General features: G+C 53.0%; 42 protein-coding genes, 1 other RNA gene, 1 pseudogene and 1 other annotated feature (2 of these 45 running past the window's edge). Of the genes and pseudogenes, 18 read left to right on the top strand and 26 right to left on the bottom strand.

Annotated features, from left to right (window positions below; translation table 11 throughout):
* The 4 genes from FEK47_RS12010 to glsA form a co-directional block, all read right to left on the bottom strand.
* Nucleotides 1-9,056 carry the beginning of an Ig-like domain-containing protein gene (locus tag FEK47_RS12010; RefSeq protein ID WP_138183196.1) on the bottom strand. 12,613 nt of this gene lie to the left of the window's left edge, so the window shows 9,056 of its 21,669 coding nt (coding positions 1-9,056); the start codon lies at nucleotides 9,054-9,056; its stop codon lies off the left edge, out of view.
* 108 nt (nucleotides 9,057-9,164) lie between these two features.
* Nucleotides 9,165-10,520 carry a TolC family outer membrane protein gene (locus FEK47_RS12005; protein WP_138183195.1) on the bottom strand — a complete coding sequence of 452 codons (1,356 nt, stop codon included), beginning with the start codon at nucleotides 10,518-10,520 and terminating at the stop codon, nucleotides 9,165-9,167.
* Between the two features lie 342 nt (nucleotides 10,521-10,862).
* Complete coding sequence (locus FEK47_RS12000) at nucleotides 10,863-12,155, bottom strand: APC family permease (RefSeq protein ID WP_130223180.1); 1,293 nt, start codon at nucleotides 12,153-12,155, stop codon at nucleotides 10,863-10,865.
* 2 nt (nucleotides 12,156-12,157) lie between these two features.
* Nucleotides 12,158-13,090, bottom strand: coding sequence for a glutaminase A (glsA, locus tag FEK47_RS11995; protein ID WP_130215511.1), 933 nt, complete (start codon nucleotides 13,088-13,090; stop codon nucleotides 12,158-12,160).
* 261 nt (nucleotides 13,091-13,351) lie between these two features.
* Between glsA and copA the strand changes: the two genes are divergently transcribed.
* Nucleotides 13,352-15,856: a copper-exporting P-type ATPase CopA gene (gene copA / locus FEK47_RS11990; RefSeq protein WP_135486566.1), complete on the top strand. Its 2,505-nt coding sequence runs from the start codon at nucleotides 13,352-13,354 to the stop codon at nucleotides 15,854-15,856.
* A gap of 113 nt (nucleotides 15,857-15,969) precedes the next feature.
* Here the strand turns inward: copA and FEK47_RS11985 are convergent.
* Nucleotides 15,970-16,047 (bottom strand): annotated as a pseudogene (locus tag FEK47_RS11985) (addiction module antidote protein, HigA family); the annotation flags it as partial.
* A 49-nt stretch (nucleotides 16,048-16,096) separates the two neighbouring features.
* Between FEK47_RS11985 and FEK47_RS11980 the strand changes: the two are divergent.
* Nucleotides 16,097-16,891 carry a TraB/GumN family protein gene (locus tag FEK47_RS11980; RefSeq protein WP_135486567.1) on the top strand — a complete coding sequence of 265 codons (795 nt, stop codon included), beginning with the start codon at nucleotides 16,097-16,099 and terminating at the stop codon, nucleotides 16,889-16,891.
* Between the two features lie 203 nt (nucleotides 16,892-17,094).
* Entirely contained in the window at nucleotides 17,095-17,574 is a 480-nt protein-coding gene (gene ybaK, locus FEK47_RS11975; RefSeq protein WP_130215505.1) for a Cys-tRNA(Pro)/Cys-tRNA(Cys) deacylase YbaK, read from the top strand.
* Between the two features lie 36 nt (nucleotides 17,575-17,610).
* On the opposite strand, the gene ushA is transcribed toward ybaK, so the two are convergent.
* Nucleotides 17,611-19,263 (bottom strand): bifunctional UDP-sugar hydrolase/5'-nucleotidase, encoded by a 1,653-nt coding sequence (gene ushA, locus FEK47_RS11970; protein WP_135486568.1) that lies wholly within the window; start codon nucleotides 19,261-19,263, stop codon nucleotides 17,611-17,613.
* Nucleotides 19,264-19,480: 217 nt separating this feature from the next.
* Here ushA and fsr point away from each other — a divergent pair, with 217 nt between their 5' ends.
* Together fsr and ybaL are read left to right on the top strand one after the other, a co-directional pair.
* On the top strand, nucleotides 19,481-20,701 hold the full coding sequence (gene fsr, locus FEK47_RS11965) for a fosmidomycin MFS transporter (protein ID WP_130223189.1): 1,221 nt from the start codon (nucleotides 19,481-19,483) through the stop codon (nucleotides 20,699-20,701).
* A 237-nt stretch (nucleotides 20,702-20,938) separates the two neighbouring features.
* On the top strand, nucleotides 20,939-22,615 hold the full coding sequence (gene ybaL, locus FEK47_RS11960; RefSeq protein WP_130215499.1) for a YbaL family putative K(+) efflux transporter: 1,677 nt from the start codon (nucleotides 20,939-20,941) through the stop codon (nucleotides 22,613-22,615).
* 116 nt (nucleotides 22,616-22,731) lie between these two features.
* Here ybaL and gsk read toward each other — a convergent pair whose 3' ends face one another.
* A complete protein-coding gene (gene gsk, locus FEK47_RS11955) occupies nucleotides 22,732-24,036 on the bottom strand; it encodes an inosine/guanosine kinase (RefSeq protein ID WP_130215497.1) in 1,305 nt (434 codons plus the stop codon).
* Between the two features lie 151 nt (nucleotides 24,037-24,187).
* Here gsk and aes point away from each other — a divergent pair, with 151 nt between their 5' ends.
* Nucleotides 24,188-25,156, top strand: a complete 969-nt coding sequence (gene aes / locus FEK47_RS11950; RefSeq protein WP_135486569.1) for an acetyl esterase — start codon at nucleotides 24,188-24,190, stop codon at nucleotides 25,154-25,156.
* Here the strand turns inward: aes and hemH are convergent.
* The 8 genes from hemH to FEK47_RS11910 form a co-directional block, all read right to left on the bottom strand.
* Complete coding sequence (gene hemH / locus FEK47_RS11945; protein ID WP_138183194.1) at nucleotides 25,131-26,093, bottom strand: ferrochelatase; 963 nt, start codon at nucleotides 26,091-26,093, stop codon at nucleotides 25,131-25,133. The genes aes and hemH overlap by 26 nt on opposite strands.
* A gap of 131 nt (nucleotides 26,094-26,224) precedes the next feature.
* Nucleotides 26,225-26,869 carry an adenylate kinase gene (gene adk / locus FEK47_RS11940; RefSeq protein WP_001313630.1) on the bottom strand — a complete coding sequence of 215 codons (645 nt, stop codon included), beginning with the start codon at nucleotides 26,867-26,869 and terminating at the stop codon, nucleotides 26,225-26,227.
* 218 nt (nucleotides 26,870-27,087) lie between these two features.
* Nucleotides 27,088-28,962, bottom strand: a complete 1,875-nt coding sequence (gene htpG / locus FEK47_RS11935; RefSeq protein WP_000678201.1) for a molecular chaperone HtpG — start codon at nucleotides 28,960-28,962, stop codon at nucleotides 27,088-27,090.
* A 109-nt stretch (nucleotides 28,963-29,071) separates the two neighbouring features.
* Nucleotides 29,072-29,677 (bottom strand): recombination mediator RecR, encoded by a 606-nt coding sequence (gene recR / locus FEK47_RS11930; protein WP_130206305.1) that lies wholly within the window; start codon nucleotides 29,675-29,677, stop codon nucleotides 29,072-29,074.
* Nucleotides 29,677-30,006, bottom strand: coding sequence for a YbaB/EbfC family nucleoid-associated protein (locus FEK47_RS11925; RefSeq protein WP_001515903.1), 330 nt, complete (start codon nucleotides 30,004-30,006; stop codon nucleotides 29,677-29,679). The genes recR and FEK47_RS11925 overlap by 1 nt, the downstream gene beginning before the upstream one ends.
* Nucleotides 30,007-30,058: 52 nt before the next feature.
* Nucleotides 30,059-31,990, bottom strand: coding sequence for a DNA polymerase III subunit gamma/tau (dnaX, locus tag FEK47_RS11920; protein WP_138183193.1), 1,932 nt, complete (start codon nucleotides 31,988-31,990; stop codon nucleotides 30,059-30,061).
* Nucleotides 30,662-30,726: a sequence feature (DnaX frameshifting element), on the bottom strand. (Overlaps the previous gene by 65 nt.)
* A gap of 118 nt (nucleotides 31,991-32,108) precedes the next feature.
* Nucleotides 32,109-32,660: an adenine phosphoribosyltransferase gene (apt, locus tag FEK47_RS11915; RefSeq protein WP_064529079.1), complete on the bottom strand. Its 552-nt coding sequence runs from the start codon at nucleotides 32,658-32,660 to the stop codon at nucleotides 32,109-32,111.
* Between the two features lie 161 nt (nucleotides 32,661-32,821).
* Complete coding sequence (locus FEK47_RS11910; protein WP_064529099.1) at nucleotides 32,822-33,190, bottom strand: DUF454 family protein; 369 nt, start codon at nucleotides 33,188-33,190, stop codon at nucleotides 32,822-32,824.
* Between the two features lie 69 nt (nucleotides 33,191-33,259).
* On the opposite strand from FEK47_RS11910, the gene priC reads away from it, so the two are divergent.
* Both priC and rsmS read left to right on the top strand, forming a co-directional pair.
* Nucleotides 33,260-33,787 carry a primosomal replication protein N'' gene (priC, locus tag FEK47_RS11905; protein WP_135486573.1) on the top strand — a complete coding sequence of 176 codons (528 nt, stop codon included), beginning with the start codon at nucleotides 33,260-33,262 and terminating at the stop codon, nucleotides 33,785-33,787.
* A gap of 13 nt (nucleotides 33,788-33,800) precedes the next feature.
* Entirely contained in the window at nucleotides 33,801-33,968 is a 168-nt protein-coding gene (gene rsmS / locus FEK47_RS11900; protein ID WP_135486574.1) for a pleiotropic regulatory protein RsmS, read from the top strand.
* A gap of 204 nt (nucleotides 33,969-34,172) precedes the next feature.
* On the opposite strand, the gene mscK is transcribed toward rsmS, so the two are convergent.
* Together mscK and acrR are read right to left on the bottom strand one after the other, a co-directional pair.
* Complete coding sequence (gene mscK / locus FEK47_RS11895; protein WP_130223197.1) at nucleotides 34,173-37,535, bottom strand: mechanosensitive channel MscK; 3,363 nt, start codon at nucleotides 37,533-37,535, stop codon at nucleotides 34,173-34,175.
* Nucleotides 37,536-37,656: 121 nt separating this feature from the next.
* A complete protein-coding gene (gene acrR, locus FEK47_RS11890; protein WP_135486575.1) occupies nucleotides 37,657-38,310 on the bottom strand; it encodes a multidrug efflux transporter transcriptional repressor AcrR in 654 nt (217 codons plus the stop codon).
* A gap of 141 nt (nucleotides 38,311-38,451) precedes the next feature.
* On the opposite strand from acrR, the gene acrA reads away from it, so the two are divergent.
* The 7 genes from acrA to FEK47_RS11855 all read left to right on the top strand — a co-directional run bounded on the left by acrA (nucleotide 38,452) and on the right by FEK47_RS11855 (nucleotide 47,012).
* Nucleotides 38,452-39,645, top strand: a complete 1,194-nt coding sequence (gene acrA / locus FEK47_RS11885; RefSeq protein WP_130215483.1) for a multidrug efflux RND transporter periplasmic adaptor subunit AcrA — start codon at nucleotides 38,452-38,454, stop codon at nucleotides 39,643-39,645.
* A gap of 22 nt (nucleotides 39,646-39,667) precedes the next feature.
* Complete coding sequence (gene acrB / locus FEK47_RS11880; protein ID WP_130223199.1) at nucleotides 39,668-42,817, top strand: efflux RND transporter permease AcrB; 3,150 nt, start codon at nucleotides 39,668-39,670, stop codon at nucleotides 42,815-42,817.
* 557 nt (nucleotides 42,818-43,374) lie between these two features.
* The gene (gene tomB, locus FEK47_RS11875; protein ID WP_000344800.1) at nucleotides 43,375-43,749 is read left to right on the top strand and encodes an Hha toxicity modulator TomB; all 375 of its coding nucleotides are present in this window, start codon (nucleotides 43,375-43,377) and stop codon (nucleotides 43,747-43,749) included.
* Between the two features lie 25 nt (nucleotides 43,750-43,774).
* Nucleotides 43,775-43,993 (top strand): HHA domain-containing protein, encoded by a 219-nt coding sequence (locus FEK47_RS11870; RefSeq protein WP_001280991.1) that lies wholly within the window; start codon nucleotides 43,775-43,777, stop codon nucleotides 43,991-43,993.
* 171 nt (nucleotides 43,994-44,164) lie between these two features.
* Nucleotides 44,165-44,716, top strand: a complete 552-nt coding sequence (gene maa / locus FEK47_RS11865; RefSeq protein ID WP_130206289.1) for a maltose O-acetyltransferase — start codon at nucleotides 44,165-44,167, stop codon at nucleotides 44,714-44,716.
* Nucleotides 44,717-44,829: 113 nt separating this feature from the next.
* Nucleotides 44,830-45,300: a YlaC family protein gene (locus FEK47_RS11860; RefSeq protein WP_130206287.1), complete on the top strand. Its 471-nt coding sequence runs from the start codon at nucleotides 44,830-44,832 to the stop codon at nucleotides 45,298-45,300.
* A gap of 161 nt (nucleotides 45,301-45,461) precedes the next feature.
* The gene (locus FEK47_RS11855) at nucleotides 45,462-47,012 is read left to right on the top strand and encodes an EAL domain-containing protein (protein ID WP_130223201.1); all 1,551 of its coding nucleotides are present in this window, start codon (nucleotides 45,462-45,464) and stop codon (nucleotides 47,010-47,012) included.
* A 37-nt stretch (nucleotides 47,013-47,049) separates the two neighbouring features.
* On the opposite strand, the gene FEK47_RS11850 is transcribed toward FEK47_RS11855, so the two are convergent.
* Nucleotides 47,050-47,403, bottom strand: coding sequence for a DUF1428 domain-containing protein (locus tag FEK47_RS11850; protein WP_064529090.1), 354 nt, complete (start codon nucleotides 47,401-47,403; stop codon nucleotides 47,050-47,052).
* A gap of 120 nt (nucleotides 47,404-47,523) precedes the next feature.
* An RNA gene (ffs, locus tag FEK47_RS11845) (signal recognition particle sRNA small type) lies at nucleotides 47,524-47,620 on the bottom strand.
* Between the two features lie 162 nt (nucleotides 47,621-47,782).
* Between ffs and FEK47_RS11840 the strand changes: the two genes are divergently transcribed.
* The gene (locus tag FEK47_RS11840; protein WP_130215477.1) at nucleotides 47,783-48,094 is read left to right on the top strand and encodes an MGMT family protein; all 312 of its coding nucleotides are present in this window, start codon (nucleotides 47,783-47,785) and stop codon (nucleotides 48,092-48,094) included.
* Between the two features lie 30 nt (nucleotides 48,095-48,124).
* On the opposite strand, the gene FEK47_RS11835 is transcribed toward FEK47_RS11840, so the two are convergent.
* Nucleotides 48,125-48,697, bottom strand: a complete 573-nt coding sequence (locus tag FEK47_RS11835) for a YbaY family lipoprotein (protein ID WP_130258548.1) — start codon at nucleotides 48,695-48,697, stop codon at nucleotides 48,125-48,127.
* A 218-nt stretch (nucleotides 48,698-48,915) separates the two neighbouring features.
* On the opposite strand from FEK47_RS11835, the gene tesB reads away from it, so the two are divergent.
* A complete protein-coding gene (tesB, locus tag FEK47_RS11830) occupies nucleotides 48,916-49,776 on the top strand; it encodes an acyl-CoA thioesterase II (RefSeq protein ID WP_130223207.1) in 861 nt (286 codons plus the stop codon).
* Nucleotides 49,777-49,958: 182 nt separating this feature from the next.
* Here tesB and amtB read toward each other — a convergent pair whose 3' ends face one another.
* The 6 genes from amtB to cof all read right to left on the bottom strand — a co-directional run bounded on the left by amtB (nucleotide 49,959) and on the right by cof (nucleotide 56,799).
* The gene (gene amtB, locus FEK47_RS11825) at nucleotides 49,959-51,245 is read right to left on the bottom strand and encodes an ammonium transporter AmtB (RefSeq protein WP_130215471.1); all 1,287 of its coding nucleotides are present in this window, start codon (nucleotides 51,243-51,245) and stop codon (nucleotides 49,959-49,961) included.
* 29 nt (nucleotides 51,246-51,274) lie between these two features.
* Nucleotides 51,275-51,613 carry a P-II family nitrogen regulator gene (glnK, locus tag FEK47_RS11820; protein WP_000780338.1) on the bottom strand — a complete coding sequence of 113 codons (339 nt, stop codon included), beginning with the start codon at nucleotides 51,611-51,613 and terminating at the stop codon, nucleotides 51,275-51,277.
* 180 nt (nucleotides 51,614-51,793) lie between these two features.
* A complete protein-coding gene (locus FEK47_RS11815) occupies nucleotides 51,794-53,575 on the bottom strand; it encodes a SmdB family multidrug efflux ABC transporter permease/ATP-binding protein (protein ID WP_130223209.1) in 1,782 nt (593 codons plus the stop codon).
* Nucleotides 53,568-55,340 carry a SmdA family multidrug ABC transporter permease/ATP-binding protein gene (locus FEK47_RS11810; RefSeq protein WP_135486576.1) on the bottom strand — a complete coding sequence of 591 codons (1,773 nt, stop codon included), beginning with the start codon at nucleotides 55,338-55,340 and terminating at the stop codon, nucleotides 53,568-53,570. The genes FEK47_RS11815 and FEK47_RS11810 overlap by 8 nt, the downstream gene beginning before the upstream one ends.
* Before the next feature lie 29 nt (nucleotides 55,341-55,369).
* Nucleotides 55,370-55,828: a DNA-binding transcriptional regulator DecR gene (gene decR, locus FEK47_RS11805; protein ID WP_000884589.1), complete on the bottom strand. Its 459-nt coding sequence runs from the start codon at nucleotides 55,826-55,828 to the stop codon at nucleotides 55,370-55,372.
* A gap of 152 nt (nucleotides 55,829-55,980) precedes the next feature.
* On the bottom strand, nucleotides 55,981-56,799 hold the full coding sequence (gene cof / locus FEK47_RS11800) for an HMP-PP phosphatase (RefSeq protein ID WP_135486577.1): 819 nt from the start codon (nucleotides 56,797-56,799) through the stop codon (nucleotides 55,981-55,983).
* 99 nt (nucleotides 56,800-56,898) lie between these two features.
* Between cof and FEK47_RS11795 the strand changes: the two genes are divergently transcribed.
* A protein-coding gene (locus FEK47_RS11795; protein ID WP_135486578.1) for an SgrR family transcriptional regulator crosses the window boundary here: on the top strand, nucleotides 56,899-57,671 show its 5' end (the start). Its footprint extends 928 nt past the window's final position; the window shows 773 of its 1,701 coding nt (coding positions 1-773); its start codon is at nucleotides 56,899-56,901; its stop codon lies off the right edge, out of view.

The raw sequence follows: 57,671 nt of genomic DNA, 5'->3' as shown, positions 1-57,671 counted from the left end.
GAGCCGTCTGTGGTGGCACTGTACGCCAGGCCATTCAACATCACGGTGACCGTAGTGCCTGTCGCCAGGCCGCTGGAGCCACCGCTGATGGTCAGATCCTGAGTTTTCTCCGCATTATTAATGATGTCGTCGCCGGAGACGACATTGATGGTCAACGACGGGCCGCTGAGATCAACGGTCAAATCGTGAGTCGTGCTGTCGCTGTTGCCCGCGCGATCGCTCAGGCTGGCGGTGATGGTCTGGCTGCCGGTTGCCAGCGCCGTGACATCCGCCGCCGGAATGCCCACGCTCCAGTTACCGGAGGCATCCAGCGTGGTGGTGTAGTTTTTACCGTTCAGCGTGACGGTTACCACATCGCCCGCCGCCGCGCCCGTACTGGTGCCGCTCACCACCAGCGCCTGACCGTGTTCGATGGCGTTGATAATGTCATCGCCCGAAACGGTGTTAATGGTGAGATCCGGCGCGGTGACATCCACCGCCAGCGCGTGGTCGGCGCTTGCCGGGTTACCCGCTTTGTCGCTCACCGTGGCGGTCACGGTGTAACTGCTGGCGGTTAATCCGCTTAAATCCGATGCCGGAACATTCACGCTCCAGGTGCCATCCGCCTGAACGGTGGTCTGGTACGTGTTGTTATTGAGCGTAACAGTCAGCGTCTGCCCGGCCTGCGCCGTGGTGGTGCCGCTGATGGTGATCCCCGCGCCCGCTTCGCTCACGTTGAGAATATCGTCGCTGGCGATGGTGTTGATGGTCACAAGCGGCGCGGTGGCATCGACGCTGTACGCGCGATCCGCCTGGGCGTTATTGCCGTTAATGTTGCTGACGTTCGCCTGCACGTTGCCCGCGCCATCCGGCAGCGCAGCGAGATCGGCAGGCGGTACGTTCACCGTCCAGCTACCGTTAGCTTCCACAGTGGTGGTGTAATTTTTGCCGCCAAAGCTGACTGTCACCGTCTGCCCGGCTTCGACACCGCTGGTGCTGCCGCTTACGACCAGCGTTTCGCCTTTTTCGACGGCGTTGATCACATCATCGCCGGAAAGGGTGTTAATGGTGATGGCAACCGCCGCCAGATCGACGGTGACCGGATGGGTAATGGTGGAGGTTGTTCCGGCGCTGTTGGTGCCGCTTACCGTAATATCCACCGTACCCGCAGGCCAGTTGCTGACGTCGGCTGCCGGAACACCAAGGCTCCATGTGCCGTCGGCTAACACCGTCGCGGCGTAAGTCACATTATTGATAACGACCGTTAACGCCGTTCCCGCCGTTAATCCGCTGCTGCTCCCGGTGATCACCAGCGCCTGATTGTGCTCAATGCTGTTAATAACATCATCGCCCGCTACGGTATCGACACGCAGACCAGGCAGATTGGCGTCGATAGTGATATCTCGCGAGCCGCTGCCGGTATTGCCGACGCCATTGGTGACCGAGGCGTTAACTGTCAGAGAACCGTTACCCAGCGCCTGAATATCCGCCGCCGGAACGTCCACACTCCAGCTTAAGTTGGCCTGCACCGTGGTGGTGTAGGTGTTGCCGCCCAGCGTAACGGTAACCGTATCCCCCGCCGCCGCGCCCGTTACCTGACCGCTGATAGTTTGCGCATTGCCCGCTTCGGCAGCGTTGATAATATCGTCGGTCGCTACCGCGTTAATGGTGACAGCAGGCAAGGCGCTGTTGATCAGTACATTATGGCTGGCGGAATTGCTGTTGCCTGCCGTGTCAGTGACGTTTGCCGTTACCGTGTAGTTCGCTTCACCCAGCACGCTAACCGCCGAGGCTGGCACCGTGGCACTCCAGTTGCCGGAAGCATCTGTGGTGGCGGTATAATTTTGTCCGTTCAGCGTCACCGTAATTGTGGTGCCTGCGGGCTGATTACTGGTGCCGGTAATTTGCAGATCCGCGCCTTTTTCCGTGGCGTTAATCACGTCATCGTCGGCAATAGTATTGATGCCAATGGTTGGCGCGGTGAGATTTACGGTGACCGTGCGGCTGGCATCATCGCTATTACCCGCGATATCCGTAATTGTGGCTGTGATGGTTTGCGGGCCGCTGCCCAGCGCGGTGACATCTGACAGCGGAACGCCGACGCTCCAGTTACCGGAGGCATCCAGCGTGGTGGTGTAGGTTTTACTGTTTAACGTGACGGTGATGATATCGCCCGCTTCGCCGCCAGTGCTGGAGCCTGAAATAACCAGCGCCTGCCCGTGTTCGGTAGCGTTAATAATGTCATCGCCGGAGACGGTGTTGATGGTCAGCACTGGAACAGTGAGATCCACCGCCAGACCGTGAGTGGCGGTCGCCGGGTTACCCGCTTTATCGCTTACCGAGGCGCTGACCGTGTACGGGCTGGCGGTCAGATTGCTGAGATCCGCCGTCGGTACGCTGACGCTCCAGCTTCCGTCCGCCTGGACGGTGCCGCTGTAAGTCACGCCATTAAGCGTGACGGTTACCGTCTGCCCCACTTCGGCGGTGCTGCTGCCGCTGATGGTTAACGGACTGCCCGCCTCGGCGGCGTTAAGAATATCGTCGGTGGCGATGGTATTAATGGCAAGCGTCGGGGCCGTGGCATCGATGCTGTAGTCGTGCGTCGCCGAAGCCGTGTTGCCGTTAATATTGCTGACGCTGGCCTGTACCGTGGCGTCGCCGTCGCGTAACGCGCTGAGATCGGCGGCAGGCGCGGTGGTTGTCCAGCTACCATCGCCTGCTACGGTGGTGGTGTAGGTTTTGCCGCCAAAGATGACGGTGACCGTTTGCCCCGCTTCCACGCCGGAGGTGCTGCCGGAAAGGGTTAAATCTGCCCCTTTTTCGGCGGCGTTAATCACATCGTCGCCGGAAACGGTGTTAATGGAGATCGCCACCGCCGCCAGATCGACGGTGACTGGATGGGTGATAGTGACCGGGTTTCCGGCGCTACTGGCGCCTGAAACCGTGATATTCACCGTCCCCGCAGGCCAGTTACTCACGTCTGCCGCCGGAACGCCAAGGCTCCATGTGCCATCGGCTAATACTGTCGCAGCGTAAGTGACCGTGTTAATCACCACCGTCAGCGCCGCGCCCGCCGCCAGCCCGCTGCTGCTACCGGTTATCACCAGCGCCTGAGCGTGCTCGATGCTGTTGACTACATCATCGCCCGCCACCGTATCAACGCGCAGACCTGGCAAATTGGCGTCGATAGTTATATCTCGCGAACCGCTGCCGGTATTACCAACGCCGTTGGTTACCGAGGCATTAACCGTCAGGTCGCCATTACCGATGGCCTGAATATCCGCTGCCGGAACGTCCACGCTCCAGCTTAAATTCCCCTGCACAGTAGCAGTGTAGGTTTTCCCGCCAAGCGTTACGGTGACGGTATCGCCCGCCGCCGCGCCCGTCACCTGCCCGCTGATGGTCTGCGCCACGCCCGATTCGGCGGCGTTGATAATATCGTCGCTCGCCACCGGATTAATAGTGACACTTGGCAGCGCGGTATTGACCTGCACGTTATGGCTGGCAGAATTGCTGTTGCCCGCGCTGTCGGTGACGTTCGCCGTCACCGTGTAGCTGGCTTCGCCCAGCGCACTGACGGCGGAGGCTGGCACCGTGGTGCTCCAGTTGCCTGCGGCGTCCGTCGTGGCGGTGTAATTTTGCCCGTTAAGCGTCAGCGTAATTGTGGTGCCTGCGGGCTGATTACTGGTGCCGGAAATTTGCAGATCCGCGCCTTTTTCGGTGGCGTTAATCACGTCATCGGTAGCAACGGTGTTAATGCCAATGGTCGGCGCAGTAAGGTTAACGGTAACCGTGTGCGTCTCGTTATCGCTATTACCCGCCGCATCAGTCACCGTGGCGGTAACAGTTTGCGGGCCGCTGCCCAGCGCCGTGACATCCGCCGCCGGAACGCCGACGCTCCAGTTGCCGGAAGCATCCAGCGTCGTGGTGTAGGTTTTATTGTTTAGCGTGACGCTGACGACATCTCCCGCCTCTCCGCCTGTGCTGGAACCGGAAATCACCAGCGCCTGCCCGTGTTCGGCGGCGTTAATAATGTCATCGCCCGCAATGGTGTTGATGGTGAGTACCGGAACGGTGAGATCCACCGCCAGATTATGCGTGGTGCTCGCCGGGTTGCCCGCTTTGTCATTGACCGTCGCGGTCAGGGTGTGGCTGCCATCGGTCAATGCCTCAAGATCTGCCGCCGGAATATTAATACTCCAGCTGCCGTCGGCCTGTACCGTTGCCTGATACGTCTGCACGGTCGGGCTATTGAGCGTTATCGTAACAATCTGCCCCGCTTCGGCGGTGGTGGTGCCGCTCACCGTCACGCCCGCATCAGCTTCGCTGGCGTTGACGATATTGTCGCTGGCGACGGTATTGATAATGATGGTTGGCGCGCTGCTGTCGACGCTGTAGCTATGCACCGCCGAGGCGCTATTGCCGTTGATATTGCTGACGCTGGCCTGCGCGGAGGCGCTACCATCGGTTAATGACGCCAGATCGGCGGCGGGAACAGTGGCGGTCCAGCTACCATCGCTCGCCACGGTAGCGGTGTAGTTTTTACCGCCAAAGGTCACGGTGACCGTTTGCCCGGCTTCTACATTCGTGGTGGTGCCGGAAAGCGTTAAATCAGCGCCTTTTTCTGCGGCGTTAATCACATCGTCCGTGGCGATAGTGTTGATGGTGATAGCCGCCGGAGTGAGATCCACCGTTACCGGATGCGTAATGCTTATCGGATTTCCGGCGCTACTTTCCCCGGACACGGCAATATTAACCGTCCCCGCAGGCCAGGCGCTAACCTGCGCCGCCGTAACGCCCACACTCCAGCTGCCATCGGCCTGCACCGCAGTGGTGTATTCCACATTATTAATTGTGACGGTAAGCGGCGTGCCTTCTGCCAGCCCCGAGCTGCTGCCGGTGACAACCAGCGCCTGCCCGTGTTCGATGATATTGACCACATCATCGCCCGCCACCGTATCGACCCGCAGACCGGGCAGATTGGCGTCGATGGTGATATCCCGCGTGCCGCTACCGGTATTGCCATTTTGATTGGTGACCGAGGCGCTCACCGTCAAATCGCCATTACCCAGCGCCTGAATATCTGCCGCCGGAACGCTCACGCTCCAGCTTAAATTGGCCTGCACGGTGGTGGTGTAAGTATTGCCGCCCAGCGTAATCGTTACCGTGTCGCCAACGGCGGCTCCAGTAACCTGCCCGCTGATGGTTTGCGCTACGCCCGCTTCCGCGGCGTTAATAATATCGTCGGTTGCCACCGGGTTAATGGTCACACCGGGCAACGCGCTATCGACCAGCACGTTATGGCTGGCGGTGGCGCTGTTGCCGATACTGCTTGTCACCGCCGCCGTTACCGTGTAGTTGGCCTGGCCCAGCGCGGTTACCGCCGATGCCGGAACCGTGACGCTCCAGTTGCCGGAGGCGTCGGTCGTGGTGGTGTAATTTTGCCCGTTCAGCGTCACGGTGATGGCGGTATTGGCTGGCTGATCGCTGGTACCGGTAATTTGAACATCGGCCCCTTTTTCGCTGGCGTTTATCACATCATCGCCAGCAATGGTGTTAATACCAATTACTGGCGCGGCGGTATCGACCGTGACGGCCAGCGACTGGCTGCCCGTGTTTCCGGCGCGATCAGTGACCGAAACGCTGATGGGATAACTGCCGTCCACCAGTCCGCTGACAACGGAAGCCGGAACGCCCAGGCTCCAGTTGCCGGAAGCATCCACCACCGTAGTGTAATCCACATTATTCAGCGTAACGGTGACGATATCACCCGCCTGTGCACCAGTAACCGTGCCGCTGATGATTTGCGCCTGGGTATGTTCCGGCGTGTTAATGACGTTATCGGTCGCCACCGGATTAATGGTTACCACGGGCGGCGTGGCATCGACCAGCGCCACACGTGAGACGCTGGTCGGGTTACCTGCGATATCGTTCACGCTGGCGGTGACGGTGGCGTTGCCGTCAGCCAGTGCGTCAACATTCGCGGCGGGAACGGTCACGCTCCAGGTGCCGTCTGGCTGCACAACGCCCTGATACGTCTGCCCATTCAGCGTAACGGTCACCGTCTGCCCCGGCTGGGCGTCGGTGGTGCCAGTGATTTGCAGATCCTGACCACTTTCGGCGGCGTTGATGATGTTATCGGCGGTCAGCGGATCGATGCTCAACGCCGGGGCCTGGCTGTCGACGGTAATGGTACGGGAGGTGTCGCCAGTGTTACCGCTGATGTTGGTGACGGTCGCGGTGATTTCCGCCGCGCCGTCTGCCAGGCTACTCACCGCGCTGGCGGGAACGGTCAGGCTCCAGCCGCCCCCCGCCTGAACGGTGGTGGTAAAGGTCTGCCCGGCGAATTTCACTACCACGGTTTGCCCGGTTTCCACCAGCTGCGTGGTGCCAGTCAGCGTTAACGGCGCGCCTTTTTCTGCGGCATTAATAATGTCATCGCCAGAGACGGTATTGATGGTGATAAGCACCGCGCCCGGATTGACTTCCACGTTGCGATCGATGGAAACCGGGTTCCCGGCCGGGTCCGTTGCGCTGGCATTAACCACTATCGTCCCCGGCGTCAGCGCCTGTAAATCTGCCGCAGGCACGCCTACCTGCCAGTTGCCGTTGCTGTCGGTCCCCCCCTGGTAGGTGTTGCCACCGAGCAAAACAGTGACCACTCTTCCAGCGGGAAGATTGGTACTGCTACCGGTGATGATCAGGTTTTGCTGCTGCTCAACGGCATTGATCACATCATCACCTGCGATGGTGTCAATGCGCAGCCCCGGCAGCCCGGCACTGATGGTGATATCAAGCGCACTGCTGCCCGTATTGCCATGTACGGTGGTAACCGAAGCATTAATGGTTAACGCACCGTCGCCCAGCGCCTGTAAATCTGCCGCCGGAACGTTCACGCTCCAGGTGAGATTACTGCCCACCGTCGCCGTGTAAGTATTGCCGCCCAGCTCAATAGTTACCGTATCGCCCTGCGCGGCGCCCACCACGACGCCGCTCAGGGTTTGATCTGCCCCCGCTTCGGCGTTGTTGACAATGTTGTCGCCCGCAAAGGTGTTGATGATCACCTGTGGCAGCACCGTATCGACCAGTAAATTGCTCTGCGCGGTGCCGGTGTTGCCGGTCACATCTGTGGCGCTGGCAGTGACGGTGTAGTTGGTGTTCGCCAGATTGACAACATCGCTCACCGGAACGTTCAGTGACCAGACGCCGCCGCTAACCTGAGCGCTATACGTGACATTATTCAACGTCACGCTAACCGTGCCGCCGTCCGGTAAATTGCTGGTGCCGCTTAACGTTAGCGGCTGCTGAGAATCCAGCGAATTCAGTACGTTATCACCGCTGATAGCATCTATCGACACTTGCGGCGCAACGCCCGCCAGGGTGATGTTATGAGTCGCCGTACCGGTATTTCCAGCGGCATCGGTAACCGTGACAATAATATCGTTAGGGCCACGCGCCAGGGTGCGGGTTACCGCCGGATCCAGCGCCACATTCCATGTACCGTCCTCCAGCACTACACCCGTCAGAACAGTGGCACCTAACTTCACGGTGACCGTATCCCCCGGAGAAGCGCCACTGACCTGACCGGAAATAATCTGCGCCACAATCTGTTCTGCGGTGTTAAGAATATCGTCGCCAGCGATGGTGTTAACGCTAACCACTGGCGCACTGGTGTCTACTGCGAAATTCGCACTGTTGCTGGTGGTGTTTCCTGCCCGGTCGCTGACGCTGGCGTTAAGCGTGTAGCCACCTTCTGCCAGCGCCTGTACCTCTGTCGCAGGCAGCGTCACTTGCCAGGTTCCGTCACTACCGACGGTTGCAGTGTGGGTGACGCCGTTCAGGTTCAGGGTTACGGTTTGCCCCGCTTCCGCATTCGATGTGCCGCTCAGTACCAGCGCGGCGTTATGCTCGGCGGCGCTGACAATGTTGTCCTGGGCGATGGTGTTGATAGCAAGTGTCGGCGGTTGGGTATCGACCGTTAACAGTTGCGCGCCAGTGACCGTATTGCCCGTGGCATCTTTCCCACTGACCAGCACCGCCTGATTCCCTTCGCCTAACGCTTGCGCATCGGCGGTCGGCACCTGCACGCTCCACCCACCGTTAGCCCCAACGGTGGTGGTGTAGGTTTTGCCGTTAAGCGTGACGGTGAGTTCTGTTCCCTGTGCCAGATGGCTACTGGTGCCAGAAAGCGTAAATCCGGCTGCCTGTTCGCTGGCATTAATGATGTTATCGCCTGCGGTGGTGGCGAGCTGTACGGCGGCCTGACTATTGTCGATGGTTAACGTTATCGACCCGGCGTTGGTAATGGTGCTACCGACGATTTGCACCACTGACCAGGTATGTTCGCCCGCGCTTTGCGTGGGCAAATCGACGCTCCAGCGTCCATCGCTACCGACCTGAGTACTGGCGATGGTGTCACCATTGCTGTCTTTAATCTGGATGGTCGCCCCCGCCTGCCCGCTGCCGCTAAAGGTTGGCGTAGTGTCATCGGTGGTATCGTTGGCGGATAGAATACCGCGTTGATCGCCCTGATTATCGGTTACCAAAAACGATGGCGTGGCGTTGCCGGGTTCGGCTGGCGGTGGGTTGTTAACCACTTCAGTTTTTGAGTCATCATCGCCACCGCTTGCCAGTAAAGCGCCAAGCGCGCCGCCACCTACCGCCGCCCCCGCCAGCCATCCCCACGGGAAAGCCGTCGTCTGGCCGACGATATCAAGGTACGGCGCAATGCTTTCAATTGCGGTGGTCTGAGCGGTCAGCTCCACGGGCGCTAATCCACCTGCCGCGGTATCGGCAAATGTTACGTGGGTCAGTTGTTGACCCTCGGCAAACACCAGTTCGGATTGTTCGCTGGTATTTGCCGCTTGCAGGAAATAACCGTTGCAGCGGATCACCGTGCCGTCCTGCATATAGATCAACAAGTCATTTCCGTCACGAACATAACGCGCAACGGCAGATGCCTGAGCATGAACCTGCACCACAGAGGGCTCATAAATGACAACCGTAACGTCGCCAGGATTGATTAGCGTTTGTTTGACGGATGTTTTTCGCGAAATAACATCAATAATCAGGCTCATAATGGCATTCCTGATAAATGGCGCACATCCTTAGCGAGTCCATTTATCTAAATAAGACAAGGGTAATCACTCAACAACGATGCATACCTGATATTAATAATGGCAGGATTATTTCAAGTCGGGTAAGTCGTTGTATAAGCCCTGTTTAATTCCCGCTAATGGAATAAGGTTATTAACCGCAGCGGCATAATTCACTGCGGCGACCCAGCCATCATAATTGGCATTTATTTCAGCCGATTGCGCCTGAAAGACATCTTGCTCGACGGTTAATAGATCATTCAGGCTGCGTTTACCCAATTTATATTCATTTTGGTAGACATCTCGCGTTCTGTGCGCACTTTCAGATTGTGCTAACCCAGCCTCTTCACGACCCCGTGCACCAGTCCAGTTGGCATACGCCACCGACGCTCGTTGAAGCACGTCCAGTTTTGCCTGCTCAACCTGCGAGGCAGAGATTTTTTGTTGCCCTTCGGCCTGTTGCACCTGGGCTGAAACCGCGCCGCCCTGATACAGCGGCGCGTTGACGTTCAGTTGTAACTGATCATCCCAATACGAGCGGTCGCTGGTCTGGTAGCGCGTTTTGCCGCCCTGAATACTGAGCGTAGGCCAGTATTGCGATTTAGTTTTTTCCACGCCGTACTGGGCAGACTGGCGTAAGTTTTCAGCAGCCAGTACCAGAGGGATGGACTGATAGTCGATTTTTTTTAGCGACACTGGCTGTTCGGCTAATGCGGCTGGCGGCGAAGCTATCGCCTCCGGCTGTACGCCTGTGAGCACCGCCAGCTGTGCTTTGGCGCTTGTCATCTGTGCCTGATATTGTTCCAGCGTCGAGCGCATTCCCGCTATACGCGTTTGCGCCTGTAACTCATCGGATGATGAATTAAGCCCGGCGTTGGCGCGTAGTGCAGCCATGTTGTAGACGTTTTCCAGAGAGTGAATGTTACGTTGCGCTGCGTCGCACAAAGCCTGATAACGACTGACTTCCATATAAACAGTCGCTGTTTTTTCTGCGACATCGGTTAGGGTTGCCATCAATTTAAAGCGGTAGCTGTCACGAGCGGCAGTTTGCAGTTTGATATCGTTACTGGTTTTACCAAAGTCATACACCAGCTGCGTCAGGGTTATGCCATAAGAAACGTTGTTATCAAGCCTGCCGCTGGAGTCCGTTTGCCGGGAAGGCCCCGCATTACCCGTTAAACCGATGTGCGGATACCAGGCGCTTTTGGCTTCATCGATTTGCGCTTCACCAATACCTATCTGCGCCGCCTGTTGGGTGACGTCGGGGTTTCGCGCAAAGGCACGCAATATGCTTTCCTGTAACGATAAACTGGCAACCGGCGTGACCGCTGGGGCATTCGCCCATTGCGGTAATGGCGCAGCAAGCGCGTCTCCACCCATCACAATAAAACTGATTAAAAATATCAGACCTTTATTTTTACGGTTTTTTAATTGTAATCGCGCCATAGATAAGTCACTTCCTTCCAGGTCATTATTTTAACTGATCTTTATAACCAGCATCATTTTATTTAAGAAGGGTAATAACTTGTGCATCTCTTTTGTTTTTACTTCCCCCATTAAAAGAAATGCAGTGAAAAAGCTTATACGTTATTTATTAAGAATACACTACGACTTTTAGTTTACCATCATCCTCGTTAAGAATAATCCACGATAAGAAGTGATAGAAATCACAGTTTTATCGTCTATATATCTTTTTTGTGTGAATTATTTATTAAAGGCATAAGCAAGGGATTAAATTAAGGATAAAAAATAAAAGCGCAGTGCAGAAAGCACTGCGCACAAGAAGGTTTATACCGTTTTATTCCGTTTCATTACCATTGCCACAATAAGGCTTAGTAATAGTGCGCCTATAATCCACATCAGCGCACTGCTGCCCTGGGACCACAGGCTGTAAATAAAACCGATGATCACCAACAACATAACCAGCGTGCCAACGATGAGGATTGGCAACGAGGCGTGAATATCATGACGCAGGCGGATAGCGACCATAAACACCGCCAGGTAACAGATCAAAAAAGTGGCACTGGCAACGCTGGCGAGCGAGCCTAAATTCAACGCCGCCGTCATCAGCATGATCAACACCACCACGATGATGTTGCCCCATGTGCTCTGCCGCCACAGGGATTTATTCATTAACTTCGGCAGCTCATGCTCGCTGCCCATGTTGTCCATGATATTAAATACCGCGAACAGGTTAGCGTTAATGGCTGAAGCCGTCGCCAGTAAAGCGCCGATCACCACAATCACATACCCCACATGCCCGAGCAGCGGAGAAGCGGCCTGCGCTACCGCGGTATCGGCATATTTTTCTAACTCTAATGCCGAAACATCGCTAAGCAGTACCAGCGCTAGTGCGATGTAAAGCAGCGTAGTAACGCCAATCGCCACCAGAAACGCCCGTGGCATAATGACCGCCGGATCTTTTACTTTATCCGCCGCGTTCGCCATCATGCCAAAGCCCGCGTAGGCAAGGAAGGTAATCCCGATACAGGAGAAGAACGCGCCGGAAGTGGGGGGCGCGGAGACAGAAATGTGCGCAGGTTGTAGCGACCAGACACCCGCAATGATCAACAACAACAGGATCATCATTTTGATGCCAACGAGGATAACTTCCAGTCGGCCTACCGCGTGGTTGCTTAAAGAGTTGAAAAGCGTCATCAGCGCAATGATAGCCAGCGCGTACAGCAAAATAAGATGCTCATCCTGGCTGCCTTCATGCAGAAACTGCACGGCATAAGCACCAAATGCGCGGGCAACCATAGCAATACTCACCGCCAGCGTCATCAGGTAAAGCAAGGATAATGCCAGTGAAAAGACGCCGTTCCCTAATCCCCGGCGAAAGAAGTCAATAATCCCGCCATTACTGGGATAACTCGCCCCAAGCCGCGCATAGGCATAACCGGAAAACATCGCCACTATGCCGCCAAAGGCAAAAGCGACCCAGGTTGAGGCTTCCATTAACAACGCCGCCTGCCCCAGCAGGGCAAAGATCCCTGCCCCCACCATTGCCCCAATGCCAATGGAAACGACATTCCATAGCCCGAGGGGTTTGTTACCGTTATCACCTTCCGCGTTCATCATGATCAGCCCTTAAACACGTTATAGCCGAGTTGGTTAGCAACAGATGCCACCATTTTCTGACCCCGAACACTGTTACCGTCTTCATCCAGCGGCGGGGAGAACGCGGCAATCCCCATCACGCCAGGTACGACCGCCAGAATGCCGCCGCCAACGCCGCTTTTTCCTGGCAAACCCACGCGATACGCCCAGTCACCGGAGCGACCATACAGCCCTTCCATCATCATTTCTGCCAGAATGTATGGCACGTTGTCGGCCTGCAGAATGCGTTTTTGACTTAGCGGATTAACCCCGCCCGCCGCCAGCGTCGCGCCAAGCGTCGCCAGTTCCACGGTATTGATGAGCGTGGAACATTGGCGAGTGTAGACATCACAGGCTTCCATCGCATCGCAATAGAGATATCCGGCGGAGTACAGCAGCCAGGCAATAGCGCGGTTATGGAAGTTGGTTGTTTGTTCCGACTGGTTGACTTCGTCAGAGAGCGCGACTTGTTCTCCTGCAAGCTGTTGTTGAATATGTAAAATTCGCTGCCAGCGTTGTTCTGCATTCTCGGCTTTAATCAGACTGACAGCGGCGATAGCCCCCGCATTAACCAGCGGTGATAACGGTTTGCCACCATGAAGCTCTAAGGCAATGACCGAGTTAAAGGGAAGTCCGGTGGGATCTGCGCCAATTTTATCCTGTACTGCCTGCGGGCCGACATCTTCTAACGCGAGGGCTAACGTACAGACTTTGGAGATGGATTCCAGCGCAAAGCGGTAATCACTGTCACCGGCACTATAGATATTGCCATCGCAGGTTACGATAGCGACGCTCGCCAGTTGGCTGGGTACATTCGCCAGAAAGGGGATGTAGTCGGCGTTTTGTCCGCCGCTAAGTGAGTGAAATTGGGTGTACGCCTGATCCACTGCTTGTTGTAATTTGTTTGCATCTAACATCTTTTGTTAACTCCTTTTTATAGATGCGGGAGGTATTTCCTCACCCCGATGCCAGTTTTCAGGCATCCTGATTTAACTTAGCACCCGTACTTTAGATAAAGGAAAACAAAGAGATAAATGTCTAATTCTGATGCTAATTGCGCCAATTTTTTAATCTCTGCCGACTTTTCATTTCGCTGATAAATAATTTCTTGACCTTCCCCTTGCTGGAAGGTTTACCCTTTATCACAGTCAGTCAACACTGTCTTAAAGGAGTGAACTATGTCTCAAACTATCGACCTGACCCTGGACGGCCTGTCCTGCGGTCACTGCGTTAAACGCGTGAAAGAAAGTCTCGAACAGCGCCCGGATGTGGAACAAGCGGATGTGTCTGTCACTGAAGCGCACGTTACCGGGACTGCCAGTGCAGAACAGTTGATCGAAACCATCAAACAAGCGGGTTATGACGCATCTGTAAGCCACCCAAAGGCTAAACCGCTGGCGGAGTCATCAATCCCGTCGGAAGCACTGACAGCGGTTTCTGAGGCGCTTCCGGCAGCGACCGCCGTTGACGATGACAGCCAGCAATTGCTGCTGAGCGGCATGAGCTGCGCCAGCTGTGTCACCCGCGTACAAAATGCGCTGCAAAGCGTACCGGGCGTCACTCAGGCACGGGTAAACCTGGCGGAGCGTACTGCGCTGGTGATGGGCAGTGCCTCCCCACAAGATTTAGTGCAGGCGGTGGAAAAAGCGGGTTACGGCGCGGAAGCGATTGAAGATGACGCTAAACGCCGCGAGCGCCAGCAAGAAACCGCCGTCGCTACGATGAAGCGCTTCCGCTGGCAGGCAATTGTCGCACTTGCGGTGGGTATCCCGGTGATGGTCTGGGGGATGATCGGCGATAATATGATGGTCACCGCCGACAACCGCAGCCTGTGGTTAGTTATCGGCCTGATAACCCTGGCGGTGATGGTTTTCGCCGGCGGGCATTTTTACCGCAGCGCATGGAAAAGCCTGCGCAACGGTGCGGCGACGATGGATACGCTGGTGGCGCTGGGTACTGGCGTGGCGTGGCTCTATTCGATGAGCGTCAACCTGTGGCCGCAGTGGTTCCCGATGGAAGCGCGGCATCTTTATTACGAAGCCAGCGCGATGATTATCGGTCTGATCAATCTCGGCCATATGCTGGAAGTGCGCGCGCGTCAGCGTTCTTCTAAGGCACTGGAGAAATTACTCGATTTAACTCCGCCGACGGCGCGCCTGGTTACTGACGAAGGTGAAAAAAGCGTGCCTCTGGCAGAAGTGCAGCCAGGTATGTTGCTGCGCCTGACGACCGGCGATCGCGTGCCGGTAGATGGTGAAATTACACAAGGCGAAGCGTGGCTGGATGAAGCGATGCTGACGGGCGAACCAATCCCGCAGCAAAAAGGCGAAGGCGATAGCGTCCATGCCGGGACAGTGGTACAGGACGGCAGTGTGCTGTTTCGTGCCAGTGCGGTTGGCAGCCATACCACGCTATCAAGGATCATTCGCATGGTGCGTCGGGCCCAGAGCAGTAAACCGGAAATCGGCCAGCTGGCGGATAAAATCTCTGCCGTGTTTGTACCGGTGGTGGTGGTGATTGCGCTGGTCAGTGCGGCAATCTGGTATTTCTTTGGTCCGGCACCGCAGATTGTCTATACCCTGGTGATTGCCACCACGGTGCTGATTATCGCCTGTCCGTGTGCACTGGGGCTGGCGACGCCGATGTCGATTATTTCGGGCGTCGGGCGGGCGGCTGAGTTTGGTGTGCTGGTGCGGGACGCCGACGCGCTGCAACGCGCCAGTACGCTCGACACCGTGGTGTTCGATAAAACCGGGACGCTGACCGAAGGGAAGCCGCAGGTTGTCGCAGTAAAAACATTTGCTGATGTTGATGAAGCGCAAGCATTGCGTCTGGCGGCGGCGCTGGAGCAAGGTTCCAGCCACCCGCTGGCACGGGCGATCCTCGATAAAGCAGGTGATATGCAGCTGCCGCAGGTCAACGGTTTCCGCACATTGCGCGGGCTGGGCGTGAGCGGTGAAGCAGAAGGTCATGCGTTATTGCTGGGTAATCAGGCGTTGTTAAATGATCAGCAAGTCGATACTAAAGCGATTGAAGCCGATATTTCAGCTCAGGCATCGCAAGGCGCAACGCCTGTGCTGCTGGCGATTGACGGGGAAGCAGTAGCCCTGCTGGCTGTACGCGATCCGTTGCGTAGTGATAGCGTGGCGGCGCTGCAACGCCTGCATAAAGCGGGATATCGTCTGGTGATGTTGACCGGGGATAACCCAACCACCGCCAATGCGATCGCCAAAGAAGCAGGGATTGATGAGGTGATAGCCGGGGTGCTACCGGACGGTAAAGCCGAAGCGATCAAACGTCTGCAAAGTGAAGGACGTCAGGTGGCAATGGTGGGCGACGGCATTAACGACGCGCCAGCGCTGGCTCAGGCGGATGTCGGTATTGCGATGGGTGGCGGCAGTGATGTTGCCATTGAAACCGCGGCGATTACCCTGATGCGCCATAGCCTGATGGGTGTTGCAGATGCGCTCGCGATTTCCCGCGCAACGCTGCGCAATATGAAGCAGAACCTGCTCGGTGCGTTTATCTACAACAGCATTGGTATTCCGGTCGCCGCCGGTATTTTGTGGCCGTTCACTGGAACACTGCTTAACCCGGTGGTTGCCGGAGCGGCAATGGCGCTCTCGTCGATTACCGTAGTGAGTAACGCCAACCGGTTGCTGCGGTTTAAACCGAAGGAATAAGTACATCATTGCGGATGCGCTGCTTTAGGGCGGCGCATTTGGCATCGACGCATGACTGCCGGATGCGGCGTAAACGCCTTATCCGGCCTACGAGATGAAGCGATGTTTTGACCTTACGCGACCTTTTTTGCACGCTCTTCACGGCGTGCCAAATATTCGGTCGCAGTTTCAATCCGTCTCAACTCCATTTGCGCCATCCCTCCCCGCGCGCTAGCATGATATTTCACAAAGGGAGGTCGTATGGATCTGTTGTACCGGGTAAAAACGCTTTGGGCCGCGCTGCGCGGTAATCATTACTCCTGGCCTGCCATCGATATCACCCTCCCCGGCAATCGCCATTTTCATCTGATTGGCAGTATTCATATGGGGAGTCACGATATGGCTCCCCTGCCCACCCGTTTGCTCAAAAAGCTCAAAAACGCCGATGCGCTGATCGTCGAGGCGGATGTTTCCACCAGCGATACACCTTTTGCCAATTTGCCAGCCTGCGAGGCGCTGGAAGAGCGCATTAGCGAAGAACAATTGCAAAATCTGCAGCACATTAGCCAGGAGATGGGCATTTCTCCCTCACTGTTTTCTACCCAACCGTTGTGGCAAATCGCGATGGTTCTTCAGGCGACACAGGCGCAAAAACTGGGGCTGCGGGCAGAATACGGTATCGATTACCAGTTATTGCAGGCGGCGAAGCAACAACATAAACCTGTAATTGAACTGGAAGGAGCTGAAAAACAGATTGCCATGTTGCTCCAGCTTCCCGACAAAGGACTGGCGCTGCTGGACGATACGCTGACCCACTGGCATACCAATGCACGGTTGCTGCAACAAATGATGAGCTGGTGGCTGAATGCGCCGCCGCAAAATAATGAAATAACGCTGCCCAATACGTTCAGTCAGTCGCTGTACGATGTGCTGATGCACCAGAGAAATCTCGCCTGGCGGGATAAATTACGCGCCATGCCACCAGGGCGCTATGTGGTCGCGGTCGGTGCTTTACATCTGTATGGAGAAGGGAATTTGCCGCAAATGTTGCGCTAAAAAAATGGCCAATATCGCTATTGGCCCGTCAAAGAGGAATTTCATATTTTTATTATTATGCCGTCACTTTAAGCGACGGTGTAAGTCGATTGTCGCTCAATCTCACCATCCTGCCAATACTCTTAGGCAAGATGGCACTTTTTTTTGGACCACCATCAGGCGTATGCTTGCTTCGTTTTTTTGTTTAAGGCAGGAAAATTACGATGACACCGGCAGTTAAATTACTCGAAAAAAACAAAATTTCTTTTCAGGTTCATACCTACGAACACGATCCGGCAGAAACCAATTTTGGCGATGAAGTCGTCAAAAAATTAGGTTTGAATCCGGATCAGGTCTACAAAACGCTGCTGGTCGCAGTGAACGGCGATATGAAACATCTGGCAGTGGCCGTCACGCCAGTCGCCGGTCAATTGGATCTCAAAAAAGTAGCAAAGGCGCTGGGAGCCAAGAAAGTAGAGATGGCCGATCCGATGGTCGCGCAGCGTTCAACGGGATATCTGGTTGGGGGAATTAGCCCATTAGGGCAGAAAAAACGTCTGCCGACGATTATCGACGCCCCCGCACAAGAATTTGCCACTATTTATGTTTCCGGCGGTAAACGCGGGCTGGATATCGAACTGGCAGCAAGCGATCTGGCGAAGATCCTCGATGCCAAATTTGCCGATATCGCTCGCCGCGATTAAGCATTGTGCCGGATGTGAGCATCCGGCACTTTCAGATTACTGCCAGCTCACCTCACCTTTCGGCTCATAAGCATTCGCATCCAGCGGCGAGTTTTTCTGGATATACGCTTTCAGCACTTCGGCATCAATAAAGCCGGTATTCACATATCCCGGTTTGTTATCAAGGCGCGGGTAACCATCACCGCCAGTAGCATTAAAGTTTAATGTTGCCATGCGGTAGGTTTTTGCCGGATCGACCGGTTCGCCTTTAATTTTCAGGTCGTTGAGTTTGCCGTCTTTCGCCACAAAGCTGACGTTGGCAAATTGCGGGTAGGCACCGGAATCCGGCTTCATCTGCGCGACGGCAGTCAGGTAATCAATCGCCTCTTTACCGGTCATGTCGGCATACACCACCACATTACCGAACGGCTGCACCTTCAGCACGTTTTTATAGCTGATATTGCCTGCCTCGATAGAATCACGAATTCCGCCTCCGCTCATCACCGCAAAGTCGGCACCAGTACGATCCATTTGGGCTGCCAGAATCAACCGCCCCATATTGGTCTGTACAAAACGCACTTTGTCACGATCGCCTTCCAGACGACCATTGGTTTCGCCAATTTTCACTTCCAGCTGCGCTTTGCCTTTATTCTGGAACGGCGATAACAGCGAGATCATTTGCTGATTTTCGGCGATTTCCGGAGTGTACAGCACACGCTCGCTTTTCCCGTCTTCCCAGGTGACTTTTTTCTTCAGGTTCACCGGAATCAGCTGGTAGTTGACCATTTTCATTTCGCCGTTGCGAAACTCAAAGTCGGCCCGACCAACGTACTTGCCCCACTCATGCGCTTGTACAATCCAGATGCCGTTTTGTTGATCCGGTTTGCATGGCGTACCAGGAACGTAATCTACCTGCTTTTTATTTTCAGCTGCCATACAGACTGGATCTTGCGAATGTCCGCCGACAATCATCGCCAGCGATCCGGCTGGCAAACTGCGCGCCATCTCTACATCACCCGGCGCGTTAGAACCGTGCTCACCGTTGTCGTAATGCCCCATATGGGTCGCCGCGATAATAATGTCCGGCTTTTCTGTCTGTTGCAGCTCCTGGATCACCAGTTTGGCTTCGTCGGCAGGTTTACGGAATTCAATGTCGGTGAAGTTTTCTGGGTTACCTAATTTCGCTGTTTCATCAGTTGTTAAACCGATAACGGCGATTTTCAGATCCTGGCGCTTAAACAGCGCCCAGGGTTTAAACAGGCGCTCGCCGGTACTTTTTTGATAGATATTGGCAGAGAGCAACGGGAACTTTGCCCACTTTTCCTGCTGGCGTAATACGGTGAGCGGGTTATCAAATTCATGATTGCCAATCGCCATTGCATCATAGCCCACCAGATTCATGCCGCGAAAATCTGGCTCTGCGTCCTGCAAGTCAGACTCCGGCACACCGGTATTAATGTCGCCACCAGAAAGTAGCAGCACGCTCCCGCCTTCAGCGGCGACCTCTTTACGAATACCGTCCACCAGCGTTTTTTGTGCCGCCAGACCGTATTCGCCATATTCATTGCGCCAGAAATGACCGTGATGGTCGTTGGTATGCAGAACCGTAATTTTATAGGTTTTATCCTGCTCATAGGCCAACGCAGTTGCACTCGCCAGTGACAATGTGGTTAACAGTGCTAATGCCACACTCCGCTGCAATAATTTCATACTTCTCTCCCTGACCAGATAATAACGTGTTGAAAATTAGTATGACGCGACATCATAGACAAGTCTGCGTTCGGTTACGATAAATCTACATCCAGATTGGAAATTCTGTTTTCCACATTGAGACTTCCTTCAAAAGGCACGTGCAGGTATGTTAGTCAGGTAATAATCACAATTAAGATAAATTTTTACATCGCAACTCTAAAAAAGTGACTTTCCTATGGCAATGAGTGAACAATCCCAGCCTGTGGCGGGCGCGACTGCGTCGGCCACCAAGGCCCGAACTTCGTTTGGTATTTTAGGCGCTATCAGCCTCTCACATCTGCTGAACGACATGATCCAATCGCTGATTCTGGCGATTTATCCGCTATTACAGTCAGAGTTTTCCCTGACGTTTATGCAGATAGGGCTGATAACCCTCACCTTCCAGCTCGCCTCTTCGCTGCTGCAACCGGTCGTCGGCTACTGGACAGATAAATACCCAATGCCGTGGTCGTTGCCAATTGGCATGTGCTTTACCTTAAGCGGCCTGGTATTGCTGGCACTGGCGGGCAGTTTTGGCTCGGTGTTGCTGGCGGCGGCGCTGGTCGGTACCGGTTCGTCGGTCTTTCATCCAGAATCTTCCCGCGTGGCACGTATGGCGTCTGGCGGACGTCATGGTCTGGCGCAATCTATCTTCCAGGTCGGCGGTAACTTTGGCAGTTCGTTGGGGCCTTTGCTGGCGGCGGTGCTCATCGCCCCCTATGGCAAAGGCAACGTTGCATGGTTTGTACTGGCGGCACTGCTGGCAATCGTGGTGTTGGCGCAAATCAGCCGCTGGTACTCTGCGCAGCACCGAATGAGTAAAGGCAAGCCGAAAGCGCCAATAATCAATCCGCTGCCACGAAATAAGGTCGTTCTGGCTGTTTGCGTACTGTTAGTGCTGATTTTCTCGAAATATTTCTATATGGCGAGCATCAGCAGCTATTACACCTTTTATCTGATGGAAAAATTCGGATTATCCATCCAGAATGCCCAACTTCATCTGTTTGCCTTCTTATTTGCCGTTGCGGCGGGGACGGTGATTGGCGGGCCTGTTGGCGATAAGATTGGGCGAAAATATGTAATTTGGGGCTCTATCCTCGGCGTTGCGCCTTTTACGCTTATTTTACCGTACGCAAGCCTGCACTGGACGGGGGTTTTGACGGTGATTATTGGATTTATCCTCGCCTCGGCGTTTTCTGCCATTCTGGTTTATGCGCAAGAGCTGTTGCCGGGACGTATCGGCATGGTTTCCGGGCTCTTTTTCGGTTTTGCTTTTGGCATGGGGGGCCTTGGAGCCGCAGTTCTGGGGCTTATCGCCGACCATACCAGTATCGAGTTAGTTTATAAAATATGTGCTTTCCTGCCGCTTCTTGGAATGTTGACCATATTCTTACCTGATAATCGGCATAAATCCTGAATTCCCGGCAGCCAAAGGTAAACTTTGGCTGCTTCATTTTGCAGTAACCATAAGCCTTTCCTCTTCATACACCTCATCACTTTTCCGATCCGTGCCTTTTTTGCGGCTAATTCCATTTTTCTGCAAAATTCAACAATTATTCATAAACATCATCTATGAAATTGTCATAAACTATTACCTGTAATTTTGGTTTTCCCGGCCAAAAATGGATAACAACCACCAGGAAAAGGAGACGGAATGCATCACGCCACCCCGCTTATCACCACCATTGTTGGCGGCCTTGTGCTCGCCTTTATCCTCGGCATGCTGGCCAATAAACTGCGTATTTCTCCTCTGGTGGGATATCTGTTAGCGGGTGTGCTGGCAGGGCCGTTCACTCCAGGGTTTGTTGCCGATACAAAACTTGCGCCTGAACTGGCGGAACTGGGCGTTATTTTGCTGATGTTCGGCGTTGGCCTGCATTTTTCGCTCAAGGATTTGATGGCGGTAAAGTCCATCGCCATTCCCGGCGCGATCGCCCAGATAGCCGTGGCGACACTGTTGGGTATGGCGCTCTCCGCCGTGCTGGGCTGGTCGTTGATGACCGGTATCGTGTTCGGTTTGTGTCTTTCCACCGCCAGTACCGTGGTGTTACTGCGTGCACTTGAAGAACGGCAATTAATAGACAGCCAGCGAGGGCAAATCGCCATCGGCTGGCTGATTGTGGAAGACCTGGTGATGGTCCTGACGCTGGTGTTGCTGCCAGCGGTAGCCGGAATGCTGGAACAGGGCGATGTGGGCTTTGCGACGCTGGCGCTGGATATGAGTATCACCATCGGCAAAGTGGTCGCGTTTATCGCCATTATGATGTTGGTAGGTCGCCGTCTGGTGCCGTGGATTATGGCACGTAGCGCGGCAACGGGTTCGCGCGAGTTGTTTACCTTGTCGGTGCTGGCGCTGGCGTTAGGGATTGCTTTTGGCGCGGTGGAGCTGTTTGACGTCTCCTTTGCACTCGGCGCGTTCTTTGCCGGGATGGTGCTGAATGAGTCCGAACTTAGCCACCGTGCCGCCCACGATACACTGCCATTACGTGATGCGTTTGCAGTGTTGTTCTTCGTCTCTGTCGGGATGTTGTTTGATCCGTTAATCCTGATTCAGCAGCCGTTGGCGGTGCTGGCTACGCTGGCGATTATTCTGTTTGGTAAATCGGTCGCGGCGCTCTTCCTCGTCCGGTTGTTTGGTCACTCCCAGCGTACGGCGTTGACCATCGCCGCCAGCCTGGCGCAGATTGGTGAGTTCGCCTTTATTCTGGCAGGTCTGGGGATGGCGTTGAATCTGCTGCCGCAGGCGGGGCAAAACCTGGTGCTGGCGGGGGCGATTTTGTCGATTATGCTCAACCCGGTGCTGTTCGCGCTGCTGGAGAAATACCTGGCGAAAACCGAAACGCTGGAAGAGCAGACGCTGGAGGAAGCTATCGAAGAAGAGAAGCAGATTCCGGTTGATATCTGCAACCATGCGCTGCTGGTAGGTTATGGTCGTGTGGGCAGCCTGCTGGGGGAGAAATTGCTCGCGTCTGATATTCCTTTAGTGGTGATTGAGACGTCACGTACTCGCGTCGACGAACTGCGTGAGCGCGGAGTCCGGGCGGTATTAGGCAACGCGGCTAACGAAGAGATCATGCAACTGGCGCATCTGGAATGCGCAAAATGGCTGATCCTGACGATTCCCAACGGTTACGAAGCAGGCGAGATTGTGGCGTCAGCTCGCGCGAAAAACCCGGATATTGAGATTATCGCCCGCGCCCATTATGACGACGAGGTGGCATATATCACCGAACGTGGCGCGAATCAGGTGGTGATGGGCGAGCGTGAAATTGCCCGTACCATGCTGGAACTGCTGGAAACGCCACCGGCAGGTGAAGTGGTGACGGGGTAAACGGTGATTCCATTGCCGGATGCGATGCTGGCGCATCTTATCCGGCCTACAGGTGCCATCTTCCGAAGGTCGGATAAGGCGTTTACGCCGCATCCGACTGTCGTCAGTCCGATAACTTAACGATCCCAGTAAGATTCTTCCAGGCTGTCTTCACGCTCCGGCAGCCCGCGCGTTAAGCGTGGAGAATGCTGGTTCAGTACCTGATAGCTCACACGGTTGGCGTATTTACACACCTGCGCTAATGACGAATACGTCAGCCAGGTGAATTTATGCTTGCTGGAATTTGGTACGCTGCTACGGTGATAACTGTTAGCGGTAATGTCATGCAACAGCGCCGCCAGCGCCCCATCTCCGGCACCGTTAGTGTTCATGATTTTTTCTGGTCCGCCCATATACGGCGCAATGTGCGAATAGACGCGCAGCGGATTCTGGCAATCCTTGTGGCGCATGGCGCGGCTAAACTCATACTGGTTAAATTCCGCGATAGCGCCCGGCAGCAGCGGATGCTGGGTTTTGCGTTTCGCTTCGTCTTCAGTAAAGCCCGCCATATACAAACCGATTGGCCCGGCGGTGCACAGCACCAGATCCACCCAGTCCAGCGCCTTGTCAGACGCCAGCAGCGGATCGCTCTCTCCGGTCAACGCTTCGGCTTCTTCTTCGTTCATCGCAAGGATGGAAACGTGTTCTTTGAGGAATTGCTGCCACCACTGCGGATTCTCGGCGATGACAAATTTAGTCCCCAGCGTCAGCACCACCGGCACGTTATATTTCTTCGCGTACTCAATGGCTTTCATGGTCGCTTCTGGCATCGGTTCGCCCGGCTTGCAGCGCACCAGATATGAGGTGAGTACCAGCGCCGACGCTCCGGCAATCACATCTTCCGGAATGCTTTCTGCCCGTAGCTGGTTCATGTGGCCAGGGCTAATGGCAAAAGTGCGTTCGCCAGACTCGCCAATCAGCGTAAAACAGCGTCCAATTGGGCCGTCTACGCCTTGCAGATAGTTAAGATCGGTACGGCTGGAGGTATTACACAAATAACGATAGGCGTAGCTGCCAATTTCAATATTGCTGCACATCACGCCCAGTAGTACCGAGCGGTCATCCGCCAGTACCGAGTAGTTATGCATGGTGTTACCAATAGTGCCACCCGCAAACTGATGGGTAATCAGGTTTTTCTCTTTAAGTTCCTGATAGAGTGCTTCGGCAACGTCATCTTCAATCACCAGTGAATGCCCGGCACTTAATCCATAACGTTCAATGAACTCATCATCCACTTTCGCTTCTATATCAACCAGAGTCTGGTCGATACCCACCACCCAGGCGGCGCTGGTTTCGTTTTCTGGCTGGAACTGCTGAAGCAGCGGATCGCGTGCGTTTACGGGGAAGTAATGTTTGGATTTACGTTTACCGGGAAATTTCATGGTTGTTTTTACGGGTGGTTAACTGAGCGGCGAATGTTAACACAATCTCACGGGAACGCGCGAGATGCAGCCAGTTTCAATATCAGCAGGCGGGATCGCATTATCATGGCAGAGCTTCCTTACAATGGCGTAATTTGAAAGGAGTTTTTCTATGAAGATGGAAAACAAATTACCCGCACTGGAACTGATTTCTGCCGAAATGAGGGCCGTTGTTAATACACTTCAGCCTGATTTACCGCCCTGGCCCGCAGAAGGAACACTTGCCGAGCAGCGTCAGCATTACACGCTCGAGCGGCGATTCTGGAATGCTGGCGCTCCAGAAATGGAAACCAGGGATTACGCAGTTCCGACAAAATATGGACAGGTGGAGGCCCGCTTATTTTGTCCAAATTCAGATAGCCCAGCGACGCTATTTTATCTTCACGGCGGTGGTTTTATTCTCGGCAACCTCGATACCCACGATCGCATCATGCGACTTCTGGCAATCTACACTCAGTGTACGGTGATTGGCATTGATTACACCCTTTCACCTGAAGCGCGTTTTCCGCAGGCGATAGAGGAAATTGTGGCTGCCTGTTGTCACTTCCACCAGCAGGCGGGCGATTATCAAATCAATATGTCACGTATTGGCTTTGCCGGTGATTCCGCTGGCGCAATGCTGGCGCTAGCCAGCGCCTTGTGGCTGCGGGATAAACAGATCGATTGTGGTAAGGTTGTGGGCGTTTTGCTGTGGTATGGACTTTATGGGTTACGGGATTCCGTGACTCGTCGCCTGCTGGGCGGTGGCTGGGATGGCTTAACGCAACAGGATTTGCAGATGTATGAAGAGGCATATTTAGGCAGCGAAGCGGATCGTGAGTCGCCGTATTACTGCCTGTTTAATAATGATCTCACCCGAAATGTGCCGCCCTGTTATATCGCCGGAGCGGAGTTCGATCCGCTGCTGGATGACAGTCGCCTGCTTTACCAGACGTTAGCGGCACACCAGCAACCTTGTGAGTTCAAACTCTACTCCGGTACGCTGCACGCCTTTTTGCATTATTCACGAATGATGAAAACCGCCGACGATGCTCTACGCGACGGTGCTCGATTCTTTAGCGATAGGCTGCAACAAGATTAGCCATCATTTCGATATGTTCCGGTGTAGCATTAAGCGCCGGAATATATTCATATTTTTTCCCGCCAGCGCCGAGGAAGACTTCACGGTTTTGCTCGGCAATCTCTTCCAGCGTCTCCAGACAATCCGCAGCAAAGCCCGGGCACATCACCTGAATATGACCGACGCCTTTTTCTCCAAGCATTTTCAGCGTTTCGTCGGTATAAGGCATCAGCCAGGGTTCCCGACCAAAGCGCGACTGAAAGGTCATCATCACTTTTTCCGGTGCCATTCCCAGTGCGGAAGCCAGTTCACGAGTCGTTGTGCGGCAACGTTGCGGGTAATCATCACCTTCATCCGCGTAACGCTGGGGAATGCCATGATAAGAGAGCAGCAGCAGATCCGGCTCGCCATGTTTTTCGAAAGAGGCCCGCACGCTATTTGCCAGCGCATTAATGTAATCGTGGTTATCGGCGTAATCACGAATAAACGAAATCCCCGGAATGCTACGCTTGCGCGCGAGAATGCGTGCAAGTTCATCCCACACAGCGCCAACCGTAGAACAGGAGTATTGCGGATAGAGCGGCAGCACCACAATATGATCAACATGCTCTGCCAGTAGTTCATCGACGGCGCTTTCCAGTGATGGCGAGCCGTAGCTCATGCCCAGCGCCACTGGCGTATCCGGTAAACGTTGTGCCAACGCCTGCTGTTGCTGGCGGCTGTAAACCATCAGCGGCGAGCCGCCTTCCATCCAGACCGAGGCGTACAGCTTCGCCACGCGCGGCGAGCGCAGCGGCAAAATCACACCACGCAGCAACGGCCACCACAACAGCCGTGAGGTATCGACCACGCGTCTATCGCTTAAAAATTGTTTCAGATAGCGTTTTACCGCTTCAGGAGTGGGGGCATCGGGCGTCCCCAGGTTTGCCAGCAGGATACCAGTTTTAGTCTGACGCATTACCGCCTCTTATCGATTCAACTTGTTGATAATTGTAGCGGAAAAGTGAGGAAGAAGAACTAATTGCTGTGAGAGGTCTGGCCTGAGGAGGATACGCAGACCTGCCCGAGAGCAGATCTGCTGCGGCTTGATTAGCCGAGGATTTTTTCCAGAGCCGCGCGAACTTCAGCGACCGGTTTGGTGCCGTCAACTTTCGCGTATTTGGTGTTACCCGCTTCTGCTTCTTTGGAGTAGTAGCCAATCAGCGGTGCAGTCATCTGATGGTATTCAACCAGACGTTTACGCACGGTTTCTTCCTGATCGTCTTTACGGGTAGTCAGCTCTTCACCGGTTACGTCGTCTTTACCTTCTACTTTCGGCGGATTGAATTTAACGTGATAAACACGACCAGACGGCGCGTGAACGCGGCGACCGACGATACGATCAACAATCAGTTCGTCCGGTACGTCGAATTCCAGAACGTAATCAACATTGATGCCCGCTTCTTTCATCGCGTCTGCCTGCGGAATGGTACGCGGGAAGCCGTCCAACAGGAAACCATTACGGCAATCTTCCTGAGCAATGCGCTCTTTAACCAGCGCGATCACCAGTTCATCGGTGACCAGTTTGCCAGCGTCCATAATGTCTTTAGCTTGTTTACCCAGCTCGGAGCCAGATTTGACTGCGGCACGCAGCATATCGCCAGTGGAGATTTGCGGAATACCATATTTCTCCATGATGAACTGAGCCTGAGTCCCTTTCCCCGCGCCCGGAGCGCCAAGCAGAATGATACGCATTGCGAAAATCCCCTTAAATTGTGTCGAATTTTTTGAAAAAGCGATAAACGATACCACCAACAGGCGATTGCCTCAAGAAAGGCGCCCGGGGCTGAAACGGTTAATGGTGAGATAATTTGCGGAAAGTGCAGAGGATGAAAAGAAAAATGCCGGATGACACGAAGGTCATCCAGCACCACATTCAGCTGTATGCCGGATAAAATTCATCCGGCATTACATCAGGAAACCAGTAACTGGTTCATACGACGAATAAACAGGTTCGGATCTTCCAGCGTACCGCGTTCTGCCAGCAGCGCCTGATCCAGCAGCAGTTCTACCCACTCGCTGAACTTGGCTTCATCTTCAGTATCTGCAGCACGCTTCACCAGTACGTGATCCGGGTTCAGTTCGAAGATGTATTTCACTTCTGGCACTTTCTGGCCCGCTGCGGCGAACAGTTTCGCCATCTGGGTGCTCATTTCGTCCGCGTCGGTAGAAACGATCGCTGGGGTATCGGTCAGACGGTGGGTCAGACGGACATCTTTCACGCGCTCGCCGAGCAGGGCTTTCACACGGTCGATGAACGGAGTCAGTGCTTTCTCCGCTTCTTTCGCGCTCTCATCAACTTCGTCAGCCAGTTTTTCCAGCGACTCGTCAACTTTAGACACCGACTGGAACGGTTTACCGTCGAACTCAGTCAGATAGTTCATCATCCACTCATCGATGCGGTCGGAAAGCAGCAGAACTTCGATGCCTTTCTTACGCAGCAGTTCCAGGTGCGGGCTGCTCTTCGCTGCCGCATAGCTGTCTGCGGTGATGTAGTAGATTTTCTCCTGCCCTTCTTTCATGCGGGAAACGTAGTCTTCCAGAGACACGGTCTGCGCAGAAGAATCGGTATGGGTAGACGCAAAACGCAGCAGTTTGGCGATCGCTTCCTGGTTAGCGAAATCTTCCGCCGGACCTTCTTTCAGTACCAGGCCAAACTGTTGCCAGAAGGTCTGGTATTTTTCCGCGTCGTCTTTCGCCAGTTTTTCCAGCATTTGCAGCACACGCTTGGTCAGCGCATTGCGCAGGTTACGCGTTACCGTGCTGTCCTGGAGGATTTCACGGGAAACGTTCAGCGGCAGATCGCTGGAGTCAATCAGACCACGCACGAAGCGCAGATAGTTCGGCATGAACTGTTCTGCGTCATCCATGATGAACACACGTTGAACATACAGTTTCAGGCCGTGTTTATGATCGCGGTTCCACATATCCCACGGCGCCTGCGACGGGATGTACAGCAGGCTGGTGTACTCCTGCTTACCTTCAACGCGGTTGTGGCTCCAGGTCAGCGGATCGTTAAAGTCGTGGGCGATGTGTTTGTAGAACTCTTTGTACTCTTCATCGGTGATTTCGGACTTGTTACGGGTCCACAGCGCCTGCGCTTTGTTGATTTTCTCCCAGGAGATAACGGTTTCGCCATCTTTCTCTTCGCGTTTTTCGATCTCTACCGGCAGCGCGATATGGTCGGAGTATTTGCTGATGATGGAGCGCACGCGCCAGTCATCGAGGAACTCATCTTCGCCTTCACGCAGATGCAGGGTGATTTCAGTACCACGATCTTCTTTGGTGATGTCGGCAACGGTGTATTCACCTTCACCAGCTGATTCCCAGAACACGCCGTTTTCTGGTTTTTCGCCCGCCGCACGAGTACGCACGGTCACTTTATCGGCCACGATAAATGCGGAGTAGAAACCAACACCAAACTGACCGATCAGCTGGCTGTCTTTCGCCTGGTCAGAACCCAGGGATTCGAGGAATGATTTGGTGCCGGATTTAGCGATAGTCCCCAGATGGTCAATCACTTCGTCGCGGGTCATCCCCACGCCGTTATCGGAAATGGTCAGCGTGCGCTTGTCTTTATCGAAAGAAACACGAACGCGCAGTTCGCCGTCACCTTCGTACAGATCCGGGTTAGAGAGCGCGCGGAAACGCAGCTTGTCCGCCGCATCAGAGGCGTTAGAGATAAGCTCACGCAGGAAGATTTCTTTATTGGAATAGAGAGAATGGATCATCAGGTGCAGAAGCTGTTTCACTTCTGACTGAAAACCACGAGTTTCTTGTCCTTTCATGTAGGTCTACCTCAATAATGCCATTTTAAGGTTAAAAACAGGATGAGGGGTAAATGGGGACAAGGAAGGATAATTTCAAGCGAGAGCAGGTGATCCTGCTCTCGTTTGCTTAAAAACGAATCTTATGACGCCCGGCAAGGGAATGCGACAACGTGGTGCCGTCGACCATTTCCAGCTCGCCGCCAACCGGTACGCCATGAGCGATACGGCTGGCTTCCACGTCATATTGCGCGCAAAGCTCGGCAATGTAGTTAGCGGTGGCTTCACCTTCGACCGTCGGGTTGGTGGCGAGGATCACTTCGGTGATTTTTTCTGCCGCCAGACGCTGTTCCAGGCGATCAAGTCCGATATCATCCGGACCAATGCCGTCCAGCGGTGACAGATGCCCCATCAACACAAAATAACGACCGGAAAACTGCCCCGTCTGCTCAATGGCGTAGATGTCCGCCGGACTCTCTACCACGCAGATTTGACCGTTTTCCTGACGACGCGGATTCGAACAGATATTACAGACTTCCTGTTCAGTGAAGGTGCGGCAATCGGCGCAGTGGCCGATTTCCGACATCGCCCGGGTGAGCGCCTGCGCCAGACGCATCCCGCCGCTACGATCGCGCTGAAGCAGCGTGAACGCCATACGCTGCGCCGACTTCGGGCCAACGCCCGGCAGACAGCGCAGTGCTTCCATAAGCTGTGTTAACAGCGGGCTGGTTTGCATCAGAACGGCATCTTAAAGCCTGGCGGCAGCTGCATTCCGGAGGAAACAGAGGCCATTTTTTCTTTCTGGGTTTCTTCGATGCGACGCGCTGCGTCGTTGAATGCCGCAGCGACCAAATCTTCCAGCATCTCTTTGTCGTCTTCCAGCAGGCTAGGGTCGATCTCTACGCGACGGCAGTTGTGAGCGCCATTGATGGTCACTTTCACCAGACCAGCACCGGATTCGCCAGTCACTTCCAGCTTCGCGATTTCTTCCTGCATCTGCTGCATTTTTTCTTGCATCTGCTGGGCTTGCTTCATCAGGTTGCCCAGACCGCCTTTACCAAACATAGGTTTCTCTCTCAATCACGTTAAGGATGACGATCGTAAGCAGTGCTTACGATCAAATGGGGCGGATACTTTCTTCATCCAGCTCCGCATCAAAGAATCGACGCAGGGTCTGAATATTATTATCCGCAATAATGGACTCGCGCGCCTGCGCAAGTTTTTCTTCGTATATCGCCTGACGCCACTCCAGCGGCGTGCGCACCGCGGGATTATCATCTTCAACGATAGTCAGTTCAACCGTTGAACCTTTTAACGTGCTCAACGCTTCAGCCAGTTTTTGTTGTGCGCCGCGGTTATTCAAATGCCGCTGAGATGAGCGCAAATGCAGGCATACTGCGTTGTCGCTCTCCTCTTTCCAGGCATTTAACGCCACCTGTTCGACCAGTTTGGGTAGCGAAAGTTGGCTCACCTGTGCCGCCCATGGGTCGCGCTCAATGGCTTCTGCCGCCAGCTTCGCCGCCAGTTCCGGCGTTTTTTCATGCTCCAGCGCTTTTTTCAGCGCCTTCGGCGTGGCGACCACTTCTTTTTGCTGCATCACTGGGGTTGTAGCTTTCCAGCGATACGCTTCTTTTTTGGCTGGCGCTTTTTCCAGCGCCGATGGCACCGGACGCGCCTGAACGCGATCGGTGACCGAAGCCAGTCTTTCCAGCGCAGCGTTATTCACCGGCCGCGCGCGGGTAGCGGCTGCCGGTTCACTCTTTTTTGCTTTGGTTGCTCCCTGAGCGCGCTGCAGTTGCTGACGCGCCGCCAGCACCTGGCTGGTGGTTTCTGAGAGCGGTACAGTCGGTGCCTGCTGCGGCGCTGGTTGCGGTTGCGGCGGCACCTGGGTTGGCGTCATTACCGCCGTTGGCGCGACGGGCGCAAAGGACTGGCGTGGCACTTCTGGCTCAGGCAGCGGCATACGCGGATGGAACGCCAGCGCGCGCAGCAGCGTCATCTCAACGCCCATGCGGCGGTCCGGCGCATACGGTAATTCTTTGCGACCAATCAACAGCGTCTGATAGTAAAGCTGAATATCCGTCGGCGGTATGGTGCGCGCCAGTTCACGCATCCGCAGCTCGATGGCGGCCATGTCGTTGCCAAGTGCAGCAGGCGAAAGTTGTACCATCGCAATACGATGCAACAGACCGAGCATTTCCACCAGCAACGCTTCCCACTCGATACCACGGGCAGCGGCTTCATTAATCAGCGCCATTACGCGCTCGCCGTTGGCCTCGACCATCGCTTCAACCAGCGACAGCGCCTGATCGTCGTCAAGCGTACCCAGCATCGCACTGACCGCCTGGGTTGAAACCTGGCCGTCACCGCTGGCAATGGCCTGGTCGGTCAGACTTAAGGCGTCTCGCAGGCTGCCTTCAGCGGCGCGCGCCAGCAGTTGCAACGCACGTGGCTCGTGGGCGATATGTTCTTCGTTGAGGATGTGCTCAAGCTGATGGCGAATTTGCTCGACATCCAGCGCCTTGAGATGGAATTGCAGACAGCGTGACAAAATCGTCACCGGCAATTTCTGCGGATCGGTCGTCGCCAGCAGGAACTTGACGTGCTCTGGCGGCTCTTCAAGGGTTTTTAACAGTGCGTTAAAGCTGTGACGCGACAGCATATGCACTTCGTCGATCAGATAGACTTTAAAACGACCACGCGCCGGAGCGTACTGAACGTTATCCAGCAGGTCGCGGGTATCTTCAACTTTAGTGCGCGAGGCGGCGTCGATTTCAATCAAATCGACAAAGCGCCCCTGCTCGATTTCACGGCAGTTATCGCATACGCCGCACGGCGTCGCGGTAATGCCGGTTTCGCAGTTTAGCCCCTTCGCCAGCAGTCGGGCGATAGAGGTTTTTCCGACGCCACGGGTGCCGGAAAAAAGATAAGCATGATGAATACGCCCTAACGACAAGCCGTTCGCCAGTGCGGTCAGCACATGTTCCTGGCCGACGACGTCAGCAAAGGTTTGTGGGCGCCATTTTCGGGCTAAGACCTGATAACTCATTGGCAGGCTCTGAAACGCTGGAAGGTGGATTCACGAAGGGGTAATGCTAACACAGCCCCGTCAGAACGGCGAGGCTGAATGTACAACTTGTGCTGCCCATGGCATGGGCTGGCGAAAATTAATGGCCCGGGAACGGGACAAGGCTATAACAGGTAATGCCCTGCTTTTCGAGGCGCTGTTCGCCGCCAAGATCGAACAGATTAATGATGAACGCAGCGTCAGTAACTTCACCACCTAAACGGCGGATCAGTTTAACCGTCGCTTCAATGGTGCCGCCTGTTGCCAGCAAATCATCAACCACCAGCACTTTGTCGCCAGGTTTAATGGCATCAACGTGGATTTCCAGCTTATCGGTGCCGTATTCCAGTTCGTAAGATTCGTTGATAGTTTCGCGCGGCAGTTTGCCTGGTTTACGTACCGGCACAAAACCAACGCCCAGACCCAGTGCTACCGGAGCGCCGAACAAGAAGCCACGAGCTTCAGTGCCGACAACTTTGGTAATGCCCGCATTTTTGTAACGCTCAACCAGTAAATCGATGCTGAGAGCGTAAGCTTTCGGGTCTTCCAGTAAGCTGGTGACATCGCGGAAAAGAATGCCGGGTTTCGGGTAGTCCTGAATGCTTTTGATGCTATTTTTGAGATACTCAAGCTGCTGTGCAGTCGCGGTCATAAGTGTATGCCTGCTTGTTACGGTGGTACTCACGGCGCGTTTTAAACGAGTCAAAAGTAACAGTTGTTTAACCTTTGACCGCCTGCGCCTGTGCTCGAAAACGCCAGAATGTACTGGCTGTGGGCGATAATTGCAACAGCGATTGTTGTGCTTTGCCGTTTTTATTGCTTTTCATCAATCACTGGGATTCGCCACATAAAAATCAGCAAACAGCCGAGGATCACCAATAACAGAATCCGCACCCACGTCATATGTACGAACCAAAGTGAAATCGCAAAAGTCAGTAAAATAATGAATATCGCCCGAGGCTTTGCACCGCGTGGCATCGCATGATATTTCTGCCAGAAGCGTAAATAGCTGCCAAACCATGAGCGGTACAGCAACCAAGCGTGGAAGCGCGGCGATGAACGGGCAAAGCACCAGGCGGCCAGTAGGATAAATGGCGTCGTCGGCAATACCGGTAATACCACGCCCAGCGTACCCAACACTACCGCCAGCCAGCCAATGATGATTAAAATGATTCGTTGCATATTATGTGTAGTCAGCATACAGAGTGGCTACTTTAGCATAACAATTATCATTTTCATTGAGGTCTTATCGTGAAAACTGCCCTGCTGTTGGAAAAACTGGAAGGTCAGCTCGCCACGCTGCGCCAGCGTTGTGCCCCGGTGGCGCAGTTCGCCACGTTAAGCGCCCGTTTCGACAGGCACCTTTTTCAGACCCGTGCGACAACGTTACAGGCGTGCCTGGAAGAAGCGGGAGATAATTTGTCCGCGCTTCGCCATGCGGTTGAGCAACAGCAACTGCCGCAAGTCGCCTGGCTGGCAGAACATCTGGCGGCACAACTGGAAGCCATCGCGCGTGAAGCCGCAGCCTGGTCGCTACGCGAGTGGGATAGCGCACCACCAAAAATTGCCCGCTGGCAGCGTAAACGTATTCAGCATCAGGAGTTTGAACGACGGCTACGTGAAATGGTTGCCGAGCGTAAAGCCCGTCTGGTGCGGGCGACCGATCTCGTGGAACAGCAAACGCTACATCGTGAAGTGGAAGCCTATGAAGCGCGCCTGATGCGTTGCCGTCATGCGTTGGAAAAAATCGAAAACAGGTTAGCGCGTTTAACCCGCTAACAATGGAGAAAGTATGTCACTGGAAAATGCCCCTGACGATGTCAAACTGGCCGTCGATTTAATTGTGCTGCTGGAAGAAAATCAGATCCCAGCCCGCACTGTGCTGCGCGCGCTGGATATTGTAAAGCGTGATTATGAAAAGAAGTTACAGAGCGATGATGAGGCGCAAAGTGATAAATAAATGGGGCTGCTAAATGTCCCCTAAGATTGCGGGCAAACGCAAAACTGCCTGATGCGCTACGCTTATCAGGCCTACACCGCTCCTGCAATATATTGAATTTTCGCGGTTTCGTAGGCCGGATAAGGCGGTTACGCCGCATCCGGCATGAACAACGCGCACTTTGTCAGCAATCTCGGGGGCAACTAAATGCCGCCCCTTTCGTTATTATCCTACCGCAGGCGTCGGATCGTCACCTTTGTAGTCACGTTTCACTTCCGTCACTTCATCGCCCTTCTCGTTATGCAAATGCACTTCAAGCTGGTTAAAGGCAATGTTGATGTCGTTTTCACGGCATAACTGATCGATAGTACGGTTCAGTTCATCGACGGTGCGGCTACGGTCGCGCAGTTCACGAACATACAAGCGCAGTTCGTGATCCAGCGTGCTGGCGCCAAATGCCGTAAAGAAGACTTCTGGCATTGGCTCGTGCATCACCCTTGGATGCTCAGTCGCTGCCTGGAGCAGAACTCTGCGGACTTTTTCCAGATCGGAACCATAGGCCACGCCCAGGCGGATCACCAGACGCGTGGTGGTGTCAGTCAATGACCAGTTGATCAGACGCTCGGTAACAAACGCTTTGTTCGGGATGATCACTTCTTTGCGATCGAAATCGGTAATCGTTGTCGCACGAATACGGATCTTACTGACCGTCCCAGAGTAGGTACCAATGGTTACCGTATCGCCAATGCGCACCGGACGTTCGAACAGGATGATCAAACCGGAGACGAAGTTACCGAAGATCTCCTGTAAGCCAAAACCAAGACCTACGGATAATGCTGCTGCCAGCCACTGGAGTTTATCCCACGAGACGCCCAGCGATCCGAACACCGTCATCGCACCAACGGCAATGATGATGTAGTTAAGGATAGTAGTGATGGCATACGATGCCCCCTGGCGCATGTTCAGGCGCGACAGCACCAGCACTTCCAGCAAACCAGGCAGGTTGCGAATCAACGCCCAGGCCACCATTGAGGCGATAATCGCAAACAACAGACTGCCCATGGTGACGTTTTTCACCACCGCAGCGCCAGCTTCATTGCCGTTGTAATGCCAGAGCGTGATGCTGTCGAGATAGCTGAACACGGTGATCAAATCGGACCAAATTGCCCAGAACATGACACCGAACAGCGCAAACATCAGCAACATGGTAATACGCAGCGTCTGCTGGTTAACCTGCTCCAGCGCGATGGTGGGTTCTTCCGGCGGTTCGGCACCTTCTGCGCCCTCTTTCACCAGATTCTGCCGACGCGCCAGCGCACGACGCCAGGCGATACGCCGCGCCGCTACGCTTAAGCCGCGCAACACCGTCTGGTAGAGCAAGTTCCAGATGATCACCAGATAAACGGTTTCAATCCAACGCCCGGAGAGGCGCAGCGTGGTGTAGAAGTAGCCTGTAGCGGTCAGCACCATCAGCGCAATCGGGATAATCGACAGCACGGTAATGGTGACCAGTCGCATGGTGTGCGACTCTTTATCACGCCAGCTTTCGCGGCACATCGGCCACACCAGGAAGGCAATCAGCAGCAGGTTGAAGAAAATCATCGCCTGCCCCAGCACATCATCCATCAGATGCAGCGGGGAGAGTTCTGCCACCACAGACCAGAAATGGATCGGCAGCAACGCGAGGCTGATGCGGACAATTTGCCGACGCCAGTGGCTGGTCTGCTGTTCCGGCATACCAAAGTGACGCACGGCAACACCGTTTTTCTCCAGCACTTTCCAGCACAGGCCAAACACCAGCCAGAAAATCGCCAGTTTTTTGCTGAACGACCACAATAATTCGCTGATATTGAGCTGCATAGTCAGCAGAATCAGGCCGACAGCGAGAATAATCAGGCACACCGGCAGTGCGCGGATCAGGTCAATAAGAATCGCTTTTGGCGTATTGAGCTGGCTATCGTTACGCAGGGAACCTACCGCCGAAGCCAGTTTTTGTTGATATGCTTTCAGCCAGCCTAAACGCCAGTGAATCAGCCCGGCAATCAACAGCAGCGGCAAACCGGCAAGGAAAGCGATAAATACGGCGGGCCAGGCTTTTTCCCAGTTCACCGTAATTTTCATCGATTTAAACTCATCTTTAAGGGTTTGCGGGAACGCTTTGATCCAGTCCCAGTCCATCGGACGGTTACTGTTCACCCAAAAAATTTGCTGAGTCAGGATGGATTTCAGGTTTTTCGATACGCTCATTAACTGCTGCTGGTTGATTTGCAGGTTAATGGCCATCATCAGCTGGTTACCCAACTGTTTGTTAAGCTGATCCAACAGTTCGCGACGCATATCAACCACTTGCAATAACGCATCGTGAACTTCGCTGTTGACTTCGTTGGCGTGACCTTCTTCCAGCTTGCTGACGAACGCATCGCTCTGGAACAGCGCGTCACGTTGCTGGTTGACTTCAAACTGTTCGAGACGCAAGTCCGCGATGCGGTTGGTCATATTTTCCAGTTCATCCGCCGAGGGCAGCGTTTGTTGTTGCTGATAAAGAATGCGTGAAAGCAGCAGACTGCCTTTCAGGACAGAAATCTGCTCTTTGATGTTACGTTCCGATTGCAGCGCCCGCTCCAGCCAATTTTTGACTTTGATGTTTTGCTGCATCAGGACATTACCGTTTTCGGTAGCGGTAATCAGACGCTGGCTTAATTGCTGGTTTATTTCCAGCTCCTGCTTCACCAGCGGATTAGCCTGAATACGCGCAGCTTCATCCGGGGTAACGGCTTCCTGCGCCGTTTTTTCGGTTAATGTCAGGCGCTTGCTGTTCACCGCCTCCTGCAACAGTTGTAGCTGATGTTCAAGTCGCGTACTGTTCGCCGTCACGTAATCACGCTGCTTTTGCAGGGTGTCCTGTAAGACAGTGTTCCCTTCCAGGCTTTTACGCTGTTGGTCAATCTCGGCATTCAGCAAAGCCTGCTGTGCCTGCATTAACACTTTCTGGCTGGGACGTAAGGCGGCTTCGCCGACCTCGGTTCCATCCAGGCGGCTGCGAATTTGTTGCAATTGCTGCGAGGCGGTATACATCGCATTTTGCACGCGTTCAGGCTGCGTCTGTAACGAAACTAACTGGCTGTTATAAGAGGCCAGATCATTTTGTGCATTCTGCAAATCATCCAGCGCCTGGGAGACGCGTAACTCCAACTGACGCAACGATAGCGTACTCAGAATTTTGCGGGTTTCTTCGTCGTTATCCACATCGTTGAGCGCAGTTAACGCTGCGGTCGCCTGGCGCATTTTCTCTGGCGCTTCGGCAACTTTTTGCCGTAATTGCACGGTTTCGTCTTTTACGCGATCGATTTTCTCAAGGGTGGCTAATGTGTCAGTAATATCTTGCTGCACCAGCTTGTCCTGGGCAGAAAGATCTTTTTGTTTATTAAGTGAGTCAAGTTGTGCCTGCAGGTCTGCTTTCGTCGGTAGATCACCATTCGATGACGCCCGCGCAAACGCCGTGTTCTGGCATAACAAGACAAGAACAAAAGCAATAAATGCTGAAAAAACAAAATGCCGTGATCGTTTGTAATACTGGAACATAGTCATGATGAATGAAGGTTTCTGAACCTGAAGAACGACCTGAACTAGTCGGGTGGCTAGAATATCACGGTGTAGAGAGCCAGAATAGCAACAGCGAAAATGTCCAGGATAAATCCTGGAGTCTGATTCAGGATTTTTCGTTGACGGCGGGAGTACGAAGGGTCGGGCAAAGAAGATACATTTCCAACAAGATGGCTACGTAATCGCGGGCTTCTTTTTTTAGATCAAAAGATTGCGGTGCAAATAGCCAGTTTTCCATCAGGCCGGAAATATAACCGCGCATAATTATCGCCGCACGGCGCGTCATTAAATTGGTTGGTAATAATTTCTTTTCAATACAATGTATTAACGTTTGCTCTATACGTTCATAACTTTCCAGACAGAGATTTCGTTGTGCCTGTTGGACAACCGCCATTTCTCCGACAAACTCGCATTTGTGGAAAATAATCTCCATCAATAATCGACGCCGTTCTTCTGTCACCGTCGATTCAAGCACATGAATTAGTATTTCTCTTAAAACTGAGAGTGGATCGTCAGGGAATTTTGCCTGATACTCAAGCTCTAGTTCACCAATATTGGACTCTGACAGCTCCCAGATCTCACTGAACAAATCCGACTTGTCTTTAAAATGCCAGTAGATTGCACCGCGCGTAACGCCTGCCGCTTTTGCAATCTCTCCCAGTGAGGTGGATGATACCCCCTGCTGTGAGAAAAGACGTAGCGCCACATCGAGGATGTGTTGACGCGTTTCTTGCGCTTCTTGTTTGGTTTTTCGTGCCATATGTTAGTGAATTTACAGGCGTTAGATTTACATACATTTATGAATGTATGTACCATAGCACGACGATAATATAAACGCAGCAATGGGTTTATCGACTTTTGACCATTGACCAATTTGAAATCGGACACTCGAGGTTTACATATGAACAAAAACAGAGGGTTTACGCCTCTGGCGATCGTTCTGATGCTCTCAGGCAGCTTAGCGCTTACAGGATGTGACGACAAACAGGCCCAACAAGGTGGCCAGCAGATGCCCGCCGTTGGGGTAGTAACAGTCAAAACTGAACCTCTGCAGATCACAACCGAGCTTCCGGGCCGCACCAGTGCTTACCGGATCGCAGAAGTTCGTCCTCAAGTTAGCGGGATTATCCTGAAGCGTAATTTCAAAGAGGGTAGCGACATCGAAGCAGGCGTCTCTCTTTATCAGATTGATCCTGCTACCTACCAGGCGGCGTACGACAGTGCAAAAGGCGATCTGGCGAAAGCGCAGGCAGCAGCCAATATCGCGCAACTGACTGTTAATCGTTACCAGAAACTGCTGGGTACTCAGTACATCAGTAAGCAAGAGTACGATCAGGCGCTGGCTGATGCGCAACAGGCAAATGCGGCTGTCACTGCGGCAAAAGCGGCTGTTGAAACCGCGCGGATCAATCTGGCTTACACCAAAGTCACCTCTCCGATTACTGGCCGTATTGGTAAATCGAACGTGACGGAAGGCGCCCTGGTGCAAAACGGTCAGGCGACTGCGCTGGCAACCGTGCAGCAACTTGATCCTATCTATGTGGATGTTACCCAGTCCAGCAACGACTTCCTGCGTCTGAAACAGGAACTGGCAAATGGCACGCTGAAGCAAGAGAACGGCAAGGCCAAAGTCTCGCTGATCACCAGCGACGGCATTAAGTTCCCGCAGGACGGTACGCTGGAGTTTTCTGACGTGACTGTCGATCAGACCACCGGTTCTATCACTTTACGCGCTATCTTCCCGAACCCGGATCACACTCTGCTGCCGGGCATGTTCGTACGCGCTCGTCTGGAAGAAGGGCTTAATCCTAACGCCATTTTAGTTCCGCAACAGGGTGTAACTCGTACACCACGCGGTGAGGCTACCGTTCTGGTGGTTGGCGCAGATGACAAAGTGGAAACCCGCCCAATCGTCGCAAGTCAGGCTATTGGCGATAAGTGGCTGGTGACAGAAGGTCTGAAAGCAGGCGACCGCGTAGTAATAAGTGGGCTGCAGAAAGTGCGTCCTGGTGTCCAGGTAAAAGCACAAGAAGTTACCGCTGATAATAACCAGCAAGCCGCAAGCGGTGCTCAGCCTGAACAGTCCAAGTCTTAACTTAAACAGGAGCCGTTAAGACATGCCTAATTTCTTTATCGATCGCCCGATTTTTGCGTGGGTGATCGCCATCATTATCATGTTGGCAGGGGGGCTGGCGATCCTCAAACTGCCGGTGGCGCAATATCCTACGATTGCACCGCCGGCGGTCACGATCTCCGCCTCCTACCCCGGCGCTGATGCGAAAACAGTGCAGGACACGGTGACACAGGTTATCGAACAGAATATGAACGGTATCGATAACCTGATGTATATGTCCTCTAACAGTGACTCCACAGGTACTGTGCAGATCACCCTGACCTTTGAGTCTGGTACTGATGCGGATATCGCGCAGGTTCAGGTGCAGAACAAACTGCAGCTGGCGATGCCGTTGCTGCCGCAAGAAGTACAGCAGCAAGGGGTGAGCGTTGAGAAATCTTCCAGTAGCTTCCTGATGGTTGTCGGCGTTATCAACACTGACGGCACCATGACGCAGGAAGATATCTCTGACTACGTAGCGGCAAATATGAAAGATGCCATTAGCCGTACGTCGGGCGTTGGTGACGTTCAGCTGTTCGGTTCACAGTACGCGATGCGTATCTGGATGAACCCGAATGAGTTGAACAAATACCAGCTAACGCCGGTTGATGTCATTACCGCTATCAAAGCACAGAACGCCCAGGTCGCAGCCGGTCAGCTCGGCGGTACACCGCCGGTGAAAGGCCAGCAGCTTAACGCCTCTATTATTGCTCAGACGCGTCTGACCTCTACTGAAGAGTTCGGCAAAATTCTGCTGAAAGTGAATCAGGATGGTTCCCGCGTGCTGCTGCGTGATGTGGCGAAGATTGAGCTGGGTGGTGAGAACTACGACATCATCGCGGAATTTAACGGACAACCGGCTTCGGGTCTGGGTATCAAGCTGGCAACCGGTGCGAACGCGCTGGAAACTGCTGCGGCAATCCGTGCTGAACTGGCGAAGATGGAGCCATTCTTCCCGTCAGGTCTGAAAATCGTTTATCCGTACGACACGACGCCGTTCGTGAAAATCTCTATTCACGAAGTGGTTAAAACCCTGGTCGAAGCGATCATCCTCGTGTTCCTGGTTATGTATCTGTTCCTGCAGAACTTCCGCGCGACGTTGATTCCGACCATTGCCGTACCGGTGGTATTGCTGGGGACCTTTGCCGTCCTTGCCGCCTTTGGCTTCTCGATAAACACGCTAACGATGTTCGGGATGGTGCTCGCCATCGGCCTGTTGGTGGATGACGCCATTGTCGTGGTAGAAAACGTTGAGCGTGTGATGGCGGAAGAAGGTCTGCCGCCGAAAGAAGCCACACGTAAGTCGATGGGGCAGATTCAGGGCGCACTGGTGGGTATCGCGATGGTGCTGTCGGCGGTATTTATCCCGATGGCCTTCTTCGGCGGCTCTACTGGTGCAATCTATCGTCAGTTCTCCATTACCATTGTTTCGGCAATGGCGCTGTCAGTGCTGGTGGCGTTGATCCTGACTCCGGCACTTTGTGCCACTATGCTGAAACCTATCGCTAAAGGCGATCACGGCGAAGGCAAAAAAGGCTTCTTCGGCTGGTTTAACCGCATGTTCGAGAAGAGCACGCACCACTACACCGACAGCGTAGGCGGCATTCTGCGCAGTACGGGGCGTTATCTGGTGCTGTATCTGATCATTGTGGTCGGCATGGCTTATCTGTTTGTACGTCTGCCAAGTTCCTTCTTGCCAGATGAAGACCAGGGTGTATTTATGACCATGGTCCAACTGCCAGCGGGTGCGACGCAGGAACGTACGCAGAAAGTGCTCAATGAGGTGACGGATTACTATCTGACCAAAGAGAAGAACAACGTTGAGTCAGTATTCGCCGTTAACGGCTTCGGCTTTGCGGGACGTGGTCAGAACACTGGTATTGCGTTCGTTTCGTTGAAGGACTGGGCTGACCGTCCAGGTGATGAAAACAAAGTTGAAGCGATTACCATGCGTGCGACGCGCGCCTTCTCGCAAATTAAAGATGCGATGGTCTTCGCCTTTAACCTGCCTGCGATTGTGGAACTGGGTACTGCAACCGGCTTCGACTTTGAGCTGATTGACCAGGCTGGCCTCGGTCACGAAAAACTGACTCAAGCGCGTAACCAGCTGCTGGGCGAAGCGGCGAAACATCCTGATCTGTTGACCAGCGTGCGTCCGAACGGTCTGGAAGATACTCCGCAGTTCAAGATTGATATCGACCAGGAGAAAGCTCAGGCACTGGGTGTTTCTATTAACGATATTAACACTACCCTGGGCGCTGCATGGGGCGGCAGCTACGTGAACGACTTTATCGACCGCGGTCGTGTGAAGAAAGTTTACGTCATGTCAGAAGCAAAATACCGCATGCTGCCGGAAGATATCGGTAACTGGTATGTGCGTGCTGCTGATGGCCAGATGGTGCCGTTCTCTGCATTCTCATCTTCGCGTTGGGAGTACGGTTCGCCGCGTCTGGAACGTTACAACGGCCTGCCATCCATGGAGATCTTAGGCCAGGCGGCACCAGGTAAGAGTACCGGTGAAGCAATGGCGCTGATGGAACAACTGGCGAGCAAACTGCCTACCGGTGTTGGCTACGACTGGACGGGGATGTCCTATCAGGAACGTCTCTCCGGCAACCAGGCGCCGTCGCTGTATGCGATTTCGTTGATTGTCGTGTTCCTGTGTCTGGCGGCATTGTACGAGAGCTGGTCGATTCCGTTCTCCGTTATGCTGGTCGTTCCGCTGGGGGTTATCGGTGCGTTGCTGGCAGCCACCTTCCGCGGCCTGACCAACGACGTTTACTTCCAGGTGGGCCTGCTCACAACCATTGGGTTGTCGGCGAAGAACGCGATACTTATCGTCGAATTCGCCAAAGACTTGATGGATAAAGAAGGTAAAGGTCTGATTGAAGCAACTCTGGATGCGGTGCGGATGCGTTTACGCCCAATCCTGATGACTTCACTGGCATTTATCCTCGGTGTTATGCCGCTGGTTATCAGCACCGGTGCTGGTTCCGGCGCGCAGAACGCAGTAGGTACTGGTGTAATGGGCGGGATGGTGACCGCAACGGTACTGGCGATCTTCTTCGTTCCGGTGTTCTTCGTGGTGGTTCGCCGCCGCTTTAGCCGCAAAAATGAAGATATCGAACATAACCATACAGTCGATCATCACTGATTAACATCGTAATCACTAAGGCCGCGCAAGCGGCCTTTTTTATACGCGTAATCTTAATGTTGAAATGTTTATAGTTAATGATTTCAAACGTAAGTTAGTTTTAACGCCGCATAAAATTCATAAAAAATACTTATTGTTAGTTAATTTATATTAAGTCGTACTGATGGATTTAATAACCCCCAGGCATCTAGAGGCTATTCTTAATTATTTGCGGCAATTCTTTATTTGTTCATGTCAATTACATCATAATCAGAGTAATCCTGGGTATTAGTGTGACAAATCGTCAGACCATTTTATCACTCTCAAACATCCTGATTACATTATGTTATGAATAGCATCAGACAAAGTGCTTTAGCCATTACGTCGTCGGTGCTGGAATGAGGAAGAGGGTCTTTTCCCTCCCCTCCTCCTAATTGTAATTTTTCGTAATAATACGATGAAAACCGCCAAAGAGTAGCTTATAGTTAATCTAACAAGTGAGAGAGCAAGGCCAGGTCTGTAAGTTTTCCATCCCAAAAGGTGTCCGTTAGTTCAACCGCTAAGAAGGGGGACGCGTTATGGATGAATACTCACCAAAAAGACATGATATCGCGCAGCTTAAATTTCTCTGCGAAACCTTGTATCATGACTGTCTTGCAAATCTTGAAGAAAGTAACCATGGTTGGGTTAACGACCCTACCTCGGCCATCAATCTGCAGCTTAATGAACTCATTGAGCATATAGCAACCTTCGCACTTAATTACAAAATTAAGTATAATGAAGACAATAAGCTCATTGAGCAGATAGATGAATATCTGGACGACACCTTTATGTTGTTCAGTAGTTATGGTATTAATATGCAGGATCTCCAGAAATGGCGGAAGTCAGGTAACCGACTGTTCCGTTGTTTTGTGAATGCCACTAAAGAGAATCCTGCGAGTTTATCTTGTTAGAATTATTACAACCATGGGTAGAAGTATGTCCGATAAACCTTTAACGAAAACCGATTATTTGATGCGTCTGCGTCGTTGCCAGACAATTGACACGCTTGAGCGTGTTATCGAGAAAAATAAATACGAATTATCAGATAATGAACTGGCGGTATTTTACTCAGCCGCAGATCACCGCCTCGCAGAATTGACCATGAATAAACTGTACGACAAGATCCCCTCCTCTGTATGGAAATTTATTCGGTAATTAAATAGCAGACATTCGAAGATGTAACCGACTGTTTATTAACATTATTATATTATTCGCAATGAAAGCATACTGCATGTGACATTCATCACACTCGGGAAACGGGAACGTTCTCTTAACTGACTTTTCGCATTACCGTGTTGCCGCATTTTCAGCAACGGGAGGTCAGTAATGAGCACAGAAAAAGAAAAGATGATTGCTGGTGAGTTGTATCGCTCGGCAGATGAGGAGTTATCTCGCGATCGCCTGCGCGCTCGTCAGCTTATTCACCAATACAATCATTCCGCACCGGAAGAACAAACATTACGCCAGAAAATTCTCACCGATTTATTCGGTCAGGTAGCAGATGCTTATATTGAACCCTCTTTTCGCTGCGACTATGGCTATAACATTTTTTTGGGCAAAGGATTTTACGCCAACTTCGACTGCGTGATGCTCGATGTCTGCCCAATTCGTATCGGTGATAATTGCATGTTGGCACCAGGTGTTCACATTTATACCGCAACGCACCCTGTCGACCCGGTAGCTCGTAATAGTGGCGCTGAACTGGGGAAACCTGTGACTATCGGTAATAACGTCTGGATTGGCGGACGTGCTGTCATCAACCCTGGTGTAACCATTGGCGATAACGTCGTGGTGGCCTCTGGCGCCGTCGTCACAAAAGATGTTCCGGCTAACGTTGTCGTGGGCGGTAACCCGGCTACTGTCATTAAAAAACTGTAACCATAGTTGCAACTGTTATGCAAAATTGTGGTTAATCTGTTACTTTCATCATATGATTCCCACGTTAAAATAGGGTGTTCCCTGAAAAGTTGCAGATACCACAAAGGCAAAAGATGACTGAAATACAACGCCTGCTGACCGAAACAATTGATGCACTAAATGCACACGAAAAACGCGATAATAAACCTCGCTTTAGTATCAGTTTTATCCGTAAACATCCGGGGCTGTTTATCGGTATGTATGTCGCTTTTTTTGCCACTCTGGCTGTGATGTTACAGTCTGAAACGCTGGTTGGTTCAGTCTGGCTCCTGGTGGTATTGTTCATCCTGCTTAACGGTTTCTTCTTTTTTGACGTTTATCCGCGTTACCATTACGAAGATATCGACGTTCTGGATTTCCGGGTTTGCTACAACGGCGAATGGTACAATACACGCTTTGTTCCAACTGCATTGGTCGACGCTATTCTGAACTCGCCGCGTGTCGCGAACATCCACAAAGAACAGTTGCAGAAAATGATCGCTCGTAAAGGTGAGTTGTCCTTTTACGATATTTTCACTCTCGCCCGCACCGAAGCGACACCATAAGTTGTATCACCCTCACCAGGCGTAAACCTCCGCGCCTGGTGAATTGACAACAATCGTTGCCACAACGCATTTAACGAAACTCCCCGCATCACTTATCTTTTGCATGCCCTTATTCGCTATCGGATATACTTTCCCTACACTGCGTAAATAAGGACATGCTGGTGAGAACACGACATCTGGTCAGCCTAATTTCAGGAGTACTGATCCTTTCCGTACTTCTGCCAGTGGGCTTAAGCATCTGGCTGGCTCATCAACAGGTAGAAACGTCATTTGTTGAGGAGCTACATACCTACTCATCCCGCGTCGCTATTCGCGCCAACAAAGTGGCGTCGCAAGGGAAAGATGCACTACAAAAACTGGAAAAATGGCAAGGCGCAGCCTGTAGCGAGGCTCATCTAATGGAAATGCGCCGGGTATCTTATAGTTATCGCTATATTCAGGAAGTGGTCTATGTCGATAACAACGTTCCTCAGTGCTCTTCTCTGGAACATGAAAGCCCGCCAGATACCTTCCCCGAGCCAGGTAAAATATCGAACGATGGTTATCGGGTATGGTTAACCTCGCACAACGATTTAGGTATTACCCGTTACATGGTCGCTATGGGAACTGCACATTACATAGTGATGATTGACCCCGCCTCATTTATAGATGTGATTCCTTATAGCTCGTGGCAAATTGATGCCGCGATTATTGGCAATGCGCATAACATTATCATTACCAGCAGTGACGAAATAGCCCAGGGAATTATTACCCAGCTGCAAAAAACACCGGGTGAACACATCGAAAAGAATGGAATCATTTACGATATCCTGCCTCTCCCCGCGATGAACATTTCCATAATCACCTGGGCTTCGACAAAAACGTTACAAAAAGATTGGTATCGGCAGGTCTTTATCTGGTTGCCTGTCGGATTGTTAATTGGCCTACTGGCGGCAATGTTCGTCTTGCGGATTTTACGCCGTATCCAGTCACCGCATCATCGCCTGCAGGATGCTATCGAAAACCGCGATATTTGCGTGCACTATCAGCCTATTATCTCCTTATCGAATGGAAAGATTGTCGGAGCCGAAGCGCTGGCGCGCTGGCCGCAGACAGACGGTAGCTGGTTGTCACCGGATAGTTTTATCCCGCTGGCGCAACAAACGGGCCTGTCAGAATCTCTGACTCTGCTTATTATCAAAACGGTCTTTGAAGATATGGGCGACTGGCTGCGTCAGCATCCGCAGCAACATATTTCGATCAATCTTGAATCCACCGTGCTCACCTCGGAAAAAATCCCGCAATTGCTGCGTGAAATGATCAATCACTACCAGGTCAATCCCAGACAGATCGCTCTTGAACTCACTGAACGCGAGTTTGCCGATCCAAAAATCAGCGCCCCGGTAATCTCCCGATATCGACAGGTTGGTCATGAAATTTATCTTGATGATTTTGGTACCGGTTATTCGAGCTTAAGTTATTTGCAGGATCTGGATGTCGATATTCTGAAGATCGATAAATCCTTCGTTGATGCGCTGGAATATAAAAATGTCACACCGCATATCATCGAAATGGCAAAAACACTGAAACTTAAAATGGTGGCGGAAGGGATCGAAACCAGCAAACAGGAAGAGTGGCTACGCCAGCATGGCGTACATTACGGCCAGGGGTGGTTGTACAGCAAAGCATTACCGAAAGAAGAGTTTTTACGCTGGGCAGAACACCATCTGTGAATTTTGGGGCTGGCGGCACGCCGCACAGCCCGTCACGCTACTCGTCGATGATTGACTCGAACCCACCGTAGATCATTCGTTTACCATCAAATGGCATGGACTCGCCGAACTCTTTCATCCGTGGGTCCGACATCATCTTCTGATTGGCAGCGTCGCGGACCTCTTTTGAAGGGTATTCAATCCAGCTAAAAACCACTTCCTCATTCTCTTCCGCTTTGACCGCCATACGAAAATCGGTCACTTTGCCATTCGGTACATCGCTGGCCCAGCATTCAACAATGCGCAGGGCGCCAAACTCTTTAAACAGCGGCGCGGCCTTTGCGGCCATTTCACGATAGGCATCCTTTTTGTCGGCAGGAACGGCAACCACAAAACCATCAACATACTTCATCAGACATACCTCCGAAGCGTACTGCGCAGCCAGAAAATTCTTGCGGCATCAGTCGTGATTAAAGTTTAGCCATATTGGGATTTTTTGACGAAACGGTGGGGAGGCAGAAATGGGTGGGGGCCCTGCCAGCTACATCCCGGCACACGCGTCATCTGCCTTGGCTGCTTCCTTCCGGACCTGACCTGGTAAACAGAGTAGCGTTGCGGGAGAACCAACAGAGCCCCCATTGAGAGCGTTGAGAACCAACGCGCAGGCGCATTATCACTGCTGCCCCGGCTAATTGCAACCCATTGCGTGCCGGATGCTGGTTTCTTGCGCAATGCGGCTTCACTCGGACGTTTTTCCAGATTATGCTGAAAAATTACCTCAGGAAGAAAAGATGGAAAAAGAAGATTCATTTCCCCAACGCGTGTGGCAAATCGTAGCCGCTATTCCCGAAGGGTATGTCACTACTTACGGCGATGTCGCGAAACTGGCAGGATCGCCCCGTGCCGCGCGCCAGGTGGGCGGTGTGTTAAAGCGCCTGCCCGAAGGCAGCACTTTGCCCTGGCATCGGGTGGTTAACCGCCACGGCACAATCTCATTAACCGGACCAGATTTACAGCGTCAGCGGCAGGCATTACTGGCAGAAGGCGTGATGGTATCGGGAAACGGACAAATCGACTTACAGCGTTATCGCTGGAACTACTAACCCTCTCCGGGCGGAGAGGGTTAACTTCGCTTAATATTGCGTTGGAGCTGGAACTGCCGAAGACGGATTCACCTGAGTTGGTGAAGTCGAAGGTACGGTGGTCATTGCGCCACCGCTGGCCTGAACCGGCACGGCGGTTTGCTGTACCGGCACCAATGTCAGGTCGGCTTTAGTTCCGCCCTGGTTGATCACCGGCTGAACGGTATCGGTAATAAACACCAATTTGTCATTTACGGTAATCGCCGCACTTAACAGAATACGCGCGTTCGGCTGAACGTCTGCCGGGTTAAATGGCAGAACAAAGCTGAATGGCGACTGTTTACCTTCGGTACGCACCGCTTTTTGCGCCAGTACTTTAGACGGCGCATCGGCTAACGACGCGTCAGAAAGTGTCACGGTCAGCACAGCATCGGGAGGCAGTGCGACTTTCTGACGGATCCAGACCGTACCGGAGACATTAGGTTGCTGTATAGCAGGTTGTTGTGTCGCCGCAATAGAGGTATTTGCAGCAGGTGCTGGCGTCTGGATATCCGCGCTTTTATCAGCGCAAGCCGCCAACGCAATCGCAACCGCTAAACCACTGGCCATGTGCACGAGTTTCATTCACGTCTCCTTATTATCAATGCACCAGCGGGCTAACTTTCCTCGCCGGAAGAGTGGTTAACAAAATCGTAACGTCAATAAGTGTGGCACAAATCACGTATTTACGCCTGCATTTAGCCCGTAATTCAGACCATTGCACCCATCGGACCAGTGACAAAATTGCGTTATACTCAACTCACTTTGGCTTGCTGCGGCAGCTTTGTTACTGGAGAGTTAATATGAGTCAGGCCTTAAAAAATTTACTGACATTGTTGAATCTGGAAAAAATTGAGGAAGGACTCTTTCGCGGCCAGAGTGAAGATTTAGGTTTACGCCAGGTGTTTGGCGGCCAGGTCGTGGGTCAGGCCCTGTATGCCGCAAAGGAGACAGTACCCGAAGAGCGTCTGGTGCATTCATTCCACAGCTACTTTCTTCGCCCTGGTGATAGCAAGAAGCCGATTATTTATGATGTCGAAACACTGCGCGACGGCAACAGTTTCAGTGCTCGCCGTGTGGCAGCGATTCAGAACGGCAAACCCATTTTTTATATGACAGCGTCTTTCCAGGCGCCAGAAGTTGGATTCGAACACCAAAAAGAGATGCCTCCGGCCCCAGCGCCTGATGGTTTGCCCTCGGAAACACAGATCGCCCAGTCGCTGGCGCACCTGCTGCCGCCAGTGCTGAAAGATAAATTCATCTGCGATCGTCCGCTGGAAGTGCGTCCGGTGGAATTTCATAACCCACTGAAAGGTCACGTCGCCGCGCCGCATCGTCAGGTGTGGATCCGCGCAAATGGTAGCGTGCCGGATGATCTGCGCGTTCATCAGTATCTGCTGGGGTACGCTTCTGATCTTAACTTCCTGCCGGTAGCTCTACAGCCGCACGGCATCGGTTTTCTCGAACCGGGGATTCAGATAGCCACCATTGACCATTCCATGTGGTTCCATCGACCATTTAATTTAAACGAATGGCTGCTGTATAGCGTGGAGAGCACGTCAGCGTCCAGCGCACGCGGCTTTGTGCGCGGTGAGTTTTATACCCAGGACGGCGTGCTGGTTGCCTCGACCGTTCAGGAAGGGGTAATGCGTAATCACAATTAAAAAAACAGCCGGAGGTGAAAACCGTCCGGCTGCCAGATAGTTGGTAACGTACTTTTGTTGATGCCGGATGCGGCGTAAACGCCTTATCCGGCCAACAAATTATCGTAAATTCAACAAATTGTGATTTTTATTGTAGGCCTGATAAGCGCAGCGCATCAGGCGAAATTGCATTTGATTGCTTGTTACGCGTTATAGGCATTTTCGCCGTGGCTGTTGACGTCCAGCCCTTCTCGCTCCTGTTCTTCCGGCACACGCAGGCCAACCGTCAGATCCGCCAGTTTGTAGCCGATAAATGCCACCACACCGGACCAGACGATCGTAATGGCGATGCTTTCCAGCTGTACCAGCAACTGATGGCCCATCGTCACACCTTCAGCGAAGCCCACGCCGCCCAGCGAGCTGGCGGCAAAAATCCCGGTCATGATACAGCCGACAATGCCACAAACGCCGTGCACACCGAAGACATCGCAAGGATCATCGACCCGCAACAGGCGTTTGAGCATGGTAACGCCCCACAAGCCCGCCAGACCCGCTACCACGCCGATAATCAACGCGCCGCCAACCCCAATGTAGCCACAGGCTGGCGTCACGCCGACCAGACCGGCAATCGCGCCAGAACACGCCCCCAGCAGTGAAGGTTTACCACGCAGCGCCCATTCACCGAAGATCCAGCCAAGAATCGCCGCCGCCGTTGCCACCACAGTATTCACAAATGCCAGTGCTGCGATTTCATTCGCCGTACCCGCTGACCCGGCGTTAAATCCAAACCAACCGATATAGAGAATGGCAGTCCCGGTAAAGACCATCGGCAGGTTGTGCGGTTTAAACGCCTCTTTGCCGAAGCCCACGCGTTTGCCTATCAGATACGCGCCCACCAGACCGGCAATTGCGGCGTTAATGTGCACCACCGTGCCACCCGCGAAATCCAGCGCACCGTGAGAAGCCAGCAAACCACCGCCCCAGACCATATGCGCAATCGGAATGTAAGAGAGCGTCAGCCATACCACCACGAAAATCAACACAGCTGAGAAGCGGATCCGTTCCGCCAGCGCCCCGACTATCAAGCCTACGGTAATGCAGGCAAACGATCCCTGAAACGCCACGTGGATATACTGATAAATGCTGCCCATCACCGCCGTCAGTTCGATGTTTTTCAGCATCAACCAGTTGATGTTGCCAAAGAAGTTGTTGCCCTCACCAAACGCCAGCGAGTAACCGTAAACCACCCAGAGAATACAGACCAGTGCAAACGTCACGGTCACCTGCGTTAGCATCGACAGCACGTTTTTGCCGCGAATCAACCCGCCGTAGAACAGGGCAATCCCCGGAACAGTCATAAACAGTACCAGCGCAGTACAAATCATCATAAACGCATTGTCGGCTTTATCGGCCACCGCAGGTGCAGCCATGACCAGTCCCGGCAGCATCGCCAGTGAAGCAAGCCCAGTTTTTATCGTCGCTATCTTCATTTTTCGTTCCTGTTGCTGTGTGCCAGAGATTACAGCGCCGCTTCGTCGGCTTCGCCGGTACGAATACGAATGACGCGTTGCAATTCAGCGACGAAGATTTTGCCATCGCCAATTTTTCCGGTGTAAGCCGCCTTACTGACGATATCGATCACTTCATCGAGTTGATCATCAGCAATCGCCACATCAATTTTTACTTTTGGCAGGAAATTGACGCTGTATTCCGCGCCCCTGTACAGCTCAGCATGGCCCTTCTGACGCCCGAAACCTTTCACTTCGGTGACGGTCAGGCCCTGAATACCAATGGAAGATAACGCTTCACGAACGTCTTCCAGCTTGAATGGTTTGATTATCACGGTCACCAGCTTCATAGATCCCCTCCGGTCAGAATTCGGTAATGGTTCTGCTACACGAAGAAGGTATTGCAAGCGGTGTGCCAGAAATGAAAAACGAGAAAGAGAGCAGGAAGTTAAGAAGATTGAAAATAAAAACGCACTATGACAGTGCACAGTGCGTTACATTTTTGCACCACCGATGAAATTTTGCGCTAATCAGGCGCTCAGAGATTCATCTTCACGCACGCTGGCTGCCAGCTCTTCGCCCGCAAGTTGCAGTTGATACATCTGCCAGTAGCGCCCCTGGGCGGCCAGCAGTTGCTGGTGAGTACCCTGTTCCACAGCCTGACCACGATGAAGCACCAGAATGGTATCAGCATCAACAATAGTCGATAAGCGGTGAGCAATCACCACAAGCGTAGTATGTTCACGCACCGCCGCCAGAGCATGTTGAATCGCCTGTTCAGTACCGGAGTCAATGCTGGCGGTTGCCTCATCAAGGATCAGGATTTGCGGCGTCTCCACCAGCACGCGTGCCAGTGCCAGCAGTTGCTTTTGCCCGACTGAGAGATTATTCCCCTGCTCGCCCAGCGGCGTATTAATACCGTCGCTCATGCTACGCGCGAGTTCCGCCAGTTGTACCGTTTCCAGCGCCTGCCAGACGCGCTCTTCGGAGATATCACGTCCCAGCGTCACATTGGCAAGGAAAGTATCCGCCAGCACCACCGGATCTTGCTGCACCATCGCCACGCCCTGACGCAGCGCGCTATGACTGAGCGAACTTAACGGACGACCATCAAGGCGAATCTCACCTTCTGTTAGTGGGTAATAGCCCATCAGCAAACTTGCCAGGGTACTTTTGCCGCTACCGGTATGCCCCACCAACGCCACAAAGCTGCGCGAAGGAACGGCAAGATTAATATTTTTTAGCACCAGATTGTCATCGCGATAAGCAAATGACACGTTATCGACTTCGATGGTGCCGCTCTGTAACGGGCGATCATCATTGCCATATTGCTGGCGCGGACCGTCCATCAGCTCAAACACACGTTCGCCAGCAACAACAGCCTGTTGCAGCATCGCCTGTTGCGTGGTCAGTTCGATTAAGGGTTCGTTAAGTCGCCCAAGATAGCTGATAAACGCATACAACACGCCCACTTCAATGGTGCCGCTGGCGGAGAAGCCAAACAGCATCAACAAGCCACAAAGAATGAGCGATGAAAACAGGCTCAGCAGGGGACGCAGTAAAAAGCCGTCCAGCCGTAGCGTTTGCATTCGCGCCATATAGTGTGAACGGCTGGCTTCGCCCATACGTTCGCCAAATCGCGCCTGCTGGCGGAACTGCTGGATGACGCTCATGCCGTTAATAACTTCGTTAAAGCCGTCGTTGATATCAGCCAGATAGGCGCGTACACGGCGGACAATCGGCGTACTGTAACGCTGGTATATCACCATCACCACCAGCACCACCGGGAAAATCATTATCGCCACCAGCGCCATTCGCCAGTCGAGGCTGAACATCGCCACCAGCATCGCGCCTACCAGGGCGGCGCTACGCAGGACAGTTGCCACTACGGTAACGTAGAGATCGCGGATAACTTCAGTATCATTGGTAACGCGGGAAATCACCTGCCCGACCGGCTGAGTATCAAACTCACTCAACGGTTGGCGCAGTGCCGCATCCATCACATCGGTACGTAACTGTTGTACAACGCCTACTGCCGCCCGGTTAAACAACAGCGACTGCGCGTAATGTAGCCCGGCGGCAAACAGTTGCAGTACGACATATGCAGCTGCCAGCCCGACAACCATTTTCAGCGGTAGATTATTTTTGGCCACCATATTGTCGATAAAGTAACTGACGAGCAGCGGGCAGCTCACTTCTGCCGCCGCTGCCACCCACATCATCAACACTGCGATACCCAGCGGTTTGCGCCACGGTGAACCGTAAGCTAACAGGCGCTTCAGAGTCGGCCAGAGTTGGCTAAAACTACGCATCAACGGCCTCCTCATGATTTTCCGGAGCATCGTTGAGCGCCGCTTCCAGTTGTTGATAGCGATACATATCGCGATACCAGCCGCTTTGCTGCGCCAGCACATCATGATCGCCGCGCTGGGCAATATGCCCATGCTGCATCACTATAATTTCACTCGCTTCGGTCAGGGCAGAAAGGCGATGAGCGCTGATAATCACCGTTCTCCCCTGCCCCCACTGGCGCAGGTTATGGAGAATCTGGTATTCCGTGCGACCATCTACCGCCGATAGAGCATCGTCAAGAATGAGGATTTCCGCATTCACCAGCAATGCCCTGGCAATAGAGATTCGCTGTTTTTGCCCACCGGAAAGCATCACGCCGCGCTCGCCCACTTCTGTGTCGTAACCTTGCGGCAGACGCAAAATATCGTCATGCACGCTGGCTAACCGCGCTACGTGTTCAATCTCTTGCTGGGTGGCATTCGGGCAACCCAGCGCGATGTTATTAGCAACCGTGTCAGAAAAAAGGAACGGTGTCTGGCTAACTACCGCCAGGCGACTACGCCAGCTGTCGAGTTGCAACTGCGTCAAAGGAATATCATGAAAACGGATATCACCCTCGGTGACATCAAAATGACGTTGAATTAATGACAGCACAGTACTTTTGCCGGAGCCAGTCGGCCCACAAATTCCCAGCATCTGACCCGGTTTCAGCGCAAAACTGATGTTCTCGAGCGCAGGGTGATGAGTTTGAGGATAGGTAAACTGGCGAATATTCACCTCCAGTTCACCACGACCTTCTGGCACCTTATCTTTACCATCAATAACGACTGGCGCTTCGGCCAGCATGGTACGAATTCGGCTATACGCCGCGCTGCCACGCTCCACAATGTTAAACATCCACGCCAGCGCCAGCATCGGCCAAATCATCAAACCAAGGTACATCATAAAACTGGTGAGCTGGCCCAACGTTAAGCTGCCCTGCACGACCATCCAACTACCACCGCCAATCGCCAGTAAATTCGCCATGCCAATCGCGATATAAATGGTCGGATCGAAACGAGCATCAATGCGCGCTACTCGCATGTTTTTCTTACCGGTATCTTCGGCATCTGCGGCGAACAGTGCAGACTGGCGATCTTCCAGACCAAAGGATTTAATCATGCGAATACTGGTCAGACTCTCCTGGGTACGATCGTTAAGGCTGGAAAAGGCGGCTTGTGCCAGCTTAAAGCGTTCATGCAACGCATCGCCATTACGTTTAATCATGATTGCCATCACTGGCATCGGCAACAGCGCTATTAAAGTTAACTGCCAGCTAATCTGCGTTGACATCATTATCAGCACTGCGCAACCCATCACCAGCGAATCCACCAGCGTTAGCACCCCTTCACCGGCGGCAAATACCACACGATCGACGTCATTTGTCGCACGGGCCATAAGGTCGCCCGTGCGATGACGTAGATAAAACTCTGGATGCTGGCGGCTTAGCTGGCGGTAATAGTCTTCACGCAGTTCAACAGCCAGTTGATAAGACGCGCCGAACAACAGTACGCGCCAGACGTAGCGCAGGAGATAAACCACGACTGCAATCAACACCATGGTGGCGATCCACATCAGGATCTGCCCGGTAGTAAACTGTTTTTCTGTCACGCCATCGACAACAATACCAACGACTTTTGGCGGGATCAGTTGCAGAATCGCAATAATGACAAGCAAGGCGACAGCCCCGAGATAGCGGCGCCATTCCCGGCGGAAATACCAGCTTAGTTGAGCAAATAATCGCACGCGTTATGTCCTGACCTGATCCTGGAGAATTATTCGATAGGTAACGAGGTAGTGTACTTAATCTGTTCCATCGCGAAGCTGGAAGTGACGTCCGAAAGCCCTGGCACACTGTTAACCAGACGCTTATAAAACTCATCGTAGCGCTTCATATCAGCAACCTGAACCCGCATCAGATAATCGTATTCACCGGCCATGCGCCAGAAACCGAGAACCTCCGGCATTTCCGTGACGACCGTAACAAAGCGACAATACCATTCACTGCTGTGATGTTGCGTTTTAATCAGCACAAAAGCCGTCAGACCCAGGCCAATTTTTTCCGGATCCAGCAACGCGACTTTGCCGATAAGAATACCGTCATCTTCCAACCGTTTCAGACGCTTCCAGCAAGGCGTGGTTGTCAGATTAACGGCTTCTGCCAGTGCCTGCAAAGAAAGGGTGCAATCCTGCTGTAATAAGGCCAGCAGCTTACGGTCAATTTTATCTAACATAGCCAATCCACAGAGAATTATTTTCTCTTTTGATTCTATTTTAAAGGCCAAATAGCGACAATTTATTCCGTGCGATTTCACAGAGAATGCACAAAATGACAAATTCGGGGCAAAAAAAACCGGGCAGTTGCCCGGTGCTGGAAGGGATCTCGTTATTCGGGGGAATAAGGTAGATGTGGATTATCCAGCCAGTGCGTCAAAAAGTGAGAGACAGCCTGATTACGGCAGTGTCCAATCACCGGTAAATGAGGGAGTTCCGCGCGCAATTGCGGCATCGCATTACCCATAATGAAGCCCTTACCGACGCTGCCTAACATTTCGCGATCATTCATCGCGTCACCAAAGGCCATACAGTCACGCAGCGAAAAACCTAAATGTTGGGTCAGCATAGTCAACGCAGCGCCTTTATTGCAGCCCACCGGCAGCACTTCCAGGCAATCAGTCGCGGAAAAACACAAATGTGCATGCTCACCTAAAGCTTCGTGTAGTTGGATCTGCAAGCGTGCAAGATCGTCGTGATCGCCACAGAAACAGATCTTGGTGACACTGCCGAGTGGCATTTTTTTGACATCGATTATCTGATAACGAAAACCGCTATAGACAAATGCCTGCAACAGCGCAGGGATCTCTTTCCCGGTAAACCAACCATCGTCATTGAAGATATGCATGCTGGCTCGGGTATCCCATTGCTGATACAGCACCAGCTCCGCCACATCCGCAGGTAAATCATCACGATGTAAAAGTTCGCCTTCCAGAGAGTGCACACGCGTGCCGTTGCCGGTAATTAAATACGCATCCAGCGATAGCGCCCCGAGAATATGCTGCATCTCCAACGCATGACGCCCCGTAGCAAATGTAAGGGTAATATCGCGTTCACGCAGGCGCGCCAGAGTAGAGAGAGTTTTCTCACCTAAATGATGGTCAGGCATCAATAAAGTGCCGTCCATATCAAATGCTGCCAGACGAGCCATTTCTTTCTCCACTCTGTGACACGGTTAATGGTGATTGAGTATCACTTGATATATACGGAAGTAATAGTGAATAGATAAAAAATATTGTTCCGGGTTTATATGCGACTGCTTAATCGTCTTAACCAGTATCAACGTTTGTGGCAGCCTTCCGCCGGAGCACCACAATCCGTTACCGTCAGCGAACTGGCAGAACGTTGCTTTTGCAGCGAACGCCATGTACGCACATTGTTACGTCAGGCGCAGGATGCGGGATGGCTGGAGTGGCAGGCGCAATCCGGGCGCGGAAAACGCGGGCAACTGCGCTTTCTGGTGACGCCGGAATCCTTGCGCAATACGATGATGGAACAGGCGCTGGAAAGTGGAAAACAACAGGATGTACTGGAACTCGCGCAGCTAGCGCCTGGCGAACTGCGTACCATGTTACAACCGTTTATGGGCGGGCAATGGCAAAACGATACCCCGACATTGCGTATTCCTTATTATCGCCCGCTCGAACCACTGCAACCGGGTTTTTTAGCCGGACGTGCCGAACAGCATCTCGCCGGGCAAATTTTTTCCGGCCTGAGCCGTTTCGACAATAACTCCCAACGCCCAATTGGCGATTTAGCGCATCACTGGGAAACTTCTGCTGACGGGTTACGCTGGGATTTTTATCTTCGCTCAACTCTACATTGGCATAACGGTGATGCAGTAAAAGCAACACAGCTACATCAACGCTTGCTGATGCTGCTACAGTTGCCTGCCCTGAGGCAGTTATTTATTAGCGTGCAGCGTATTGAAGTCACCCACCCGCAGTGTCTGACCTTCTTTTTAAATCGTCCCGATTACTGGCTGGCACACCGACTGGCGAGCTATTGCTGCCATCTGGCGCA

Source organism: Escherichia sp. E3659 (genome assembly GCF_005781135.1).
Lineage (GTDB): Bacteria > Pseudomonadota > Gammaproteobacteria > Enterobacterales > Enterobacteriaceae > Escherichia.
The sequence above is the reverse complement of the archived record's forward strand: the minus strand, read 5'-3'. Positions and strand labels throughout refer to the sequence as shown.

Excerpts from the sequence above, each read along its gene's own strand:
- FEK47_RS12005 (WP_138183195.1), bottom strand. The coding sequence starts at position 10,520 with ATGGCGCGATTACAATTAAAAAACCGTAAAAATAAAGGTCTGATATTT.
- FEK47_RS12000 (WP_130223180.1), bottom strand. The coding sequence starts at position 12,155 with ATGATGAACGCGGAAGGTGATAACGGTAACAAACCCCTCGGGCTATGG.
- glsA (WP_130215511.1), bottom strand. The coding sequence starts at position 13,090 with ATGTTAGATGCAAACAAATTACAACAAGCAGTGGATCAGGCGTACACC.
- copA (WP_135486566.1), top strand. The coding sequence starts at position 13,352 with ATGTCTCAAACTATCGACCTGACCCTGGACGGCCTGTCCTGCGGTCAC.
- FEK47_RS11980 (WP_135486567.1), top strand. The coding sequence starts at position 16,097 with ATGGATCTGTTGTACCGGGTAAAAACGCTTTGGGCCGCGCTGCGCGGT.
- ybaK (WP_130215505.1), top strand. The coding sequence starts at position 17,095 with ATGACACCGGCAGTTAAATTACTCGAAAAAAACAAAATTTCTTTTCAG.
- ushA (WP_135486568.1), bottom strand. The coding sequence starts at position 19,263 with ATGAAATTATTGCAGCGGAGTGTGGCATTAGCACTGTTAACCACATTG.
- fsr (WP_130223189.1), top strand. The coding sequence starts at position 19,481 with ATGGCAATGAGTGAACAATCCCAGCCTGTGGCGGGCGCGACTGCGTCG.
- ybaL (WP_130215499.1), top strand. The coding sequence starts at position 20,939 with ATGCATCACGCCACCCCGCTTATCACCACCATTGTTGGCGGCCTTGTG.
- gsk (WP_130215497.1), bottom strand. The coding sequence starts at position 24,036 with ATGAAATTTCCCGGTAAACGTAAATCCAAACATTACTTCCCCGTAAAC.
- aes (WP_135486569.1), top strand. The coding sequence starts at position 24,188 with ATGAAGATGGAAAACAAATTACCCGCACTGGAACTGATTTCTGCCGAA.
- hemH (WP_138183194.1), bottom strand. The coding sequence starts at position 26,093 with ATGCGTCAGACTAAAACTGGTATCCTGCTGGCAAACCTGGGGACGCCC.
- adk (WP_001313630.1), bottom strand. The coding sequence starts at position 26,869 with ATGCGTATCATTCTGCTTGGCGCTCCGGGCGCGGGGAAAGGGACTCAG.
- htpG (WP_000678201.1), bottom strand. The coding sequence starts at position 28,962 with ATGAAAGGACAAGAAACTCGTGGTTTTCAGTCAGAAGTGAAACAGCTT.
- recR (WP_130206305.1), bottom strand. The coding sequence starts at position 29,677 with ATGCAAACCAGCCCGCTGTTAACACAGCTTATGGAAGCACTGCGCTGT.
- FEK47_RS11925 (WP_001515903.1), bottom strand. The coding sequence starts at position 30,006 with ATGTTTGGTAAAGGCGGTCTGGGCAACCTGATGAAGCAAGCCCAGCAG.
- dnaX (WP_138183193.1), bottom strand. The coding sequence starts at position 31,990 with ATGAGTTATCAGGTCTTAGCCCGAAAATGGCGCCCACAAACCTTTGCT.
- apt (WP_064529079.1), bottom strand. The coding sequence starts at position 32,660 with ATGACCGCGACTGCACAGCAGCTTGAGTATCTCAAAAATAGCATCAAA.
- FEK47_RS11910 (WP_064529099.1), bottom strand. The coding sequence starts at position 33,190 with ATGCAACGAATCATTTTAATCATCATTGGCTGGCTGGCGGTAGTGTTG.
- rsmS (WP_135486574.1), top strand. The coding sequence starts at position 33,801 with ATGTCACTGGAAAATGCCCCTGACGATGTCAAACTGGCCGTCGATTTA.
- mscK (WP_130223197.1), bottom strand. The coding sequence starts at position 37,535 with ATGACTATGTTCCAGTATTACAAACGATCACGGCATTTTGTTTTTTCA.
- acrR (WP_135486575.1), bottom strand. The coding sequence starts at position 38,310 with ATGGCACGAAAAACCAAACAAGAAGCGCAAGAAACGCGTCAACACATC.
- acrA (WP_130215483.1), top strand. The coding sequence starts at position 38,452 with ATGAACAAAAACAGAGGGTTTACGCCTCTGGCGATCGTTCTGATGCTC.
- acrB (WP_130223199.1), top strand. The coding sequence starts at position 39,668 with ATGCCTAATTTCTTTATCGATCGCCCGATTTTTGCGTGGGTGATCGCC.
- tomB (WP_000344800.1), top strand. The coding sequence starts at position 43,375 with ATGGATGAATACTCACCAAAAAGACATGATATCGCGCAGCTTAAATTT.
- FEK47_RS11870 (WP_001280991.1), top strand. The coding sequence starts at position 43,775 with ATGTCCGATAAACCTTTAACGAAAACCGATTATTTGATGCGTCTGCGT.
- maa (WP_130206289.1), top strand. The coding sequence starts at position 44,165 with ATGAGCACAGAAAAAGAAAAGATGATTGCTGGTGAGTTGTATCGCTCG.
- FEK47_RS11860 (WP_130206287.1), top strand. The coding sequence starts at position 44,830 with ATGACTGAAATACAACGCCTGCTGACCGAAACAATTGATGCACTAAAT.
- FEK47_RS11850 (WP_064529090.1), bottom strand. The coding sequence starts at position 47,403 with ATGAAGTATGTTGATGGTTTTGTGGTTGCCGTTCCTGCCGACAAAAAG.
- FEK47_RS11840 (WP_130215477.1), top strand. The coding sequence starts at position 47,783 with ATGGAAAAAGAAGATTCATTTCCCCAACGCGTGTGGCAAATCGTAGCC.
- FEK47_RS11835 (WP_130258548.1), bottom strand. The coding sequence starts at position 48,697 with ATGAAACTCGTGCACATGGCCAGTGGTTTAGCGGTTGCGATTGCGTTG.
- tesB (WP_130223207.1), top strand. The coding sequence starts at position 48,916 with ATGAGTCAGGCCTTAAAAAATTTACTGACATTGTTGAATCTGGAAAAA.
- amtB (WP_130215471.1), bottom strand. The coding sequence starts at position 51,245 with ATGAAGATAGCGACGATAAAAACTGGGCTTGCTTCACTGGCGATGCTG.
- glnK (WP_000780338.1), bottom strand. The coding sequence starts at position 51,613 with ATGAAGCTGGTGACCGTGATAATCAAACCATTCAAGCTGGAAGACGTT.
- FEK47_RS11815 (WP_130223209.1), bottom strand. The coding sequence starts at position 53,575 with ATGCGTAGTTTTAGCCAACTCTGGCCGACTCTGAAGCGCCTGTTAGCT.
- decR (WP_000884589.1), bottom strand. The coding sequence starts at position 55,828 with ATGTTAGATAAAATTGACCGTAAGCTGCTGGCCTTATTACAGCAGGAT.
- cof (WP_135486577.1), bottom strand. The coding sequence starts at position 56,799 with ATGGCTCGTCTGGCAGCATTTGATATGGACGGCACTTTATTGATGCCT.